The 56,275-nt window shown below is 70.2% G+C and carries 55 protein-coding genes, 1 tRNA gene, 1 pseudogene and 1 riboswitch (2 of these 58 running past the window's edge); of the genes and pseudogenes, 21 read left to right on the top strand and 36 right to left on the bottom strand.

Annotation, left to right across the window (positions count from 1 at the left end; genetic code table 11):
- From BJY18_RS28705 to BJY18_RS28665, 9 genes are all read right to left on the bottom strand, one after another.
- Positions 1–600: the 5' portion of an ABC transporter ATP-binding protein gene (locus tag BJY18_RS28705; RefSeq protein ID WP_184783023.1), read on the bottom strand. It extends 402 nt beyond the left edge of the window; 600 of the gene's 1,002 nt are visible here — the first part of the coding sequence; its start codon is at positions 598–600; the stop codon falls past the left edge of the window.
- A gap of 6 nt (positions 601–606) precedes the next feature.
- Complete coding sequence (locus BJY18_RS28700) at positions 607–1,560, bottom strand: ABC transporter permease (RefSeq protein WP_184783022.1); 954 nt, start codon at positions 1,558–1,560, stop codon at positions 607–609.
- Positions 1,553–2,479 (bottom strand): ABC transporter permease, encoded by a 927-nt coding sequence (locus tag BJY18_RS28695; RefSeq protein ID WP_184783021.1) that lies wholly within the window; start codon positions 2,477–2,479, stop codon positions 1,553–1,555. Before BJY18_RS28695 ends, BJY18_RS28700 begins: the two co-directional genes overlap by 8 nt.
- 102 nt (positions 2,480–2,581) lie before the next feature.
- Complete coding sequence (locus BJY18_RS28690; RefSeq protein ID WP_184783020.1) at positions 2,582–4,201, bottom strand: peptide ABC transporter substrate-binding protein; 1,620 nt, start codon at positions 4,199–4,201, stop codon at positions 2,582–2,584.
- 170 nt (positions 4,202–4,371) lie between these two features.
- On the bottom strand, positions 4,372–5,325 hold the full coding sequence (locus BJY18_RS28685; RefSeq protein WP_184783019.1) for a Ppx/GppA phosphatase family protein: 954 nt from the start codon (positions 5,323–5,325) through the stop codon (positions 4,372–4,374).
- Positions 5,326–6,154: 829 nt separating this feature from the next.
- Positions 6,155–6,676: a DUF501 domain-containing protein gene (locus BJY18_RS28680; protein ID WP_184784907.1), complete on the bottom strand. Its 522-nt coding sequence runs from the start codon at positions 6,674–6,676 to the stop codon at positions 6,155–6,157.
- A 216-nt stretch (positions 6,677–6,892) separates the two neighbouring features.
- On the bottom strand, positions 6,893–7,255 hold the full coding sequence (locus BJY18_RS28675) for an FtsB family cell division protein (protein WP_221457993.1): 363 nt from the start codon (positions 7,253–7,255) through the stop codon (positions 6,893–6,895).
- Positions 7,256–7,445: 190 nt separating this feature from the next.
- Positions 7,446–8,732, bottom strand: coding sequence for a phosphopyruvate hydratase (gene eno, locus BJY18_RS28670; protein ID WP_184783017.1), 1,287 nt, complete (start codon positions 8,730–8,732; stop codon positions 7,446–7,448).
- Positions 8,733–8,832: 100 nt separating this feature from the next.
- Positions 8,833–9,315 (bottom strand): VOC family protein, encoded by a 483-nt coding sequence (locus BJY18_RS28665; RefSeq protein WP_246459000.1) that lies wholly within the window; start codon positions 9,313–9,315, stop codon positions 8,833–8,835.
- 71 nt (positions 9,316–9,386) lie between these two features.
- On the opposite strand from BJY18_RS28665, the gene BJY18_RS28660 reads away from it, so the two are divergent.
- Both BJY18_RS28660 and BJY18_RS28655 read left to right on the top strand, forming a co-directional pair.
- Positions 9,387–9,791, top strand: a complete 405-nt coding sequence (locus BJY18_RS28660; protein ID WP_184783015.1) for a tetratricopeptide repeat protein — start codon at positions 9,387–9,389, stop codon at positions 9,789–9,791.
- A 391-nt stretch (positions 9,792–10,182) separates the two neighbouring features.
- Positions 10,183–10,431, top strand: a complete 249-nt coding sequence (locus BJY18_RS28655; protein ID WP_184785075.1) for a hypothetical protein — start codon at positions 10,183–10,185, stop codon at positions 10,429–10,431.
- 245 nt (positions 10,432–10,676) lie between these two features.
- On the opposite strand, the gene BJY18_RS28650 is transcribed toward BJY18_RS28655, so the two are convergent.
- The gene (locus BJY18_RS28650; RefSeq protein ID WP_312873991.1) at positions 10,677–11,483 is read right to left on the bottom strand and encodes a lysozyme family protein; all 807 of its coding nucleotides are present in this window, start codon (positions 11,481–11,483) and stop codon (positions 10,677–10,679) included.
- 272 nt (positions 11,484–11,755) lie between these two features.
- Here BJY18_RS28650 and efeU point away from each other — a divergent pair, with 272 nt between their 5' ends.
- From efeU to BJY18_RS28630, 4 genes are all read left to right on the top strand, one after another.
- Positions 11,756–12,634 (top strand): iron uptake transporter permease EfeU, encoded by an 879-nt coding sequence (gene efeU / locus BJY18_RS28645; RefSeq protein WP_312873990.1) that lies wholly within the window; start codon positions 11,756–11,758, stop codon positions 12,632–12,634.
- Entirely contained in the window at positions 12,631–13,767 is a 1,137-nt protein-coding gene (gene efeO, locus BJY18_RS28640; protein WP_184783014.1) for an iron uptake system protein EfeO, read from the top strand. The genes efeU and efeO overlap by 4 nt, the downstream gene beginning before the upstream one ends.
- On the top strand, positions 13,764–15,011 hold the full coding sequence (efeB, locus tag BJY18_RS28635) for an iron uptake transporter deferrochelatase/peroxidase subunit (protein ID WP_184783013.1): 1,248 nt from the start codon (positions 13,764–13,766) through the stop codon (positions 15,009–15,011). The genes efeO and efeB overlap by 4 nt, the downstream gene beginning before the upstream one ends.
- Positions 15,012–15,138: 127 nt before the next feature.
- On the top strand, positions 15,139–15,549 hold the full coding sequence (locus tag BJY18_RS28630; protein WP_184783012.1) for a PPOX class F420-dependent oxidoreductase: 411 nt from the start codon (positions 15,139–15,141) through the stop codon (positions 15,547–15,549).
- 51 nt (positions 15,550–15,600) lie between these two features.
- On the opposite strand, the gene BJY18_RS28625 is transcribed toward BJY18_RS28630, so the two are convergent.
- The 9 genes from BJY18_RS28625 to BJY18_RS28585 form a co-directional block, all read right to left on the bottom strand.
- Complete coding sequence (locus tag BJY18_RS28625) at positions 15,601–16,161, bottom strand: hypothetical protein (protein WP_184783011.1); 561 nt, start codon at positions 16,159–16,161, stop codon at positions 15,601–15,603.
- Entirely contained in the window at positions 16,161–17,546 is a 1,386-nt protein-coding gene (locus BJY18_RS28620; protein ID WP_312873989.1) for a hypothetical protein, read from the bottom strand. Before BJY18_RS28620 ends, BJY18_RS28625 begins: the two co-directional genes overlap by 1 nt.
- A complete protein-coding gene (locus tag BJY18_RS28615; RefSeq protein ID WP_184783010.1) occupies positions 17,540–18,340 on the bottom strand; it encodes an ABC transporter ATP-binding protein in 801 nt (266 codons plus the stop codon). Before BJY18_RS28615 ends, BJY18_RS28620 begins: the two co-directional genes overlap by 7 nt.
- Positions 18,341–18,366: 26 nt before the next feature.
- Entirely contained in the window at positions 18,367–19,155 is a 789-nt protein-coding gene (locus BJY18_RS28610) for a zf-HC2 domain-containing protein (protein WP_184783009.1), read from the bottom strand.
- 41 nt (positions 19,156–19,196) lie between these two features.
- On the bottom strand, positions 19,197–19,751 hold the full coding sequence (locus tag BJY18_RS28605; RefSeq protein ID WP_184783008.1) for an RNA polymerase sigma factor: 555 nt from the start codon (positions 19,749–19,751) through the stop codon (positions 19,197–19,199).
- Positions 19,752–19,810: 59 nt separating this feature from the next.
- Complete coding sequence (locus BJY18_RS28600; RefSeq protein WP_184783007.1) at positions 19,811–20,737, bottom strand: nucleoside triphosphate pyrophosphohydrolase; 927 nt, start codon at positions 20,735–20,737, stop codon at positions 19,811–19,813.
- The gene (locus BJY18_RS28595) at positions 20,734–21,732 is read right to left on the bottom strand and encodes a SurA N-terminal domain-containing protein (RefSeq protein WP_312873988.1); all 999 of its coding nucleotides are present in this window, start codon (positions 21,730–21,732) and stop codon (positions 20,734–20,736) included. Before BJY18_RS28595 ends, BJY18_RS28600 begins: the two co-directional genes overlap by 4 nt.
- 531 nt (positions 21,733–22,263) lie before the next feature.
- Positions 22,264–25,842, bottom strand: a complete 3,579-nt coding sequence (gene mfd, locus BJY18_RS28590) for a transcription-repair coupling factor (protein WP_246458998.1) — start codon at positions 25,840–25,842, stop codon at positions 22,264–22,266.
- Between the two features lie 298 nt (positions 25,843–26,140).
- The gene (locus BJY18_RS28585; protein ID WP_184783005.1) at positions 26,141–26,701 is read right to left on the bottom strand and encodes a TetR/AcrR family transcriptional regulator; all 561 of its coding nucleotides are present in this window, start codon (positions 26,699–26,701) and stop codon (positions 26,141–26,143) included.
- 96 nt (positions 26,702–26,797) lie between these two features.
- On the opposite strand from BJY18_RS28585, the gene BJY18_RS28580 reads away from it, so the two are divergent.
- Positions 26,798–27,538 (top strand): SDR family oxidoreductase, encoded by a 741-nt coding sequence (locus tag BJY18_RS28580; RefSeq protein WP_184783004.1) that lies wholly within the window; start codon positions 26,798–26,800, stop codon positions 27,536–27,538.
- A gap of 3 nt (positions 27,539–27,541) precedes the next feature.
- Here BJY18_RS28580 and BJY18_RS28575 read toward each other — a convergent pair whose 3' ends face one another.
- Positions 27,542–28,048, bottom strand: a complete 507-nt coding sequence (locus BJY18_RS28575; protein ID WP_184783003.1) for a DedA family protein — start codon at positions 28,046–28,048, stop codon at positions 27,542–27,544.
- Positions 28,020–28,625 carry a class I SAM-dependent methyltransferase gene (locus BJY18_RS28570; protein ID WP_184783002.1) on the bottom strand — a complete coding sequence of 202 codons (606 nt, stop codon included), beginning with the start codon at positions 28,623–28,625 and terminating at the stop codon, positions 28,020–28,022. The genes BJY18_RS28575 and BJY18_RS28570 overlap by 29 nt, the downstream gene beginning before the upstream one ends.
- A 131-nt stretch (positions 28,626–28,756) precedes the next feature.
- Here BJY18_RS28570 and BJY18_RS28565 point away from each other — a divergent pair, with 131 nt between their 5' ends.
- The 3 genes from BJY18_RS28565 to BJY18_RS28555 are packed head-to-tail and all read left to right on the top strand — an operon-like array spanning position 28,757 to position 31,780.
- On the top strand, positions 28,757–29,896 hold the full coding sequence (locus tag BJY18_RS28565) for a sensor histidine kinase (protein WP_312873987.1): 1,140 nt from the start codon (positions 28,757–28,759) through the stop codon (positions 29,894–29,896).
- 34 nt (positions 29,897–29,930) lie between these two features.
- Positions 29,931–30,584, top strand: a complete 654-nt coding sequence (locus tag BJY18_RS28560) for a response regulator (protein ID WP_184783001.1) — start codon at positions 29,931–29,933, stop codon at positions 30,582–30,584.
- A 38-nt stretch (positions 30,585–30,622) separates the two neighbouring features.
- The gene (locus BJY18_RS28555) at positions 30,623–31,780 is read left to right on the top strand and encodes a PQQ-dependent sugar dehydrogenase (protein ID WP_184783000.1); all 1,158 of its coding nucleotides are present in this window, start codon (positions 30,623–30,625) and stop codon (positions 31,778–31,780) included.
- Between the two features lie 2 nt (positions 31,781–31,782).
- Here the strand turns inward: BJY18_RS28555 and BJY18_RS28550 are convergent.
- A pseudogene (locus tag BJY18_RS28550) lies at positions 31,783–32,337 on the bottom strand (SDR family NAD(P)-dependent oxidoreductase); the annotation flags it as partial.
- 78 nt (positions 32,338–32,415) lie between these two features.
- On the opposite strand from BJY18_RS28550, the gene BJY18_RS28545 reads away from it, so the two are divergent.
- Both BJY18_RS28545 and BJY18_RS28540 read left to right on the top strand, forming a co-directional pair.
- The gene (locus tag BJY18_RS28545) at positions 32,416–32,820 is read left to right on the top strand and encodes an NUDIX hydrolase (protein WP_184782998.1); all 405 of its coding nucleotides are present in this window, start codon (positions 32,416–32,418) and stop codon (positions 32,818–32,820) included.
- Entirely contained in the window at positions 32,814–33,194 is a 381-nt protein-coding gene (locus tag BJY18_RS28540; protein WP_184782997.1) for a VOC family protein, read from the top strand. The genes BJY18_RS28545 and BJY18_RS28540 overlap by 7 nt, the downstream gene beginning before the upstream one ends.
- Here the strand turns inward: BJY18_RS28540 and BJY18_RS28535 are convergent.
- The 4 genes from BJY18_RS28535 to BJY18_RS28520 form a co-directional block, all read right to left on the bottom strand.
- Positions 33,183–34,193, bottom strand: a complete 1,011-nt coding sequence (locus BJY18_RS28535) for an AraC family transcriptional regulator (protein WP_184782996.1) — start codon at positions 34,191–34,193, stop codon at positions 33,183–33,185. The two genes, BJY18_RS28540 and BJY18_RS28535, sit on opposite strands and share 12 nt — an antisense overlap.
- The gene (locus BJY18_RS28530) at positions 34,190–35,131 is read right to left on the bottom strand and encodes an oxidoreductase (protein WP_184782995.1); all 942 of its coding nucleotides are present in this window, start codon (positions 35,129–35,131) and stop codon (positions 34,190–34,192) included. Before BJY18_RS28530 ends, BJY18_RS28535 begins: the two co-directional genes overlap by 4 nt.
- 106 nt (positions 35,132–35,237) lie before the next feature.
- The gene (locus tag BJY18_RS28525; protein WP_184784902.1) at positions 35,238–35,828 is read right to left on the bottom strand and encodes a TetR/AcrR family transcriptional regulator; all 591 of its coding nucleotides are present in this window, start codon (positions 35,826–35,828) and stop codon (positions 35,238–35,240) included.
- 107 nt (positions 35,829–35,935) lie between these two features.
- A complete protein-coding gene (locus BJY18_RS28520; RefSeq protein ID WP_184782994.1) occupies positions 35,936–36,895 on the bottom strand; it encodes an acyl-CoA desaturase in 960 nt (319 codons plus the stop codon).
- A 197-nt stretch (positions 36,896–37,092) separates the two neighbouring features.
- Here BJY18_RS28520 and BJY18_RS28515 point away from each other — a divergent pair.
- The 4 genes from BJY18_RS28515 to BJY18_RS28500 all read left to right on the top strand — a co-directional run bounded on the left by BJY18_RS28515 (position 37,093) and on the right by BJY18_RS28500 (position 41,458).
- Positions 37,093–37,164, top strand: a tRNA-Gln gene (locus BJY18_RS28515).
- 101 nt (positions 37,165–37,265) lie between these two features.
- Entirely contained in the window at positions 37,266–38,945 is a 1,680-nt protein-coding gene (locus tag BJY18_RS28510) for a GGDEF domain-containing protein (RefSeq protein ID WP_184782993.1), read from the top strand.
- A 45-nt stretch (positions 38,946–38,990) separates the two neighbouring features.
- The gene (gene glmU / locus BJY18_RS28505; protein ID WP_184782992.1) at positions 38,991–40,481 is read left to right on the top strand and encodes a bifunctional UDP-N-acetylglucosamine diphosphorylase/glucosamine-1-phosphate N-acetyltransferase GlmU; all 1,491 of its coding nucleotides are present in this window, start codon (positions 38,991–38,993) and stop codon (positions 40,479–40,481) included.
- On the top strand, positions 40,478–41,458 hold the full coding sequence (locus BJY18_RS28500) for a ribose-phosphate diphosphokinase (RefSeq protein ID WP_184782991.1): 981 nt from the start codon (positions 40,478–40,480) through the stop codon (positions 41,456–41,458). Before glmU ends, BJY18_RS28500 begins: the two co-directional genes overlap by 4 nt.
- A gap of 224 nt (positions 41,459–41,682) precedes the next feature.
- Here the strand turns inward: BJY18_RS28500 and BJY18_RS28495 are convergent, their stop codons facing one another.
- Positions 41,683–42,108, bottom strand: coding sequence for a pyridoxamine 5'-phosphate oxidase family protein (locus tag BJY18_RS28495; RefSeq protein WP_184782990.1), 426 nt, complete (start codon positions 42,106–42,108; stop codon positions 41,683–41,685).
- Between the two features lie 96 nt (positions 42,109–42,204).
- On the opposite strand from BJY18_RS28495, the gene BJY18_RS28490 reads away from it, so the two are divergent.
- Positions 42,205–43,065: a TIGR03621 family F420-dependent LLM class oxidoreductase gene (locus BJY18_RS28490; RefSeq protein WP_184782989.1), complete on the top strand. Its 861-nt coding sequence runs from the start codon at positions 42,205–42,207 to the stop codon at positions 43,063–43,065.
- On the opposite strand, the gene BJY18_RS28485 is transcribed toward BJY18_RS28490, so the two are convergent.
- Entirely contained in the window at positions 43,001–43,675 is a 675-nt protein-coding gene (locus BJY18_RS28485; protein WP_184782988.1) for a TetR/AcrR family transcriptional regulator, read from the bottom strand. The genes BJY18_RS28490 and BJY18_RS28485 overlap by 65 nt on opposite strands.
- Positions 43,676–43,814: 139 nt before the next feature.
- Here BJY18_RS28485 and BJY18_RS28480 point away from each other — a divergent pair, with 139 nt between their 5' ends.
- Positions 43,815–44,675, top strand: a complete 861-nt coding sequence (locus BJY18_RS28480; RefSeq protein WP_184782987.1) for an esterase/lipase family protein — start codon at positions 43,815–43,817, stop codon at positions 44,673–44,675.
- 13 nt (positions 44,676–44,688) lie between these two features.
- Here the strand turns inward: BJY18_RS28480 and BJY18_RS28475 are convergent, their stop codons facing one another.
- Together BJY18_RS28475 and BJY18_RS28470 are read right to left on the bottom strand one after the other, a co-directional pair.
- On the bottom strand, positions 44,689–45,333 hold the full coding sequence (locus BJY18_RS28475; RefSeq protein ID WP_184782986.1) for an NAD(P)-dependent oxidoreductase: 645 nt from the start codon (positions 45,331–45,333) through the stop codon (positions 44,689–44,691).
- Positions 45,334–45,435: 102 nt separating this feature from the next.
- Positions 45,436–46,563: a hypothetical protein gene (locus BJY18_RS28470; protein WP_184782985.1), complete on the bottom strand. Its 1,128-nt coding sequence runs from the start codon at positions 46,561–46,563 to the stop codon at positions 45,436–45,438.
- 317 nt (positions 46,564–46,880) lie between these two features.
- On the opposite strand from BJY18_RS28470, the gene BJY18_RS28465 reads away from it, so the two are divergent.
- The 3 genes from BJY18_RS28465 (at position 46,881) to BJY18_RS28455 (ending at position 48,637) form a co-directional block, all read left to right on the top strand.
- Entirely contained in the window at positions 46,881–47,483 is a 603-nt protein-coding gene (locus tag BJY18_RS28465) for a 50S ribosomal protein L25/general stress protein Ctc (RefSeq protein ID WP_184782984.1), read from the top strand.
- An 11-nt stretch (positions 47,484–47,494) separates the two neighbouring features.
- Entirely contained in the window at positions 47,495–48,088 is a 594-nt protein-coding gene (pth, locus tag BJY18_RS28460) for an aminoacyl-tRNA hydrolase (RefSeq protein WP_184782983.1), read from the top strand.
- A gap of 183 nt (positions 48,089–48,271) precedes the next feature.
- Positions 48,272–48,637, top strand: coding sequence for a DivIVA domain-containing protein (locus BJY18_RS28455; RefSeq protein WP_184782982.1), 366 nt, complete (start codon positions 48,272–48,274; stop codon positions 48,635–48,637).
- Positions 48,638–48,683: 46 nt separating this feature from the next.
- Here the strand turns inward: BJY18_RS28455 and BJY18_RS28450 are convergent, their stop codons facing one another.
- The 6 genes from BJY18_RS28450 to BJY18_RS28425 all read right to left on the bottom strand — a co-directional run.
- On the bottom strand, positions 48,684–50,375 hold the full coding sequence (locus BJY18_RS28450) for a fatty acyl-AMP ligase (RefSeq protein WP_184782981.1): 1,692 nt from the start codon (positions 50,373–50,375) through the stop codon (positions 48,684–48,686).
- 55 nt (positions 50,376–50,430) lie between these two features.
- A complete protein-coding gene (locus BJY18_RS28445) occupies positions 50,431–52,197 on the bottom strand; it encodes an ABC-F family ATP-binding cassette domain-containing protein (protein WP_184782980.1) in 1,767 nt (588 codons plus the stop codon).
- A 40-nt stretch (positions 52,198–52,237) separates the two neighbouring features.
- Complete coding sequence (locus BJY18_RS28440) at positions 52,238–53,206, bottom strand: 4-(cytidine 5'-diphospho)-2-C-methyl-D-erythritol kinase (protein WP_184782979.1); 969 nt, start codon at positions 53,204–53,206, stop codon at positions 52,238–52,240.
- A 207-nt stretch (positions 53,207–53,413) separates the two neighbouring features.
- Complete coding sequence (locus BJY18_RS28435) at positions 53,414–54,427, bottom strand: methionine ABC transporter ATP-binding protein (protein ID WP_184782978.1); 1,014 nt, start codon at positions 54,425–54,427, stop codon at positions 53,414–53,416.
- 196 nt (positions 54,428–54,623) lie between these two features.
- A riboswitch (SAM riboswitch) is annotated at positions 54,624–54,730 on the bottom strand.
- A gap of 519 nt (positions 54,731–55,249) precedes the next feature.
- Entirely contained in the window at positions 55,250–56,092 is an 843-nt protein-coding gene (gene rsmA, locus BJY18_RS28430; protein WP_184782977.1) for a 16S rRNA (adenine(1518)-N(6)/adenine(1519)-N(6))-dimethyltransferase RsmA, read from the bottom strand.
- A 35-nt stretch (positions 56,093–56,127) separates the two neighbouring features.
- Positions 56,128–56,275: the 3' portion of a resuscitation-promoting factor gene (locus tag BJY18_RS28425; protein ID WP_376774736.1), read on the bottom strand. 1,313 nt of this gene lie beyond the right edge of the window; only the last 148 of its 1,461 coding nucleotides appear in the window; the start codon falls outside the window, past its right edge; it ends in the stop codon at positions 56,128–56,130.

Raw genomic sequence — 56,275 nt, 5'->3', positions numbered from 1 at the left:
CATGATCTGCGCCTGCACCGTGACGTCCAGCGCGGTCGTCGGCTCGTCCGCGATCAGCAGATCCGGGTCGAGCGCGAGCGACATCGCGATCATCGCGCGCTGGCGCATCCCGCCGGAGAACTGGTGCGGATAGTCCTTCACCCGCCTCTCGGCGGCCGGGATACGGACCAGCTCCAGCAGCTCGATCGCCCGCTTACGGGCGTCCTTCTTGGACAGTCCCTGCCGGACGCGCAGCTGCTCCTCGATCTGGAACCCGACGGTGAACACCGGGTTGAGCGCGGAAAGCGCGTCCTGGAAGATCATCGCGATCTCCGCGCCCCGCAGCTCACGCCGTCGCTGCGGGCTCGCCGTGAGCAAATCCTCACCGCGGTAGCGGATCGAACCAGCGGTGATCACGCCGGGCGGGGTGTCCAGGATGCCCATGATCGTCTGCGCGGTCACGCTCTTGCCCGAGCCGGATTCACCCAGCACCGCCAGCGTTTCCCCGGCATGGACGCCGTAACCGACGCCGTTGAGCACGTTCGCCACTCCGTCGGAGGTGCGGAACTCCACGTGCAGGTCCTCGACCTCGAGCAGCAGCTCGTCATCCACTGTGGACATGCGGGGCTACCTCGACTTCGGGTCGAGCGCGTCGCGGATTCCGTCACCGAGCATCACGAAAGCGAGCACGGTGATGGTGACGAACGCGCCGGGGAACAGGAGCATGTGCGGGATCGCCCGGAAGTAGTCGCGGGAATCGCTGATCATCACGCCCCACGAGACGACCGGCGGCCGCACGCCGATGCCGAGGTAGGCCAGCGTCGCCTCGGCGCCGATGTTCGCGCCGAGCGCGATGGTGGCGTAGACCAGAACCGGCGCCAGGGTGTTCGGCAGCAGGTGCCGGAACACGATCCGGGGCGTGCCCGCGCCGAGCGCCCGCGCCGCCTTGACGTAGTCCAGCTGCTTGGCCACCAGCGTCGCCGAGCGCATGATGCGCATCGCGACCGGCCAGGACAGCACCGCGATCGAGAGCACCACCTGCACGATGATGGTGACCTGACCGGGATTCGACCCTGGCGCGTTGAACGTGGTGAGGATGACGATCGCGCCGAGCACGAACGGCAGCCCGGCGAAGATGTCGCCGAACCGGGAGAACACGCTGTCCACGAGCCGGCCGTAGTAGCCCGCGACGATGCCCATGAACGATCCGAAGAGGACAGTCAGGACGGTCGCGAAGATCCCGACCAGCAACGAGGCCCGTGCCCCGTAGATGGTGCGGGTGTACACGTCGTAGCCCTGGTTGTCGTAGCCGAACCAGGCGTCGCCGGACGGTCCCTCGTTCGCGTGGGTGAGGTCGGCGGCGCCGGGATCGCCGTGCGCGAACAGCCCGGGCGCGATCGCGATCAGCACCACCAGCAGGAGGATCACCGCGGCGATCAGGAACGACGGCTTCCGGCGCAACTGGCGCCAGGCGTCGGCCCACAGGCTGCGGGGTTTCTTCGGTCCGGCAGCGGAATCGTCGATACGCGACAGCTCCGCCGCGTCGACTCCCCCGCCACCGACGAGATTGGGGTCAGTCATAACGGATCCTCGGGTCGAGAACGGCGTAGAGCAGGTCCACGATCAGGCTCATCAGCAGGTACACCAGCACCAGCAGCACGACGACACCGACGACGGTCGCGCTCTCCCGGTTCTGGATACCGCGGAAGATGAGCCCACCGAGGCCGTTGATGTTGAACACGCCCTCGGTCACGATCGCGCCACCCATCAGCGCACCCAGGTCGGTGCCCAGGAACGTGAGCACCGGGATCACCGAATTGCGCAGCAGGTGCACCCCGATCACCCGGCTGTTCGGCTGCCCCTTGGCGATCGCGGTGCGGATGTAGTCGGCGTGCCGGTTCTCCGCGATCGAGGTTCTGGTCAGCCGTGCGATGTAGGCCATGGACAGGCTGCCGAGCGCGATCCCCGGCACGATCAGCTCACCGATGCCGGGATCGTCGGACACGCTCGCGTCGATGAGGCCGAATTCGGTACCCAGCACGATCTGCAGCACGATCGCGGTCACGAACACCGGAAGGGAGATCAGGAAGGTGGTGGAGACCAGCACCAGATTGTCCAGGAAACCCCTGCCGCGCAGGCCGGTCAGCACCCCGGCGGACAGCCCGATCACGGCCTCGATGATCACCGCGATGATCGCCAGCCGCAGCGTGATCGGGTAGGAGTTGGCGATCAGCTCGCCGACCGAGTTGCCGTTGAAGGTCTCACCCCAGTCGCCGGTGAACAGGCTGCCGAGGTACTTGAAGTACTGGACGATCAGGTTGTCGTCCAGGTGGAACTTCTCGGTCATCAGGTCGATGTAGGCCTGCGGGCAGGCCTGTTGACCGCATTTGCCGGAGAACGGGTCCCCGGGCACGGCCCACACCAGCGTGTAGATCAGGAACGTGGTGCCGAAGAACACCGGGATCAGCTGGAGCAGGCGGCGCAGGACGTAGCGAATCATGCGTGGTTCCTAGGAGTGCGCGCCGGGTTCGTGAGTGGCGAGGCCGGTTGTGACCGGCCTCGCCACTCACGAACCGCGTGGTGGGAGCGGATGGTCAGCGCGTCACTTCGTGACCTCGACGGTGGAGAGGTCCGCGCGGCGGCGGAAGTCCAGCCCGGCCGTCTTGGCGTGGTCGGACTTCGCGGCCACGCCCTTCTCGTCCCACACCGGGATCGACGGCAGGTCCTGGGCGATCATGTCCTCGGCCTGCTGGTAGAGCTTCACCGCGGCGTCCTTGTCGGCGGTCCCGTCGGCCTCGGCGAGCTTCGCGTCGACCTGGGGGTTGGAGTACACCGAGTCGTTCGACGACGCACCGGTCCGGAAGATCGGGTTGAGGAAGTCCTCGATCGACGGGTAGTCGGCCGACCAGTCCGCCCGGCCCATGCCGGTGAGCTTGTGCCCGACCACGATGCTGCGCCACTGGCCGAAGTCGGTGGCGGGCACGAAGTCACAGGCCACGCCGAGGGTCTTCTTGATGCTGTTGCACGCGGCCACCAGCGGTTCCTTGCGGCCACCGTCGGCGTTCGAGGCAATCGTCAGCTTGCCCTTGAAACCGGACTTCTGGAAGTACATCTTCGCCTGTGCCGGATCGAACTTGCAGAACTTGCACACGCCCGGCCGGTAACCCGGGATGCCCTGGGAGACGTAGCCGTCGGCAGGCACGTAGGTGTCGTTCATGACGGTCTTGGTGATCTGCGCGCGGTCGATCGCGAGCGAGATCGCCTTGCGCAGGTCGAGGTTGTCGTACCCGGGAACGTAGTACGGGATGGCGATCGTGCTGATGCCCAGCAGGTGGCCGGTGACCAGGTTGTCCTTCAGGTCGGTCTTGTACTTGCTGCCGGCCAGCGCCGAGGGCGGCAGCGTCTCGATGAAGTCCAGCTTGTTGCTGAGCAGGTCCTGGTAGGCGGTTTCCTGGCTGGAGTAGATCTTGATGTCCAGGTCCTTGAACTTGACCTTGTCCTGGCCCTGGTAGCCGTCGAAGCGGGTGAGCTTGATGTCCGCGTTCGGGGTGCGGCTCACGAACTTCATCGGACCGTTGCCGATCGGGTGCTGCGCGAACGCCTTCGGGTCCTTGAAGAACGCGTCCGGCAGCGGCGCGAAAGCGGTGTAGCCGATCTTGATGCCGAAGACGGAGAACGGGGCGCTGAGGGTGACCTGGAACTCGTAGTCGTTCTTCACCACGAGGCCGGACATCTTGTCCGCGGCCGGCTTGGCGTTCTCGTCCTCGGGGTGCACGTCCGCGTAGCCCTCGATGTTCTCGAAGAACGTGCTGTTGATCTGGCCGTTGGGCGCGTAGGCGCCGTAGTTCCAGGCGTCGACGAAGTTCTTCGCCTTGACCTCGGTGCCGTCGTGGAACTTCCAGCCGTGCTTGATCTTGATGTCGTAGACCTTGGAATCGGTCGTGGTGATCGATTCGGCCATCTGGTTGAACGGCTCGGCGTTCTCCCCCTTGAAGCCGACCAGCTCGGCGAACATCGGGTCGACCGCCTTGCTGCCGCCCAGTTCGTTGGTGTTCGTCGGGATCAGCGTGTTCTGGGGTTCGGTGCCGTAGACGGTGAACGTCCCGTTCGGGTCGGCCTCCCCCGACGAGCCGCTGCTCGAACCGCCACCGCACGCGGTCAGCAGCAGCAGTGACAAGGTTGTCACCGCTGCGGCGGCGCGGAACCTGGTTGAACCCCGCATGTCCCCTCCGATTTCGACGTCCGAAAAGTGAGACGGACGTTATCGGCGAACCGTCGCGGGAAGTCGGGTTAGCGGGTTGCAAATGAATGACAACACGGTCCGTCACCCGGTTGGCCCACTACTTCAGACGGTGATCACATGGAGTGACCCCTTGTCGGAGCGCTGCCGAGTCAGGCCAGGGACAGCGCGATGCCGTCGAGGATGTCGTGCTCACTGACCACGAGCTGGTCCGGACCACCGCGGGCGGCGAACTGCTCGGCCAGCACCTGGACGATCACCGAGCCCCCGCCGATCACGTCGACGCGGCCCGGGTGGATCACCGGATTGGCCGCACGGGTGGCGCGGTCGGCGGCGAGCAGGTTCGCGGCGAGACGATCGAGGTCGGCGTGCGTGAGCTTGGACAGGTGGGTGCGCTCGGAGTCGTACTCCGGCAGCTCCTGGGAGATCGCCGACAACGTCGTCACCGTGCCGGCGACGCCGATCCACGTGCGTGCCTTGGCGACGTCCACGACGTCGAACGCTTCGGTGAGCACCTGGCGCGCCAGCTCCCGAGCCGCCGCGATCTCCTCGGCGGTGGGCGGGTCGCCCGGCAGCGTGCGTTCGGTGATCCGGACGCAGCCGATGTCGACCGACTTCGCGGCCAGCATCTCGGCCTCCCGGCCGTTCCAGGTGCCGAGCACCAGTTCGGTGGAACCACCGCCGACGTCGACGACCACGAACGGGCCATCGTCTGGATCCTGCTCACCGACCGCGCCGGTGAACGACAGCCGGGCTTCCTCGTCGCCGCTGATCACCTCGGCCTCGGTGCCGAGCGTCTCGCGGGTCATGGCGAAGAACTCGTCGCGGTTGCTCGCGTCACGGGTCGCGGAGGTGGCGACCATCCGGACCTTTTCGACCCCCTTGCGCCGCGCCGCGACGGTGTAGTCGGCGAGCGCGGCCCGGGTCCGCTCGAGCGCCTCCGGCGCGAGCCGCCCGGTGGCGTCGACCCCCTGCCCGAGCCGCACGACGCGCATCTCGCGGTGCAGATCACGCAAGTCGACCGTGCCGTCATGACGCGGCGTCAACTCGGCGACGAGCAGACGAATGGAGTTGGTCCCACAGTCGATCGCGGCTACCCGAGGCATACCCCCGACCTTACTGCCCAGGCCTCGTGCGCACGTCTCATGCCCGGGCTCAGGTCGGGGTTCATGCGGGGGCTCAGGTCGGGCTCAGGTCGGAGCTTAGGTCGGGCTCCTGCCGGGGCGCTTATCCGAGGCTCACGTCGGACTCATGCCAGGGCTCGTATCCGAGGCTCATGCCGGGGCTCGTGTCCAGGGCTCAGGCCGGACTCCTGCCACGGCTCGCGTCCAGGGCTCACGTCGGACTCCTGCCGGGGCTCACGACCCGCCCCTCACGGCCCGCTCTTTCGCATTACCTGCAGCAGCAACTCCCGGCCTGCGCCGGCAGACCACGACTACCCGGCATTACCCAGCGCTGCCCACAGCACGTCGGCGCGTTGCCCTCGCCGGCAGGCCCATTGCCCACGACCGCCCGGTTCACGGTCCAACGCGGCGGTGGGGCATCGGCCTCCGGGACACCCATTCACCACCCACAGCGACACGATCCACAGCCGTCGGCGACACAGCTCACCGCCCACGACCACCGTCACGCATCGACTTCGGCCGCGCAGTTCCACCGCCCAGCACCGCAGTCACGCATCGCCCTCGGCGACACCTACCCACCGCAGCACGATCCATGCCTTCGGCTGCACGATCTAATGCCCACGGCCACGATCACCCATCGCCCTCGGCAACACTCACCCCCCACAGCAGCACGATCCACCACCTTCCCCCACAGGTCTCATTACCTTCTCCCCTGCGTACCCACCCTTCCCCTCCCGGAGCGCAGCCCCCTCCGGCTGCCCACAGAGTCCCCGGACCCCACGCCGGCGAACTGCCCACCGGCGAGCGGACGTCACCCGGCGCAGTCACCGGTCGGCCAGCCCTGTTCGCGGACCCACGCCAGCGTTTCGTCGCCGAAGGGGTTCGTTCCCGGGCCGGCCGCGAGGGTGTGCGCGAGGTGGACGTGCAGGCACTTCACCCGTCCGGGCATTCCTCCGGCGGTGACCTGCGTGCCGAGCGATTCGATGGCGTCCCGTTCGGCGAGGTACGTCTCGTGCGTGCGCTGGTAGGCCGCCGCGAGCTCGGGGTCGGTGCCGAGCCGTTCGGTCATCTCCTTCATGATCCCGGACGCCTCGAGCGTGCCGACCAGCGACGTCAGCCGCGGGCACGTGAGGTAGTACAGCGTGGGGAACGGGGTGCCGTTCTCCAGCCGTGGGCTGGTCTGAACCACCGACGGGTGCCCACCGGGGCACCGCGCCGCGACAGCCCGCAAGGCCCGTGGCGGCCGGCCGAGCTGCTGCGCGATGACCTCCCGGTCGGCATCGGTGACGGGCTCGAAACGGGGCGTCTGCGTGCTGCTGTTCACGATGTCCAGGCTAATGCCGTCCGCCGTCCGGACGGCCGCAGCCTCCGCCGGAACGCCCGGGTTGTCCCCAACTCCGCGACCCTGTGCACAACCCTGTTCGACCGGCCGCACCCGGCTGATCCGCGGCGTAGCGTTCCTGACATCGAGCCCGCCCCGGACCGGAAGGAGGTCGTCACAGTGCGCCGGAAGCCACCCATCGCCAGCGAGAACGCCAGAACGGCAAGCTCAGCCGCCGGAAACCTGATCCCACAGGTTCTCGTACCACGAACCCTGCGGAACCTCCTGCGGTCCCGGCTGCCGCGGCGGCGCGGCGGGCTGGTCCTCGGGCAGTTGCACGACGTACGGCGTCTCCCCGGGCTTGACGTACCGGAGCCGGCGCCGGGCCTCCGCCTCGATCTGCGCCGGGTCACTCAGCTGGCCCTTGCGGTTGCGCAGCTGGGCCACCTCCTGCTGGAGCTGCGCCCGCTGCGCTTCCTGCTCCCGCACTTCCGAACGCTGGCTGAGGTAGGTGCGCAACGGCACGGCGACGGTGAACGCCAGCGCGCACACCACGATCGCCACCACGGCGGCCCGCCGGGTGGTCGACATCCCCAGCACCTTGGCCGCCCCGGAGGCACGCTTCGCCGCCAGACCGCGGCGCAGCCGTGCTCTGGTCGTCTCCGGCGTGCCGCCCGTGCGGCGCCGGGCCGAGGCGGGACGACGGGCCCGTGTCGACCCGCTCCCGTCAGCCCGACCGCCGCGGCGGTTGCGCGCCCTCCCCCGGTCGGCCATCGGCGTCTCAGGCCTCCGCGGTGAACCGCGGGAAGGCCAGGTCGCCGGCGTAGCGGGCGGCGTCCGCGAGAGTCTCCTCGATGCGCAGGAGCTGGTTGTACTTCGCGATCCGCTCGCCGCGCGCCGGGGCACCGGTCTTGATCTGGCCCACGCCGGTGGCGACGGCCAGATCGGCGATGAAGGTGTCCTCGGTCTCGCCGGAGCGGTGGCTCATCATCGACTTGTAGCCGTACGACGTGGCCAGCGAGACCGCGTCGAGCGTCTCGGAAAGGGTGCCGATCTGGTTGACCTTCACCAGCAGCGCGTTCGCCGCACGCCGGCTGATGCCTTCCTCGAGGCGGTCCGGGTTCGTGACGAACAGGTCGTCGCCCACGAGCTGGACCTTGTCACCGACCTCGGCGGTCAGCTGGACCCAGCCGTCCCAGTCGTCCTCGCCCAGCGGGTCCTCGATCGAGACCAGCGGGTAGTCGCGCAGGAGTTCGGCGTAGTACGCGGACATCTGCTCGGCGCTGCGCTTCGTGCCTTCGAAGGTGTAGGCGCCGTCGGAGTAGAACTCCGTGGCCGCGACGTCCAGCGCGAGTGCCACGTCCCGGCCCGGGGCGTAGCCGGCCTTCTGGATGGCCTGCAGGATGAGGTCGAGGGCATCACGGTTGTTGCCGAGGCTGGGCGCGAACCCGCCTTCGTCGCCGAGTCCGGTGGCCAGACCGCGGCTCTTCAGGACCGACTTCAGCGCGTGGTAGACCTCGGTGCCCCAGCGGAGCGCCTCACGGAAGGACTCGGCGCCGATCGGCGCGATCATGAACTCCTGGATGTCCACGTCGGTGTCCGCGTGCGCGCCACCGTTGAGGATGTTCAGCATCGGGACCGGCAGCACGTGTGCGTTCGGTCCGCCGAGGTAGCGGAACAGCTCCAGCTCGGCCGAGTCCGCCGCGGCCTTCGCGACCGCCAGCGAGACGCCCAGCACAGCGTTCGCGCCGAGCCGCGACTTGCCCGGCGTGCCGTCGAGGTCGACCAGCTTCTGGTCGACGATCCGCTGGTCCACCGCGTCGACACCGGTGAGGTCGGGGCCGATCTCGTCGAGTACCGCGGAGACCGCGCGTTCCACGCCCTTGCCGTTGTACCGGCCGGTGTCCCCGTCACGCAGCTCGACGGCTTCGTGCTCGCCGGTGGACGCACCCGACGGAACGGCGGCCCGCGCCAGCGTGCCGTCGTCGAGTGCCACCTCCACCTCGACGGTCGGGTTGCCGCGCGAATCGAGGATCTCGCGCGCGCCTACCTGCTCGATGAGAGCCACGCTCTGCTCCTTGGTGGGTCGTGCCTGCGGTGACGCCGCCCAGCGTAGCCGTCCACGGGGTTCACCCGTTGGAGGCTCGGCCGACACCAGGCGGTTCCGCTCAGTGTTCCCCGGGCGGGTCCTCGGTGTCCTCCGGCCGCACCTCGCGCCATCCCGACGGCAGGTCGACGGTGTCGGTGACCTGCTGCCAGAACGTCCAGCTGTTGCCGCCGGGGTCGGCGACGGTGAACACGCGCGCGCCGTAGGGCTGGTTCTGCGGCGGATCCGGCTCGGCCTCCTCGCCGAGTGCCGCCCGTACCCGCTCGTACTGCGCGTCGACGTCGGTCACGTAGATGATGTTGAGCTGCCCGACCGGTCCTTCGGCGCCCTTCGCCTCCCAGTACTCGGGCCCGACGCCGGCGAGCTGGACTCGTCCGGATCCGGCGCACAGCGTGGCCTGGAAGACCTCGCCGGACGCATCCTCGAACCGGACCTCTTCCGTGAAGCCGAACACCCTGGTCAGCCACGCGAGCGCCGCGGTGGCGTCCGTGTAGTAGAGGTACGGCGCCAGTCCCAAGTAACCGGGCTCCTCATCGCTGCTCATGGCAGAACAGTCCATCACGCCGCCCGCGGCGGTCGTGCAACGCCCTCCACGACGGTATCGTCGGAGTGACCATGACGGACGCCGAACCAGCACCCGAACCCACCGGCGAATCCCGTGTCCGCGCCTTCCGGGAGGCCGAGGAGCTGGTCGGGAGACGCCGGCCGCTCGACGCGCTCAAGGCCCTCGAACCCCTGCTCGACGACGAGTCCGACAAACCGAGTGTGCAGCTGCTGGCCGGGCGCGCCTACTTCCACTCGGCACAGCTGCGCCGCGCCGAACGCGCGTTCACCAAGGTCCTCGAACTCGACCCGACCGACCACTACGCGCGGTTCGTGCTGGGCCGCACCCTGCAGCGCCTCGGCCGTTTGGCCGAGGCGCTCGGACAACTGCGGATGGCGTCGGCGATGAACCCGATCCCGGAGTACCTGGAAGCCATCAGTGAGGTCAGAGCCCGCATCGCTCTGAGCGACACCTGACCAGCCGGGACGAGTCGGCTCCGGCGCTCCCCGCCTGGCTGCGCCGCCCCGTTCGGCCGGACAGCATGAAGGCCTTGAGCCGACGTCGCACGCTCCGCGCACACGACCGTCAAGACGACGACGAGGCACGTCGGCCCGGGAGAGCACCGGATTGGGCCGGCGGCGCGGTGCCGGCGAGAACACTGGACCAAAGTCGGCGGCGTGGCGGCGGCAAGCGGACCGGACCAAGGTCGGCGACGTGATAACGGCCAGAGCACCGGACCGAGGTCGCCGGCGTGGTGCCGACGGTTCTGGCCATCCGGCGAGGGCGCTCGGCCGGTCGGCCGATCCGCGGCAGCTAGCCGGAGACGGACCCTTGAGTCAGCACGGAGAACGACTCGAGGAGGCGGGCATGACCACCCTGACCGTGATCGGAACCATCGTCGGGCTCGGCGTGCTGGTGCTGATGTCGCTGGCACCGGTACTGGTGGACCTGAACGAGCGATTCCCGGCCACCCCGGAAAAGCAGGCGACGCACGACCGGCCGCTGCGGAACCAAGGAACCCGCGAGGAAGCAGGACGCAAACCGGCGGCAGCCGCGAAAGCTCTGCTGGCGCACGGCGTTCCGGCCCGGCCCCAGACCTTTTCGGCGCGGGTGTAAGCATTTCGGCGAAGGCGCAAGCGTGCCGGCGTAGGCACAGATCGGCACGAGCGTGAGCGATAGCGTTTCAACGCAGAGGCAGGACGGACGCGACCGGAGCTGAATCGCCGGTACGGGACCGCGCTCTCAACGCCGGAACGCCAAGAACGCCAAGAACGCCAAGAACGCCAAGAATCCAGTCACACAACCGGCAACCCGGCAACCTGGCCAGTCACCAGCGCAGCGAATCCGAGCGAAGCGGGCGGTCAGGGGCGAACGCTGTCGGCAGCGTAGGAGTCCGCTGCCACGAAAGCGCTTTGGCCGTACTGGACGGACGCGTTGTAGAACAGGATGGCGCGCCACCAGCCTGCGGGGGTGCCCAGGTCGTCGGCGCCGGAGCAGAGGTAGCGGGCGGTGGTGAAGGCGGCGTCGTCGATGTTGGCGGGGTTGGGGGTCTTGCCGTCGCCGTTGGCGCGTTCCGCGTATTTCCGCCAGGCGGACGGGGGTAGCTGCAGGGGGCCCAGCTTGTGGTCGGCCGCGCGGTCGCCGTCGAGTTCGCCGGCGTCGGTGTCCGGGCCGGCCGGTGGGCCCGGGGGCAGCCCGGAGACGGCACCGTCCGGCGCGATCCGCATCTTGTCCGACGTCAGGTGGCCGATCGCGGCGAGAGTGGCCCACGACAGGTGACACGACGGCTTCTGCCGGTTCATCCACATCTCCGCCCGGCCGTAGGCCGACAGCAACCGCGGCGAGAGGCCGGTCTTCCCCGCCACTCGCGCGGCCCACGCATCGAGTTCCGCCTGATCCGACACCGTCGGACGGTCCGGGGGCGCAGCCAGCCCGGCCCGCGGCACCTGCGCGCCCGACTTCGGGGCCTGGTCCGGTTCGACCGATGACGGCGGCGGCGCCGGCGGGGGCGCAGGCGACGGCGGGTTCGGGTCGCGCACCCCGATCGTCACCACCAGCACGACGCCGGTGAGCACCAGACCCACCGACATGGCGATGCGGCCGCGGTAACGACGGGGCGGTCCCGCCGCGGACGATTCGGCGACGGTCTGCTGGGTGGTATCGGCCACCCGGACAGGTTACTGATGACCACACCCGCGGGACGCTGAATCGGGCGAATGGCAAGCGGACGGTTAACTTCGCGGCCGAACTTCCGGCGGCCTCCGATTCGCTGCCCGGAGCGAAAGCACCCGGTTTGACCTGCAGTTACCCTACCCTAACTCGCACAAAAGTGACCGTTTTGCCCAGTTCAGCCGCTCTGTCGAGCGATTTTCGCCACTGGACTTACAGGCAAGCCTTACCTAAAACCGTGAGGTCCACATGCGAAGGAGGGCACGGAACAGTGGTGTTTTCGAGCGCGCTCATCGGGCTGCGCGAAGGCCTCGAAGCGGCGCTGGTGGTCAGCATCCTCGTCGCCTTCCTCGTGAAGACCGGCCGAACGCACGCGCTGCGGTTCGTGTGGCCGGGCGTCGGCGCCGCGGTGCTGCTGTCGGTCGCCGTCGGCGCGATCCTGACCTACAGCACCGCGCAGCTGAGCTTCGAGCACCAGGAGCTGCTCGGTGGCAGCCTGTCGATCGTCGCGGTCGGTTTCGTCACGGCGATGGTCTTCTGGATGCGTAAGGCGTCCCGGCACATCGCCGCGGAGCTGCGCGGGAAGATGGAAGACGCGCTGCAGGTCGGCCCCGCGGCCGTGTTGCTGCTGTCGTTCCTCGCGGTCGGACGGGAAGGCCTCGAGACCGCAGTGTTCTTCTACTCCGCCGTACAGACCGCCCAATCCGACACAGTGCAACCGTTGACCGGCTTCGTGATCGGCATCGCCATCGCGATCGTCCTGGCTTACCTGCTCTACCGCGGCGCGGTGCGGTTCAACCTGGCGAAGTTCTTCACCATCACCGGCGTACTGCTGGTGTTCGTCGCCGCAGGCGTGCTCGGCTACGGCCTGCACGACCTTCAGGAAGCACAGTTCCTGCCAGGACTCACCACGCTGGCGTTCGACGCCTCGAGCACGCTGCCGGAGACGTCCTGGTACGGCGCGCTGCTCAAGGGGATCTTCAACTACTCACAGCAGACGACGGCGCTGCAGGCCGTCGCATGGGTCGCGTACGTCGTGATCGTGCTGCCGCTGTTCCTCAAGCCCACTCGCAAGAAGACCACTCGCAAGAACACCGCCCGTGAGAACACCGCACCGGCCGCGGCCGGTGCGGCCACCGTCGAGGAGTGACCGTGCCCAAGTCCCCCAGAACCCCGCTGACCGTGCTGGCCGGAGTCGGCGCGGTGGTGGCGCTCGCCGGTTGCGACAGCACAAACGCCGCCGCGGACGGGCCGATCAAGGTCGAAGCCTCGGACACCTCCTGTGCCGTCGCCGCCACGACGGCCGCCGCCGGCAACGTGACCTTCGAAATCGCCAACAAGGGCAGCAAGGTCACCGAGTTCTACCTCTACGCCGAGGGCGACCGGATCATGGGCGAGGTGGAGAACATCGCACCAGGGCTGAACCGCCGGCTGATCGTCGAGGTGCCGGAAGCGGGCAAGTACCAGACCGCGTGCAAGCCGGGAATGGTCGGCAACGGCATCCGCGGCGAGTTCACCGTGACCGGCGGGGCCACCCGCCAGGACGACGCCGACGCGCGGAAGGCCGCGGCCACCAAGAGCTACGCGACCTACGTGGCGGACAACAGCTCCGCCCTCGAGACGGAAACCGCCAAGTTCGCCGACGCGGTCAAGGCCGGCAAGGTCGACGAGGCCAAGTCCGAATACGCTCGTACACGTGTGTTCTACGAGCGGATCGAACCGGTCGCCGAGAAGTTCGGCGACCTCGACCCCGCGATCGACGCCCGCGAGGCCGACCTGGAGCCGGGTCAGCAGTTCACCGGCTTTCACCGACTCGAGAAGGACCTGTGGAGCACCGGCCTCCAAGCGGACAGCCCACGGATCGCGGACAAGCTACTGACCGACGTCAAGGACCTGGTCGCCAAGAGCAAGGACCTGAAGCTCAGCGCGCTCGACCTCGCCAACGGTGCGAAGAGCCTGCTCGACGAGGTCGCCACCGGCAAGATCACCGGCGAGGAGGAGACCTTCTCCCACACCGACCTGTGGGACTTCCAGTCCAATCTGGACGGGTCGAAGAACGCGATCCAGTCGCTCCGTCCGGTTCTGCAGGAACGAGACGCGGCACTCGTGTCCACTCTGGACACAGAGTTCGCGAATGTGCAGGCGCTGCTGGACAAGACCCGCGTGGGTGACGGATTCATGTACTACGACCAGTTGTCGCCGGTCGAGGTCAAGACCTTCGCCTCGGCGGTCGACGCGTTGAGCGAGCCGCTGAGCAAGGTCGCGGCGGTCGTGGCGAAATGACGGAGGTCTCTCGCCGGAAGCTGTTCGGTTACGCCGGCGCCGGCGTCGCGCTGGCCGGGGCCGGCGTGGCTGCCGGAGTCGGCGTCGACCGGATCGGCGACGACGCGCCCGCATCCGCCACGGCATCCACTGTGGACTTCCATGGCGCGCACCAGGCCGGCATCGTCACACCCACGCAGCAGAACCTGCACTTCGCCGCGCTCGACGTGACCACAAACGACGTCGGCAAGCTGCGCGAACTGCTGCACACCTGGACCGCCGCCGCCCGGCGGATGACCGCGGGACAGGAAGCGGTGGCAGCCGGCGCGGTCGGCGGCGCGGCGGAGGCTCCACCCGGCGACACCGGGGAGGCGCTCGACCTGCCCGCCGCCGACCTGACGCTGACCATCGGCTTCGGTCCGTCGCTGTTCGACGATCGGTTCGGTCTGGCCGCGAAGCGCCCGCCGCAGCTGGTCGAGCTGCCCTCGTTCCCGAAGGACAAGCTCGATCCGGCCCGCAGCGGCGGCGACCTGTGCATCCAGGCCTGCGCGAACGATCCGCAGGTCGCCGTGCACGCAGTACGCAACCTGGTCCGGCTCGGCTTCGGCGTCACCGAGGTGCGCTGGTCGCAGCTCGGCTTCGGGCGCAGCTCGTCGACCTCGCGCACGCAGCAGACCCCACGCAACCTGTTCGGCTTCAAGGACGGCACGAACAACGTCAAGGCCGAGGACACCGACGTGCTGCGGGACCAGGTGTGGGCACGGCCGGGTGACGGGCAGGCCTGGATGGCCGGCGGAACCTACCTCGTGGCACGCCGGATCCGGATGCACATCGAGACGTGGGACCGGGAGACGCTGGACGGTCAGGAGCAGACAGTCGGGCGCACCAAGGGATCCGGCGCGCCGTTGGGTCAGACCGGCGAGTTCGACCAGGTCGATCTGGATGTCGGCGGCGCGGGCGGAGTCCCGCTGATCGCGCCCGACGCACACATCCGGCTCGCCTCGCACCAGACGCTGCGCGGTGCCCGCATCCTGCGCCGTGGCTACAACTTCGTCGACGGTTCCGATGGCGTCGGTCATCTCGAGGCGGGATTGTTCTTCCTGGCCTTCAACCGGGACACCCGCACGCAGTACATCCCGATGCAGCAGGTGCTTTCGGCGAAGGACGCGATGATGGAGTACCTGCAGCACACCGGCTCCGCGCATTTCGCCGTCCCACCGGGACTCACCCCGACGTCGAGCTGGGGCGACGGGCTGTTCGGCTGACCGGCACAAACCGCGCGCCCGGGCCAGTGGCTGGGACCGATTGCCCGTGGCGCCGGACGGTTCGGGTTCAACCTGGTGCCCGCGCGGAGTTGACTTCCAGCTTACTCGAGCTTCCATGCTGGAGGACATGTTCACCGAAGCGGAACTCGCCTACCTGTCCGAACAGGGCCTCGGCCGGCTGGCCACCCAGCAGCCGAACGGCACCCTGCAGGTCAATCCGGTCGCATTCACCTGGAACGCATCGGCCCAGACCATCGACGTGACCGGGGCCGGCCTCACGAAAAGCCGCAAGTACCGCAACGTCGAGGCCAACGGCCGGGCCGCCTTCGTGGTCGACGACCTGCCGTCGCTGGAACCGATCCGGGTGCGTTGCCTGGAAATCCGCGGCCGCGCGGAGGTTGTCCCGGAGGCCTTCGCACCGGACGGGCACCTCGACGGCGCGGTGATCCGCATCCACCCGCAGCGCATCATCAGCTTGGGCATCGACGATCCCGACCACGATCCGCTCGACCTGGTGCCGAACAACCGCACCGTCTGAACGCGCGGACGCGCCCGCGGCGACCCCTCGCCGCGGGCGCGCGTCAGCGGTTCAGCGACGAGCCCCGGTCACGGTGTACCAGCCGGTTCCGAGCACGAACAGCGCACCCGCCAGCCACCAGGAGAGCGCGTCGTCCGTCGACATCATCGGCCACCGCATGACGTCGTTCACCGTCAATCCCTCCGGCGTGGACAGCGCGATCACGGCCATGCCGAGCGGCAGAGTCCAGCCGAACTGGCCGCCGAACAGCACCGCCGCCACTCCCGCGAGGCCGAGCAGCCCGGCTCCGTCCCGGACCACCATCGAGACGTCCACCCGGACGTCCCCGAGCTGCTGCACCGCCAGCAGGGCCAGCCCGGCGAGCACCCCGATCAGCAGCAGGTGCGCGAGCCGCCGGGACAGCCAGCCGAACCCGGCCGTGCGGTCGAGGTCGACGTCCTGCCCGCCGAGGCCGATCGCGGCGATGGCGATCGCCATGGTCAGGGTGAGCACCGCGAACTCGGGCACCCAGAAGCTTTCGCCGAGCCACCAGAGCAGCACGATCGACAGCGGTACGGCAGCCACCGCCACCGGCACGTACCGGGAACGCGCGTACAGGCCGAGCCACCGCATCAGTGCGCACCACCGAGGAGAGCGGTCAGCGGGTCGCCCTGGCAGCTCAGCTGGAGCTGCCTGGCCGCGGCGACCCGTGCGAGCTGCTCCGGCTCCGGCTGCGCGTGCAACGCGGTCCACGCCGACTGCATGAGGCCCGGAACCTGCTTGTACTCGTGTTCGTGGAGCGGAGGCGGCGTCGCGGAACCGGCGAGCCAGTACGCCATCACGCGCCGTGCCGCTTCCTCCTCCGGGTGGGAGTAGCTGAGCCCTTCGCACGGCGGCGTTCCCGCCCCTTTCAGCAGGGCCATCGTCAGGTCGTGCCCGGTCAGGTAGCCGGCCTGCTGCGTGCCAGGAAGAATCGTGTACGTGTCGTCCTTCTTCACCAGCACCAGCTCGGGATCCCGCCGCGGTGTGACCGTGGTGTTGTTCCCCTCGGTCGACTCCTCGACCCGTACCGGGTGCTGCGGCAGCTTTTCCAGCAGCCGCAACGCTTCCTTCGCGGGACCCGCCAACGTCGGCAACCAGTCCTCGTGCAGCTTCTCGACACACACAGACCCGTCGCAGACCAGCTCGCTCGCCGCCTTGTCCGGAGTCAGGTTGTCCGCCGCGGAGGCGGGCAGGACCACCGCGGCGCCCACGAGTCCGGCCACCACCGGCAGCACCGCGAGCAGCCGCGCGCGCGCCGAACGCATCACGAGCAACAACAGTCCGGTCCCGATGAGCCCGGCGAACCAGAGGAACTGTCCCGTGTCGACTGCCGCCGACGGGACCAGGAACGCACTGCGCGGTTGCTCCTGAGCGGCCGACAGCAGCGCCACCCAGTTCGGCAGCAATCCGTCCGCATCGCCCCCGTGGCCGCTCGACACCTCCAGGAACATCACCGCGACCAGAGCGAGCACGGCGAGCGCGGGTGCGGTGACCGGATGCGGGAGCAACCGGCCCACACCGAGCCCGATCGCGACACCGGCGAGCACCGCGAGCAGACCGAGCACCACCGGCATCAGCGAGGCGAGAGTGAACATCCCGCCGTTCACCGCAACCTGGACGAAGCCGACCGCCAGCAGCACCAGATAACCCACCACGGCCCCGATACCGGTGGTCAGGCCGAGGGTGAGCGCCCGGTGCCCGGCCGGGCGGGAGGTCGAGGCGAACAGCTCGCTCACCCCGGAGCGGCTGTCCCGCATGCCCTGGATCGCGCCCGCGCCGACGACCATCGGCCACACCAGCAGCAGAAGGTATCGCGTCCACTGCGCGGTGGCGGGCGCGTCGAGTCCCCAAGCCGAGGAATCGCGCCGCCACGGACCGGTGAAGGAGAAGAAGAACACGAGGCCCACCGCGGCCATCAGGACCGCGAGCCAGAGCGCGATCGTGCGCCGGAGCTCGGTCCGCAGTGCGTTCACCACGATTCCCTCCCCGACTGGTGGCCCAGCAGCGCCGAGTAGCCGCGCTCGATCGGGCTGTCGCCGACGTCGTTCGCGCTGCCCGCCGCGGCCAGGTCGTCCGGGGTGCCCTGGAAGACCAGCTTGCCCGCGGCGAACAGGATCACGTCGGTGCAGGCGGTGGCCACGTCCTCGACCAGATGGGTGGACACCAGCACACAGGTGTCCCGTCCCAGCTCCTGCAGCAGCTCGCGGAACCGGACCCGCTGTGCCGGATCGAGGCCCGCGGTGGGCTCGTCGAGCAGCAGGATCTGCGGATCGTTCACGATCGCCTGCGCGATGCCGACCCGGCGGACCATACCGCCGGAGAGCGTCTTCATCTTGTCGTCGGCCCGGTCGGCGAGGCCGACCCGCTCGATCGCGCGCTGCACCGCGTCCGGCACGTCCTTCTTCGGCATGTCCTTGAGCCACGCGATGTACTCGACGAACTCGCGGACGGTGAACCGCTTGTAGTACCCGAACGACTGCGGCAGGTACCCGATCCGGCGGCGCAGGGCGCGCTGGTCCAGGCCGCCGACCTTCCCGCCGAGCAGCGTCAGGCCGCCCGCGGTCGGACGCAGCACCGTCGCCAGCGCCCGGATCAACGTGGTCTTTCCCGCACCGTTGGGCCCGAGCAGGCCGTGCACGCCGATGCCGAGCGCGAGATCCAGCCCGTCGACCGCCATCCGTTTGCCGCCGACCCGTACTTTCAGTCCCTCGGCCTGGATTTCCCAGGCGTAAGTCGCCGGAGCGACCTCAGCGGCATCCATGGTCCGCATCTCCCAACCCTCTTTCCCGAGTCTTCTCAGTTGTGTGCGGCAAGCCGCATGAAGGCGCCCCTGCGGAACACCACGAAACCGGCGGTGAGCACGATGGCCACGATCCAGAACGGCACCGAAGCCGAGTCCAGCCCGAACGGGCTGCGGAACACCGTGGCCGGGACCACCAGAGCGGCCAGCCACACGGCGCTCAGGATTCCGGCGGCCCAGCTCGCCCCGATCAGCGAACCGAGCGCGAGCGTGCCCGTGGTGAACCCGAGCGCGGGCAGCAGCACCAGTCCGACGTCCGAACCGGTGAGCCAGCCCGCGACCAGCAGGATCGGCACCACCGGCGCGAGTACCGCGACGGTCCGCCGCAGGATCAGCTCGAGCCCTGCCCGTGGGGAACCGACGACGAGTTCGTGGGCCGGGTCGAGACCCCGTGACCAGGCCGCGGCCACCCCGAACACCGGCAGCACCGGGGCGAACAGCTGCACCATCGAGACCTGGTCGGAGAACATCGGGGTCAGGACCGCGGTGATGGCCGCCACCAGCAGGACCATCGCCAGCCACGGCACCATCGCAGGGGTGGCCCAGCCGTGCAGCCAGGCCCGCGCCCGGCTGCGCGGCGGCTGCGGCGGGGTGGTGAGCCGCGGCTCGAGGCCGGCCCACACCGCGTCGAGGAGTCCGGGCTCCTCCGCGGTGGTCACCCCGGCGAGCCGGGCCCGGCACTGCGCACACGTCTCCAGGTGCGCTTCGAGCGCCCACACCTTGTCCCCCGGCAGCTCACGGCCGGCGACGTAGGTGGCGAGCAGTTGATCGGGCACGTGATTCACAGCTGAACCTCCTTCACGGAGACGAGGGATCGGGATTTCGTTCACGACAGTGCCTCCCGCATCGCGATCCGGGCACGGCGAGCACGGGTCTTCACGGTGCCCTCCGGCAGTCCCAGCAGGACCGCGGTCTCGCGGACCGACAAGCCGTCCAGGACCATGGCCTGCAGGACGTGCCGCAACTCGGGCGCCAGCGTGCGGAGAGCGTCGCCGACCGAATCGCCGACGGTGCCCGCCAGCGCCTCTTCCTCGGCGGCGGGTGCGGCCACCGGCACGTGCACGGCGGCAGGTGGCTGCGCGTGGTGCGCCCGACGGCGGAAGGCGTCGACCAGGCGCCGGGCGGCGATCGTCCACACCCAGCCCACGGCGGAACCGCCGGCGGCCGCGCCGGCGAACGAACCCGCGGCACGCCAGACGGCGAGGTAGGTCTCCTGCATGACCTCGGCGACGATCTGCTCGTCGGCGCAACGACGGCGCAGGCGCACTGCGAGCCAGGGCGACGTACGGCGGTAGAACTCCTCGAACGCCGCACGGTCGCCGCGCGCTGTGCGCCGGACGAGCTGTTCCTCGTCCGGCTCCGGGGGTGGCTTGTGCTTCACACCAGGCAAGACGCCGTGACCGCGCGCTCGGTTCTCACGCGAGAGTGTCCTACATCACATCAGGTGGCCGGCCAGAACGTGCGCCAGCCGTCGGCCTCCAGCGTGGCCGGTTCGATCCCGTTGATCCGGGCGGCGGCTTCGGCACTGCGGACGTCCCGCGCGAACTGCTTGGCGACCGCCCGCAGCTCGCCCTCCGGGTCGACCCCGGCGCGGCGCGCGGTGGCGGCGACGCGGAAGAGCTGGGCAGCGGCCTCGGCACCGGAGGGGAAGAGATCGAGCGGAATGCCCGCGCGCCCGGTGCGCTGCCCCAGCTTCCCGGCGAGCGCGACGGCGGGCTGACCGAGGGCCACGCCGTCCACAATGGACTTGCGCTGTTTTTCGGCCTGCTTCAGCTCTTCCCACTGCGCTTCCTGGCGGTCCGCGGTGGAGAAGCTGTCCGCACCGGCGAACACGTGCGGATGCCGGCTGACGAGCTTGGTCACCAGCGTCCGCGCCACGTCGTCGACGGTGAACGGATCCCGCGGGTCCTCGGCGGCCACCCGGGCGTGGAAGAGCACCTGCAGCAGGACGTCGCCGAGCTCCTCGCGCAGTGCCTCGCGGTCGTTCTCCTCGATCGCCTCGAGCAGTTCGTAGGTCTCCTCGACCAGGTACTGGCGCAGTGAATCGTGCGTTTGCGTGGCGTCCCACGGGCAGCCGCCGGGCGAGCGCAGCCGGTCCATCACCTCGGCGGCCTCCACGAGCGGAGGCACCGGCGCCTCGATCACCCGGGCACCGGCCTCGGCCAGTGCGGCGGCGGACGGTTCGGCCCGGGAGGCGGCCACCAGCACGAGGTCCTGTCCCGGCGTCGCCCGCTCGACCGGAGGCAGGCCGAGCCGCGCGGCATCGACGTCGGACGCGGCGTGGACAGCCGGCGAGGTCCGCAGCAACCCCAGCGCGTCCGCCGGGAACACGTCCCCGCGGACGAGAACGACGACGGAGCCGGTCACTGCTGAGCCGGGGCGCCGCCGTGGACGGGCACCACGACACCGGCGAGCTCGGAAGCGCTGGGCGCGAGGTTCATGCCGACAGAATCCCACACGCCGTAACGCGGGTTGATCTTGTAGTCGACCTCGCCCACGTACGGCTGCAGCATGCGCACCCCGATCGCTCCGAGCTGCGCGGCGGTCGGCTGCTGCACCTGGTCGGTGGCGACCTGCTGGCCGGTCGAACGCTGCCGCACCACGGCCGCGACCCACCAGGTCGGCGCGCTGGCCGGGTTCGGCTGGAACGCGATGGCGGTGTTGCCGGGCACGCCGAAGAGCACGGTGGCCGCGTCCTCCGGCGAGGACAGCGCGGGCACCTGCTGGCCGACGTTGCCCTGCGCACCGTTCTGCAGTTCGGCGGCGATGGCGTTCGGGTTTTTCGCGTACTCCTGCGCCTTGGCGATGGCCTCGCTGCGCGCGGTCTTCGCATCGACCGACGGCGCCTGGCCCTCGGAGGTGGGCGCGCCGATGCTGGTGTAGTCGAAGTTGATGCTGAGCGAGGGCAGGTACTTCACCGCCAGCTGCTGCTCGAGGTACTGGTCGGTCAGCGCCTCGCGGTGGTCGCGCAGCCGCCACACGAGCTGCGTGACGCCCGCCGCGTCGTCCTGCACGGCGCCCGCGGGCACAGCAGCGGCGAGCGGATCCTTCTGGAGCGCCTCGGTGATGGCCGACTGGTCGGCGGTCAGGCCTTCTTTCCGAGCCGCCTTGGCCACGACCTCGTGCAGGACCGTCTGCCGGACGATCTCGCGGCCGACGAGGTCGAGCTTGTGCTGCGAAGCGAGCTCCTGGGCGTAGGGCTGCTCCCGCACCGCGCGGTTCAGCAGATCCTGGACCTGATCGATGGAGGTGACCTTGCCGTCGACGACCGCGGCGGTGCCCACCTGACTGGGACCGGCACCGCACCCGGCGAGGAGAAAGGCTCCGGCAACGACGGCGACCAGCGCGCGGGGGCGCCCCATGATCCGCATCACAGGCCATACCCTCTCATACGCACGGCCGGGAAACACAACACCGTCGCAGCGATCCGGTGGGCACGGGGGGAGGCGCGGCGGTCGTCGGCCGCCTCCACCGCCGATCGGCGGAATCCCGGCATCCCGGCGCAGGCTCCGGCGGGTGCACTTTGTCCGCTTCCGGTCCGAGTGCTCGGAAACGACCACGAAACCGTGGCCATTCGCCGCGAACCGGCCGGAGCTGCCGGGACGACCGGTGACCGAGGTCCTGCCCGCCAGGCCACGAAACCATGGCATCCCCGCAAACCCGCCGGACCTGCCGGGTCGACGGATGACCGAGACCCCGCCAGGCCACGAAACGACGGCATTCGCGGCAGACCGACCGGACCTGCCGAGCCGGCCACTGACCGAGACCCTGCCGGGCGGGCCTGCGCGGGCACTTCGCAGCGGCGACGGCAGCGGCAGCGGCACCGACACCGGCACCCCGCGCGGCCGCCTTGCCGAGCCCGCCCACGTCGTGCCGCACGGTGAGCAGGCGATTCACACGGCGGCCGGGGTTTTCGTCAGCTGGGTCAGGAGTTTCGTGCACCAGTCGAGCAGTTCCTGGTCGCGCAGCGGGGGTGCGCCCATGCGACCGCCTGCCGGGCCCTCGGTGGGTTTGGGCACCGAGACGGTGTTCGTGACGGCTTTGTACAACGCCTTGGGGTATAAGCGTTTCAGCCGCACCAGCTGGGAGTCGGCCAGCGGCAGCGGGGCGAAGCGGATCGTGGTGCCCTGCGCCGCCACCTCGGTGACGCCCGCGCCACGGCAGGCGTGCCGGAACGTCGCGACCGAGAGCAGGCGGGTGACCGGCGCCGGCGGCTGTCCGTAGCGATCGAGAAGTTCCTCGCGGACCGCGTCGAGTGCCCCGGTGTCCGGGGCCGAGGCGATCTTGCGGTAGGCCTCCAGCCGGAGCCGCTCACCGGGAACGTAGTCGTGCGGGATGTGCGCGTCGACCGGCAGGTCGACCCGGACCTCGGCCAGCTCCTCGTCCTCGGTGGGCTCCGCGCCGGCGTGCCTGCGAAAGGCCTCGACCGCCTCACCGACGAGCCGGACGTACAGGTCGAAGCCGACTCCGGCGATGTGCCCGGACTGCTCGGCGCCCAGGATGTTGCCCGCCCCGCGGATCTCCAGGTCCTTCATCGCGACGGCCATGCCGGCACCCAGTTCGGTGTTCTGCGCGATGGTGGCGAGCCGGTCGTGCGCGGTCTCGGTGAGCGGGGCTTCCGGCGGGTACAGGAAGTAGGCGTAGCCCCGTTCGCGGCCACGTCCGACGCGGCCACGCAGCTGGTGCAGCTGCGCCAGCCCCAGCATGTCGCCACGCTCCACGATCAGCGTGTTGGCGTTGGAGATGTCGAGCCCGGTTTCGATGATCGTGGTGCAGACCAGGACGTCGTACTCGTTCTCCCAGAAGCCCTGGATGATCTTCTCGAGCTTCTCCTCGTTCATCTGGCCGTGCGCGGTCACCACCCGCGCCTCCGGCACCAGCTCCCGGATGCGCCGCGCGGCCTTCTCGATCGAGGACACCCGGTTGTGCACGTAGAAGACCTGGCCGTCACGCAGGAGTTCCCGGCGGACGGCCGCGCCGACCTGCTTGTCGTCGTACGCGCCGACGTAGGTGAGGATCGGGTGCCGGTCCTCGGGCGGGGTGAGGATGGTGGACATCTCCCGGATGCCTGCGAGCGACATCTCGAGCGTGCGCGGGATCGGCGTCGCGGACATGGTGAGCACATCGACGTGCGTGCGCAGCGCCTTGATGTGTTCCTTGTGCTCCACGCCGAACCGCTGCTCCTCGTCGACGATCACGAGGCCGAGGTCCTTGTACCGGATCCCGGTCTGCAGCAGCCGGTGCGTGCCGATGACGATGTCGACCTCGCCGCCGGCCAGCTGCTCGAGGATCACGTCCGCCTCGGGCTTGTTCGTGAACCGCGACAGGCCCTTGATCGTGACCGGGAAGGACCGCATGCGTTCGCTGAAGGTGTTGAGGTGCTGCTGCGCGAGCAGCGTGGTGGGCACCAGCACGGCGACCTGCTTGCCGTCCTGCACCGCCTTGAACGCCGCGCGCACCGCGATCTCGGTCTTGCCGTAGCCGACGTCACCGCAGATCACCCGGTCCATCGGGACACCGCGCTCCATGTCGGCCTTGACCTCGTCGATGGCCGCCAGCTGGTCGTTCGTCTCGACGAACGGGAAGGCGTCCTCCAGTTCGTTCTGCCACGGCGAGTCCGGGCCGAACGGATGCCCGGGCGCGGCCTGGCGTGCGGCGTACAGCTGCACCAGCTCGGCGGCGATCTCCTTGACCGCCTTCTTGGCGCGGGCCTTGGTGTTCTTCCAGTCCGAGCCACCCAGCTTGTTGAGGGTGGGCAGCTCCCCGCCCACGTAGCGGGACACCTCGTCGAGCTGGTCGGTGGGCACGAACAGCCGGTCGCCGGGCTGCCCGCGCTTGGACGAGGCGTACTCCAGCAGCAGGTACTCGCGGGTCGCGCCGGCGACCGTGCGCTGCACCATCTCCACGAACCGGCCGATGCCGTGCTGGTCGTGCACCACGTAGTCGCCCGCCTTGAGCGCGAGCGGATCGACCGCACCACGCCGGCGCGACGGCATCTTGCCGTTGAGATCCTTTGTGGACGAACCGGCGGTGGCGCCGCGGCCGGTGAGGTCGGCTTCGGACAGCACCACCAGCGCGCGCTCCGGCGACACGAACCCGTCGGTGAGACCGCCGCAGGTGACCGTGACGACGCCGGACGACGGCGCCTCGGCGAGGGTGTCCGCCTGCTTCGCCGGGACCTCGGCGGACAGCAGCTGCTCCACGGCACGGCTCGCGGTGCCCTGGCCGGCGACCACGAGCACCCCGGTGCCGCCGCTCGCGAGGTGCGCGCGCAGATCGGTCATCGCGCGCTCCAGCTCACCCCGGTAGGCGGGGGCGGGCTCGATGCCGATCCGGTAGACGTCCGGGTCCTCGGTGGTCAGCTGGGTGAGCGTCCACCAGGCACGCTGGGTGTCCTGCGCGTGCCGGGCGACCTCGGCCAGCCCGCGGTAGGCCGAGGCGCCGAGGTCGATCGGCGCCTGCCCGCCCGCGGCGGCCGTGGTCCAGGAGGCCTCGAGGAACTCCTGCCCGGTGCGTACGAGGTCGGCGGCGCGGGCCCGGATCTTCTCCGGATCGGCCAGAAGCACGTGGCTGCCTGCCGGCATCGCGTCGGTGAGCAGCTCCAGCTCGCCGGGGCAGAGGACGGGGATCAGCGCCTCCATGCCCTCCACCGGGATGCCGCCGGACAGCTTGGTGAGCATCTCGGCCAGATGCGCGTCGGCCTCGTAGGTGGTGGCCAGGTCGGCCGCGCGGGCCTTGACCTCCGGGGTCAGCAGCAGTTCGCGGCACGGCGGCGCGGTGACGCGCTGGATCTCGCCGGGCAGCGAACGCTGGTCGGACACCGCGAACGCGCGGATCTCGCTGACCTCGTCGCCCCAGAACTCGACGCGGACGGGATGCTGCGCGGTGGGCCCGAACAGGTCGAGGATGCCGCCGCGGACGGCGAACTCGCCACGCTTCTCGACCATGTCGACGCGCGTGTAGGCGAGCTCGACGAGCCGCTCCAGCAGGCCTTCGAAGCTCTGCTCCTCGCCCACCACGAGGTCGATCGGGGCGAGTGAACCGAGACCGGGGGCCATCGGCTGGATCAGGCTGCGCACGGTGGCCACCACGACCCGCAGCCCGGCGTCGCCGGAGTGCAGGCGGTGCAGCACCTCCAGCCGCCGGCCGACGGTGTCGGCGCGCGGGGACAGCCGCTCGTGCGGCAGCGTCTCCCACGACGGGAAGTCGGCGACCCGGCCGCGGCCGAGCAGGTCGGTGAGCGTGCGGGTCAGCTCGTCGGCCTCCCGCCCGGTGGCGGTGACGGCGAGCACCGGCCGCCCGGCCCCGCCGCGGCCGGGGTCTTCGGCCAGCGCGGCGGCGACGAGCTGCCGGACGGTACCGGCCCCCTGCAGTTCGAGCAGCGGCGCACCGGCGCGCTCGACGACACCGCGCAGGGCCGGGTCGGGAAGGATGGCTTGGAGGAGTCCGGACAGTGGAGCGTCGGTCACCATCCCAGCCTACGTCCCGGGACCGACAGAATTCCGCTCCCCGCACGAACGGGCCGGTGGCTCCGCCCGGACGGCCCCGGATGACGCTGGGTGGCCCGAAACGGCGGCGAAGCGACCGTCGCCCACCACCGCACGGGCGACCGGCGGACCCCGGTTTCGCCTGGCGTGACCGAGGCAGGCGAGGCGGGGCGAGCAGGCGTGACCACCACCGCGCAAGACTGCGCTGCGCGAGGCAGCGTGACTCACCCGCGAGACAGCGCGATCCGCCCGGGACAGCGGCAAACGAGGGTGGCGGCGAAAGTCAGTGGGGCCGGAGACCGTCGATCACGACCGTGACGATGCGGGGGGCCCGGGTGTCCCATTCCGTTTCGGGAATCCGGGACAGGGCGCCCAGCAACAGGATGACGTCCGGAACGTCGATTTCCTCGCGGAGTTCGCCGGCGGCTTTTCCCCGTTCGAGCAGCAGGCCCAGCGCTTCGTCGAGGCGGTGGTGCTGGTCGGAGTACAGGTTCTGCCACGCCGAGGCCTCGATCGCCGCCATCACGCCGCGTTTGACCCGCGCGTACTCGACCAGGCGGTCCAGCCAGCGGGTGAGCGCCTCGATCGGCGAATGGTCTTCGAGCAGCGGCGCCACGGCGTCCACGAGCTGGCTCAGTTCGTACCGGTACACCTCCGCCAGCAGGTGCTCGCGTGTCGGGAAGTGCCGATAGAGGGTGCCCTGCCCGACGCCGGCCGCCTTCGCGATGCCGTGCAGCCTCAGTTCGGCGATCGCGCCGTTCGACTTGCTCAGCTCGACCCGCGCGACCTCGACGATGCGGTCCCGGTTGGCGGCGGCGTCCGCCCTTCGTTCACGACTCGCCACGGCAGTGCACTCCTCCCCGGTAGCTAAGCGGACAACTGTCCGATACAGTGGATCCGGTAACCGGACAATTGTCAGCTTAGACCAGGAGACGTAGCGATGAGCACTCTGGACACCAAGGTCGTCGCCATCACCGGCGCCAGCAGCGGGATCGGCGAGGCGACCGCGCGCGAGCTGGCGGCCCGCGGCGCGGCCGTCGTGCTCGGCGCCCGGCGCACCGACCGGCTCGCTACGACGGTGGCGCGGATCCGGGACGAAGGCGGCCGCGCGGAAATGCTGGAGACCGACGTGACCGAGCGCGGCGATCTCGAGGCGCTGGTGGCGCTGGCGGTGGACCGGTTCGGCCGCCTCGACGTCCTGGTGGGCAACGCCGGGATCGCTCGTACCGCCCCGGTGGCAGACCTCGACGTCGACTCCTGGGACGCGATGATCGACGTCAACGTGCGCGGTGTCCTGCACGGCATCGCCGCCGCGCTGCCGGTGTTCCGCGACCAGGGCCACGGGCATTTCGTCACCACCGTGTCCACGTCGGGGCTGAAGATCGTGCCGACGCAGGCTGTCTACGCGGGTACCAAGAACGCCGTGCGGACGCTGCTGGAAGCGCTGCGTCAGGAGTCCACCGACGGAACCCTGCGCACGACGTCGATCTCGCCGGGCTTCGTGCAGACCGAACTCGTCGACTACGTCGAGGATCCCGAGCTGCGAGCGCAGTACCAGGACACCATGGCGACCTTCGGGATCAGCCCGGACGCCGTGGCACGCGCCATCGCGTTCGCCATCGAACAGCCCGGCGACGTCGAGATCGGCGACATCACGCTCCGGCCCACCCGGCAGAACTGAGGCTCACGGCGTGACCCACCCGGTGAGCTGCCCCACCGAAAGCTCCACCCCTGCCCACAGCAACGCGGCGCCCAGGCTGCCGGGAAGGAAGCGGCGGTACGGCAACCCGGACGACCCGGCGACGCGGGGTACGAGCGTGCGAATGCCGGCCAAGCAGCGGCCGAGGACCACTGCCGGTACGCCGTAGCGGACGACAGTCGCTTCGGCCTTGTCCCAGCGTTCAGTGCCGATTCGACGCGCGAAGCGCGACGTACGCAGCCGAGGGCCCCACAGGCGACCTTCCAGGTACGCCAGCTGGTCACCGGCGACCGCTGCCACGACGGCTACCGGCAGCGCCAGCCACCAGGTGAGCGTCCCGCGCTGTACGAGCATCCCCATGAGCAACAAAGTGGACAGTGTGGGCAGCACGATGCCCGGCAACAACGCGGTTTCCGCCACGATCACCAACGCGCACACTGCGTAGATCAGTGGCGCGGGGGCGTCAAGAAGCGGCCGCAGCAGGCTGTCCATACCTATCCAGTCCCGTCAGTACCGGTAATGCCGCGCGGTAGACGTACGCGGGCGGCAGGTTCTGCCAAACGACGCGCGTGCGCTCGACGACGGCGAAGCGGCTTCGCAGCAGTCGCGCGAAGCGGCGGGCCGGTGGTGTCCACGCAGTGTGCGCGTACGCGAAAGTGGTGAAGCGGCCTTGAGGGCAGAGTGTGGCGCAGACTGCGCTTAAGACCTTCTCTTGGCGTACAGCGGACATGGCGGTCCACGGCAAACCTGAGACGACGACGTCGACCGGCGTCGTCGCATACGTCGATAGATGTTCGGCTGAGTCTTCGGCGACGTGCAGCGTCGGGAAACGGCCCCGTAGCTCGCGTACCAGGCGACTGTTGACTTCAACCGCCGCGAAGAATGCGTCGGGCGCGAGGAGCCGCGAGAGGACCTCGGTGAACACGCCTGTGCCCGGCCCCAGCTCCACCACACTGTCTGCGTTCTCGATGCCGAGGCCGGCAGTCATCGCGACAGCCAGCCGCGGTGAGCTGGCAGCGACCGCGCCGGTGCGCATCGGGTGCCGGAAGAACTCCGTGGTGATCGACATGGCTCGACGCTAGGAACCGTTCCGGTAACCGCGGATCGGTTCGGTGGGCCGGACGAGTCGTCCTATCGGAGGACCCCCCGGCCTACCGAAGTACGACGCGCGGGAGGACGGGTCCGCGTTACGTTCAGCAGGTGGAGCGAGTGGTCAGGTGGGCACGCAGCCAGCCGTGGATGCTGGACCTGCCGCTGTACGCCGTCTTCGTGCTCCTCGGCCCGAACATCATGACCAGCGACCTGGCGTACCGGGCGATCCCGCTGCTGTTCCTGCTGCCGCTGCTCGTCCGCCGCCGGTTCCCGCGCACCACGGCGCTGCTGGTGCTGGCCGGCGTGGCAGCGGTGTACCTGAACGAACTGTGGGCCTACGACCGCAGCCGCAGCGAGCTGGCCATGGCGGTGTCGCTGTACACGCTGGTCAAGGCGGGTGACCGGTGGTTCGCCTCCGGCTTCGCCGCCGGTGTGGTCGCGCTGGAGCTGACCTGGAGCTTCACCTGGGGAGTGACCACGCAGAACCCGGCGATCACCCTTCTCGCCGGGCTTCCGCTGCAGATTGCCGCGTGGGCGCTGGGTGAGTTCTTCCACGCCAAGGACCAGCTGTCCGAGGAGGAACGGCTGCGGGCCGAGCTGATGGCCTCCGAACAGCACGCGCAGGACCGGGCCGCGGTCGCCGAGGAACGCTCCCGCATCGCCCGCGAGCTGCACGACGTACTGGCGCACAGCATGAGCGTGATCGTGCTCAACGCGGAGGGCGCGAAACTGGCCCGGCATCACGATCCGGCCACTGTGGACCGCACCCTCGACACCATCGGCCGCACCGGGCGCACTGCACTCGCCGAGCTGCGGCGTCTGCTGGAGGTGATGCACGCGGGCGAACCCGGGCGAGCACCGCAGCCCACGCTCGACCAGCTGCGTGACCTGGTGGACCAAGCCGGTCGCGACGTCGCGCTGGAGGTGTCCGGCGAGGTCGACGAACTGCCCGCGGGTGTCGCGTTGCAGGCCTACCGCATTGTCCAAGAGGCACTGACGAACATGCTCAAACACGCGCCGTCCGACGCCGCTGGGCGCGTACGAGTCACCTTCGACCGGCCGGAGGTGCGCATCGAGGTGACCAACACCGGTGGCCGTGAGCCAGTGGCCGCAGGACTGCCAGGAGCCGGGCGTGGGGTGGCCGGGATGGCACAGCGCGCCGAGATGTACCACGGCCGGCTCGAAACCGGCCCACTCGACGATGGTGGCTACCGCGTGTACGCCACGCTGCACACGGAGGCGGCATGAGCACCGCCGACGTACTTTTTCCCGCGGAGGCGGCATGAGCACCGTGATGATCTGTGACGATCAAGAGCTGGTGCGGGTGGGGTTGCGGATGATCGTCGACAGCCAGCCGGATCTGGAGGTCGTCGCCGAGGCCGCGGACGGGGCCGAGGCCGTGGCGCTGTCTCGCGAGTGGCGGCCTGATCTCGTGTTGATGGACGTGCGGATGCCGGTTCTCGACGGGGTCGCCGCGACCGAGCGGATCTGCGCGGAGCTGCCGGACACCGCCGTTCTCGTGATCACCACTTTCGATCTCGACGAGTACGCCTATTCCGCTTTGCGTGCAGGCGCGAGCGGTTTCCTGGTCAAGGACGCGCCGTCGGACGAGATGCTGGTCGCCATCCGCGGGGTGCTGCGCGGTGACGCGATGGTGTCGCCATCGGTGACGAAACGCCTGCTCGAACGCTATCTCACCGACCACGCGGTGCCGGGTGGCGAAGTCCGACTGAGCACGCTCACCGAACGCGAGAAGGACGTGCTCGGGCTGATCGCGCGCGGGCTGTCGAACACCGAGGTCGCGCGGCAGCTGTTCATCGGCGAGACCACCGTGAAAACCCACGTCGGACGCATTCTCGGCAAGCTGGGGCTGCGCGACCGGGTGCACGCGGTGGTATTCGCCTACGAGTCCGGATTGGTCCGACCGGGCGGTTGAGGAGGTGCCGTCCGATTCGCGTGCGGCATGCTGGAGGCATGCTCCGATCCATGATCGCCCTGTTCGCCTCGGCAGCGTTGCTGACCGGCTGTTCGAGCACGTCCGGCTCGGCTGGCACGTCAGACTCGAGCGAGGCGTTCAAGGTGCAGGAGATCGCGCACGGACTGGAACACGGCTGGGATGTCGCGTTCCTGCCGGACGGCTCGCTGCTCGTCCCGCAGCGTCCGGGCAAGCTCGCGCTCGTGCGGGGCGGCGAGGTGAGCGACGTCCGGGCGGACTTCTCCGACGTCCTCGTGGCAGGCGAGGGCGGACTGCTGGGGCTGGTCCTGGCGGCGGACTTCGCGACGTCGCGTGAGTTCACCACCTGCCAGACGCACCAGGAAGGCGGCCGTGCGGTGGACGTCCGTCTCGTCACCTGGCGGCTGGCCGAGGACGGCGCGAGCGCGGAGAAAGCGCGGACGTTGCTGACCGGCCTGCCGGTGAACCCGAGCGGCCGGCATTCCGGCTGCCGTCCCACGCTGGGCCCGGACGGCGCGCTGCTCGTCGGCACCGGTGACTCCGCGAGCGCCGCGGTCGCCCAGGACCGGCACCGCCTCGGCGGCAAGGTGCTGCGCATCGACGCGAAGACCGGGGAACCGTTGTCCGGCAATCCGTTCTTCTCGTCCGCGGATCCGGCGGAACGGCGGATCTACACCTACGGCCACCGCAACGTGCAGGGCGTGGCGGTCCGGCCGGAGACCGGGCAGATCATCACCGCCGAACACGGGCCGACCTTCGACGACGAGGTGAACCTGCTGCGTCCGGGCGGGAACTACGGCTGGGACCCGTCGAAGGGCGGCACCGACGACCAGTACGACGAGAGCGTGCCGATGACCGACACCGAACGGTTCCCGGACGCTGTACGTCCACTGTGGACGTCCGGTTCGATCACCGAGGCGATCAGCGGGGACGCCTTCCTCACCGGGAAGCAGTGGGGTGCCGACGAGGACGCGCTGGCCGTGGTGGCATTGAAGGGGCAGAAACTCCTGCTCCTGCACCTCGACGCCGACGCGAAGGTCACCGACGTCACCCTGCCGCCGGAATTCGACGACAAGTTCGGCCGGCTGCGCGCCGCCCGCAGCGCCCCGGACGGCTCGCTGTACGTGACCACCTCGAACGGCGACGACGACAAGGTGCTGCGCGTGACGCCGGCCTGAGGTCAGCCGACGTACGCGCCACCGTTGCAGTGCACCACCTGGCCGGTGACGTGCCCGGCCTCCGGCGATGCCAGGAACCGCACCGTTGCAGCGATATCCGCGGGGTGGCCGGCGCGCTTGGTCATCGTGGCGCCGATCAGCAGGTCCCGGCGTTCGTCGGTGAGCTTGCCGTGGAAGAACTCGGTGTCCACGACGAGCCCGGGCGCGACGATGTTCGCGGTGATCCCGCGCCGGCCGAGGTAGCGGGCGACGTCGATGTTCCACGCTTCGAGCGCGGCCTTCGCCCAGCCGTAGGAACCGGCACCGGTGTGCGCCGCGATCGAACCGACCGTGACGATGCGGCCGCCGTCGGGGATGCGCTCGCGTACCGCCGAGGTGACGAGCGCGGCAGTGAACAGGTTGGCGCGGAAGTTGGCCGTCCAGGCTGCGTCGAGGACTTTCAGGTCAACGTTGTCGGTACTCGGAAAATCGGTGTTCCCGCCGGCATTGTTGACCAGCACGTCGACGCGCTCGGGCAGCTCCGGCAGCGCCCGTTCGACCGCTTCCGGTGCCACCGCCGGTGATCACGACTTCTCTGCTCATCCCCAGTGTCCTTACTGATCAGGTATTCCCGCGGCAGACGGTAGTCTCCGCGGATGACGACGATCGACAAGGTGGCCTGGCTGCACGTGGTCGACGGCCGGGTACTCGCCGCGCGTTCGGCCGGCAAGGACACCTGGTACCTGCCCGGCGGCAAACGGGAGCCCGGGGAGTCCGACGTCGAGACGCTGGTGCGAGAGATCACCGAGGAGCTTTCGGTCGCGCTCCTGCCGGACACCGCCGCGCCTGCCGGAGTGTGGGAAACGCAGGCGCACGGCCGCGCGGAAGGCGTGCTGGTGCGGATGACCTGTTACACCGCGGAGTACACCGGGCAGCTGGCGCCGAGCAGCGAGGTCGAATCCCTCGGGTGGCTCACCCACGCCGACCGCGCGCACGTCTCCCCCGCGGTCGCGCTGATCCTCGACGACCTGCACGCGCGCGGTGAGCTGGCCTCGTGCTGAGGCTCGGATTCCCGGTCATCGGCGTCACCGACGTCGAACGGGCGGTGCGGTTCTGGACCGAAGCACTCGACCTCGCCGCCACGCCGGAATGGGCGACCGAAACGTGGCGGACGCTGGTGTCTCCGGGCGGCGAGCGCGCACTCGCCCTGATGCACAGCGCATCACCGGCGCAGCCACGGCCGCGGCTGCATCTGGACCTGCTCGTCGACAGCACGGCGGAGCAGCGGGCCGAGGTCGAGCGGCTCGTCCGGCTCGGTGCGCGCGAGGTCGACTGGGACAGCTACCCACCCGAGCCGGACTTCGTCGTGCTCGCCGATCCGGACGGCAATCTGTTCTGCGTGGTCGATCTGAGCCGGGCTCCCTCAGGCGGATGAGGTGCCGCCGAGCAGGGCCCGCGCCTGCTGCGGAGTCGTCCCCGACCACTGGTGGAACGCGCGGTAGAACGAGCTGGGCTCGTCGTAGCCGAGCAGCAGCGCGATCTCGGTGACGGTGACGCCCGGCCGTTCCAGGTAGTGCCGGGCCAGGTCGTGCCGGGTGCGTTCGAGTACGGCCTGGAAGCTCGTGTCCTCCCGAGCCAGCCGGCGTTGCAGGGTCCGCACGCTCAGTGCCAGCCGCCGGGCGACCGCGGGCGCGGCGCACTGGCCGGCGGGCAGCAGCTCGAGCAGGGCGGCCCGGACGCGCCCGGCGGTCGATTCCACCTCGTCGAGGTCGGCGAGCCTGCGGCGCAGCTCGGGTTCGAAGACTTGCCACATCTGCGTGTTCGCGGTGAGGAACGGGCGACGGGCGTCCAGCGCGGTGAACGTCACGGTGGCCTCGGGGCCGTTCGCGATGGGCGTCCCCAGGTACTCGCGGTACGCCTGCGCGGCGGCACCTCGCGGTGGTTCGGGCATGGCGATCCGCGCCGGCGTGACCCGGCCGCGGGTACCCAGCCGGGCAAGCGCGACCGGCAACGCCAGTTCGTAGGCGACGAAGCTCGACGGCGGCTCCGGGCCGGTGAGCCGCCGGACGGTCAGTGTCAGGCTGCCGCCGTCGGCGTCCACGGCCAGCTGCAACGGACCCAGCAACCGCTTGTACACCGCGATCCGCTCCGCAGCGTGCCGGAGGTCGGGGCTGCACAGCGCGGCGAAGATGGTGGGCTGGAACGTCTCGGCGCGGGCCTGCCCGGCCAGCGCCACACCGATCGCCGGGTCCCCGGACAGCTCCTCGACCGCCTGCCAGCACCGGTAGAACTGATCCGGGGTCAACGCCGCCTGCCGGTCGAGGAGCAGGTCCTCGGGCAGTCCGGCCAGCCGCAGCACCGAACCGATGGGCGTGCCCAGGTCGGCCAACGCGGCGGTGATCGCCGGGCCGAGCGTGAACCTGCCGACGCTCACCGCTGCGCCACCACCCGGGTGACGTCCACGTCCACACCGGTCAGCTGCCGGGAAACCTGCCACAGCGAGCGGATCGCCGCGTCGGTACCGGGACGGTGCAGCCGGCGCCGGACCGGGCTGCCCGACGAGGACCAGCGCGGGCCGTACATGGTCCCGCCTCCGGCACGCGGATCGGTCGCCGCGCGCAGCTGGCTCAGCGCCCCGCGTTCCGGACTCATCCCCGCCCTGCGGGCGAGGACCCGGAAGAACGTGCCCAGCGCTCCGCCGACGCCGGCCTCGGCCGTGACGGCGTGCAGGTCGGAGTTCGTCGCCCCCGGATGCGCGGTGAGCGCCCGCGCGGACAACCCGGCCGCCCGGAACTGCCGGTCGAGGCCCTGTGAGAAATGCCGGTTGGCGAGCTTGGAGTTCGTGTACGGGCGCCACGGGTCGTAGTCGCGGCGCCGGCCGAAGGGGTCGGCCGGATCCAGCGCGCGGCCGAGGTGCTGGGCACCGCTGGTCACCGTGACCACCCTGGCGCCGGCAGTGCGCACCAGCGCGGGCAGCAGGTGCGCGGTGAGTGCCCAGTGCCCGAGGTGGTTGACGCCGAGCTGGGTTTCGAAACCGTCGGCCGTGCGGCCCTCCGGCGTCGCCATCACGCCGGCGTTGGCGATCAGCAGATCGAGGGCGGGATGCACGGCGAGGATCTTCCCGGCGGCCTCGCCGACGGACGCGAGCGACCCCAGATCGAGCCGGACGATCTCCAGCGACGCGTCCGGAACAGCCGCGATGATCCGGTCGCGCGCCGCGGCAGCCTTCGCTTCGTTCCTGGCCGCCATCACGACGTGCGCGCCCTTGGCTGCAAGCGCCTGCGCTGTCGCCAGCCCGAGACCGCCGTTGGCGCCGGTGATCACCGCGACGCGGCCGCTCTGCTCCGGGATCTCGGCCGATGACCAGGACATGTCCGCAACTCCTCGGGTGAAGACGATGATGCCTCCACGCTAGGAACCCATCGCCCGGAGCACAGTGGCAGAACCCGCCACACCGGTAGCGGTTCGCGCCATCGGTTCAGCCGAGCAGCCGCGGCTTGTGCTCGAGGTGCGACAACCCGTTCCACGCGAGGTTCACCAGATGCGCGGCCACCTCGTCGCGTTTGGGCTTGCGCGCGTCCAGCCACCACTGCCCGGTGAGCGCGACCATGCCGACCAGCGCCTGGGCGTACAGCGCGGAAAGCTTCTCCTCGTAGCCACGCGCGGCGAACTGCTGGGCCAGGATGTGCTCCACCTGGCCGGCGATGTCGTTGAGCACCGTGGAGAACGTGCCGGTGGAACTCGCCACCGGGGAGTCGCGGACCAGGATGCGGAAGCCGTCGTGGGAGTCCTCGACGTAACTGAGCAACGCGATCGCCGCCTGCTCGAGCATCACCCGTGGGTGCCCACCGTGCAGAGTGGACACCATCCGGTCGAGCAGCAGCTGCGTCTCGCGGTCCACGACGACCGCGTAAATGCCTTCCTTGCCCCCGAAATGCTCGTACACCACCGGTTTCGACACGTTCGCCCGCGCCGCGATCTCCTCGATCGACGTGCCGTCGAAACCCTTCTCCGCGAACAGCGCCCGCGCCACGTTCAGCAGCTGCTGCCTGCGCTCGGTCCCGGTCATCCGCACCCGGGTCACCGGAGCGGCCGGCCGCGCCCCGGTGACGGCCTCACGTTTGGCCCGTCGTCTCCCCGCCATGGGCAGCAGGGTAGTGGCCGGGCTACTCCTGCCTACTCCGCCTCGGCGGCGATGCGGGCGAGGCGCTGCGGCGTCGGCCAGCGCACGTCGTGCGCCCAGCCGAACTTCTCGAAGATCCAGATCAGCCGGGCGGACAGGTCGATCTGCCCGCGCTTGACCCCGTGCCTTGCCGAGGTGGGGTCGGCGTGGTGCAGGTTGTGCCAGGACTCGCCGAAGGAAAAGATCGCCAGCGGCCAGAAGTTCGCCGAACGGTCCCGCGCGGCGAACGGGCGCTCGCCGATCATGTGGCAGATCGAGTTGACCGACCAGGTCACGTGGTGCAGCACGCAGACGCGGACCAGCCCGGCCCAGAAGAACGCGGTGACCGCGCCCCACAGCGACCACGAGATCAGGCCACCCAGCAGGGCCGGGCCCAGCAGGCTGACCAGCGACCACAGCCAGAACAGGTCGTCCACCTTGCGGATCGCCGGGTCCTTGACCAGGTCGGGCGCGAAGCGGCCCTGGTTGCTCTTGTCCCGCTCGAACAGCCAGCCCATGTGCGCGTGCCAGAAGCCGCGCGCGATGGCCAGCGGCGAGGTGCCGAACGCCCACGGCGAGTGCGGGTCGCCGTCGCGGTCGGAGAACGCGTGGTGGCGCCGGTGGTCGGCGACCCAGGTGATCACCGGGCCCTGCAGCGCGATGCTGCCGGAGATCGCCATCGCCACGCGCAGCCAGCGCTTGGCCTTGAATGATCCGTGCGTGAAGTGCCGGTGGTAGGCCACCGTGATGCCGAGCCCGCTTATGGCGTAGAAGACCACGAACAGCCCGACGTCGAGCCAGCTCAGGCCCCAGCCCCAGGCGAACGGGACGGCCACGAGCAGGGCGAGAAGGGGCAGCAGCACCCCCAGGTACACCGAGATCTGGACGCCGATCCCGCGCTTCCCGTCGATGACCGGCTTCGGGCCCTTCGGTGGCTTTCCGGCTGGCTGGGAACGGTCGAGGGTGGCCGTCATGCGTTCACTTCTTCCTGCGGTCTGCCCCTGGAAGGGTGCCCTAACCTACGGTCTCGTAAGTTACGGTACAGGAGGTTCGGCAGCCTGTGGAGGCCCTGAATGTCCGGTTCCGTGGTCGTCGCAGGCATACCCGGTGGCGGACGTCTCACCCTCCCGCCACCGGACCCATCGATCATCGCTATCCTGACCAGGTTCGATCCGCCGTAGTGTAATCGGCAGCACTTCAGATTTTGGTTCTGACAGTTCAGGTTCGAATCCTGGCGGCGGAGCTGCCCAGCAGCGTGGCAGACCGGTCGAGCGATGGGAGTGGGGGCGGCTGAGCGAGGAAGCGAGCGACTCCGCGGGCGCCCGGCGCCCGACCCTGGTCGAGATGTCCGACGCGTGGCTGGTCGGCCGCGCGCGGGAGCTGATCGCGGCCGTACAGCGGCAGGAACACCAGAACCAGCTCGAGATCGTCGCGATCATGGACGAGCTGCTGGAGGAGACCCTGCGCCGCGGGGAACCGACGCTCGTCGCGCAGCTCCTGCGTGCCTCGGCCTTCGCCCGGCTGGTCACCCGCGGCCTCGCCGCGGAGGCCGAGCCGCGTCTCGACGAGATGCTCGCGCACACCCGGCGGCACGGGCTGTCGCTGCTGCGAGCGGACGCGCACGCGCTGCGCGGGCGCCGGCTGGTGCTCGCCGCGCAGGAGGACGCCGCGCTCACCGAAATCGCCCGCGCGCTGGCGATCCTCGACGATTCCACCATCCCGGACCGCCAGGTCGGCGTCCGCAACTGGAACCGCATGCAGTCCAACGCGCTCATCGACTGCTGGATCGTGCTCAACCAGCTCGGCGTGTACGAAGCCGCCGAGGAGGTGATCGGCCGCGCGCACCAGGCGATCCGGGAAAGCGCGAGCCCGCACGAGATCACCCTGCAGCTGATGAACCGGGTCAAGATGCTGCTCGGCTGGGGCCTGCGGCTGGAACGCGTCGAACGCTACGAGGAGTCGGCGGAGAAGTTCCGCACCGCCTCGTCGATGGCGGTCGCCGCCGAGGGTCCGTTCGCCGAATCGCTCTTCCCGCGCAAAACCGGCGTCGCCGCGGTGGACCAGGTGGGCGTGCTGGCCGCGGCGCTCGCCCTGCACCATCCGGCCGCCGAGCACGTGGAGCGGCTACGCCGGCTGTACGAGGGCCACCACTTCCCGCACGAACAGGAGATCGTCGCGGTCGCGCTGGGCCGGTGCCTCGACGAGGCCGGGCAGCGCGAGGAAGCGCTGGTGGTGCTGCGGGAAACCCGCGAGGCGATCTTCGAACTGCCGTCCCAGCCTTCGATCCGGCTCACCATCACCCGCGAGCTGGCCCGGCTCGATCCGGAAGCGGCGAACCAGTCGCTGATCGACTACGCCACCGCGCTCGAGACGGAAATGTGGTCACTGCGCGAATCGCAGATCGCCACGCTCAACGCCCGGCGTGAGCACGAGCGGCTTTCGGCCGAACACGGTGCGATCACCCAGCAGGCGTTGCAGGATCCGCTCACCGGCCTGCCGAACCGCCGCGCGCTGGACGAGCGGCTGCGCGCGCTGTCCTCGTCGGCCGACGCCCAGCCGCTCGCCGTCGCGCTGGTCGATCTGGACGGCTTCAAGGGCGTGAACGACAAGCAGTCGCACGCCGAAGGCGACAACGTGTTGCGTGTCGTCGCGAGCACGCTCCGCGACACGTTGCGCGGCGACGACGTGGTGGCCCGTTACGGCGGTGACGAATTCATCGCGCTGTTGCCGGGCACCCCGGCGTCCGCGGCGAAGATGGCGCTCGGCCGGGCGGCGAAGTCCGTCGCCTCGCTGCCGCACCACCTTTCGCACGGCGTCACCCTCTCCATCGGCCTGGTCTCACTGCGCCCGCAGGAGCGTGCCGAGCAGGTGCTCGCCCGCGCGGATGCCGCTATGTACCAGGCGAAACGCGACGGCGGCAATCAGGTCGCCTCGGCCAACTCGATGGCAGGCGACGGCAGTACGAGCTGGCCCGGCGAGAGCGTGCCCGCCGACCCCGCGTGGGCCGCCGAAGACCCCACGTAGGATCGTTGCCTGACGTCAGCCGACCGGTGAATCGTTGGGAGTCATGTGGCCACCCCGCTGAGCACGTTGATCCTCGCCGCGGGTGAGGGCACCCGCATGCGCTCGTCCACCCCGAAAGTGCTGCACCCGATCGCCGGGCGGCCGTTGGTGGAACACGCCGTCCGCGCCGCGGCCGGGTTGCGGCCGCAGCACCTGGTGGTCGTGATCGGCCACGGCCGCGAGGCCGTCGGCGCCGAGCTGGCCCGCGTGGGCACGGTGCTGGACCGTGCGGTCACCACCGCCGTGCAGGAGGAGCAGAAGGGCACGGGGCACGCGGTGTCCTGCGCGCTGCGCGAACTCCCGCAGGGGCTCACCGGCACCGTGCTCGTCAGCTACGGCGACGTACCGCTGCTCGACACCGAGACGCTGAGCGCGCTGCTGGCCGAGCACAACGGCTCGGGCAACGCGGTCACCGTGCTCACCGCGGTCGTCGCGGACCCGAGCGGCTACGGCCGTATCGAGCGCGACGGCGAAGGCGTGGTGAAGGCGATCGTGGAGCACAAGGACGCGACGCCCGAGCAGCTGGAGATCACCGAGATCAACTCCGGCGTGTACGCGTTCGACGCGGCCGTGCTCACCGAAGGGCTCTCGCGGCTGTCCACGGACAACGCGCAGGGCGAGCTGTACCTCACCGACGTGCTCGGCATCGCGCGCGAGGACGGCAAGGGCGTCGGCGCGCTGGTGGTCGACGACCCGTGGGTCACCGAAGGCGTGAACGACCGCGTACAGCTGTCGACGCTCGGCGCGGAGTACAACCGCCGCATCGTGCAGCGCTGGCAGCGCGAGGGCGTCACGGTCGTCGACCCGGACACGACCTGGATCGAGGCGGACGTCACGCTGTCGGCTGATGTGCTGATCGAACCGAACACGCAGCTGAAGGGCGCCACGTCGGTCGGCGAAGGCTCTGTGGTCGGCCCGGACACCACGCTCACCGACGTGACCATCGGCACGGACGCTTCGGTGGTCCGCGTGCACGGTTCCGGCGCGGAACTGGGCGACGGCGTCACCGTCGGCCCGTACACCTACCTCCGCCCGGGCACCAAGCTCGGCGCGAAGGGCAAGCTGGGTGCGTTCGTGGAGACGAAGAACGCGGACATCGGCGCCGGGACGAAGGTGCCGCACCTGACCTACGTCGGCGACGCGACGGTCGGCGAGCACAGCAACATCGGCTGCTCCAGCGTGTTCGTGAACTACGACGGGGTGGGCAAGCACCACACGGTCGTCGGCTCGCACGTGCGGATCGGCGCGGACAACACACTGGTGGCGCCGGTGCAGGTCGGCGACGGCGCTTACAGTGGAGCGGGTGCGGTGATCCGCGACGACGTTCCGCCGGGTGCACTGGCGGTGTCGGCCGGAGCGCAGCGCACCATCGAAGGCTGGGCGGTCCGGCGCAGGCCGGGCACGCCCGCGGCGGAGGCGGCGGAAGCCGCGCTCGCCGCGCAGGACACCGCGGTGTCCGAGTCCGCAGCAGGAACCGACGGGGAGTCGCCAGCATGAGTCCGAAGTCCGGGACGCCGAAGAAAAACCTGATGCTCTTCTCCGGCGGTGCGCACAAGGAGCTCGCGGAAGAGGTCGCCAAGCACCTGAACGTGACGATCACTCCGCAGACCGCGCACACCTTCGCCAACGGCGAGCTGTTCGTCCGGTTCGAGGAGTCCGTCCGCGGGACCGACGCGTTCGTGATCCAGGCGCACACCACGCCCATCAACGAGTACGTGATGGAGCAGCTGATCATGGTGGACGCGCTCAAGCGCGCCAGCGCCAAGCGGATCACCGTGGTCATGCCGTTCTACCCGTACGCCCGCCAGGACAAGAAGCACAAGGGCCGCGAGCCGATCTCCGCGCGGCTGATCGCGGACCTGTTCAAGACCGCGGGTGCGGACCGGATCATGACCGTGGACCTGCACACCGCGCAGATCCAGGGCTTCTTCGACGGCCCGGTGGACCACCTGATGGCGCAGTCGGTGCTCGCCGACCACATCAAGGACACCTACGGCGAAGCGGACATCACGGTCGTCTCGCCGGATTCGGGCCGGGTGCGGCTGGCGGAGAAGTGGGCGCAGCAGCTGGGCGACCGGCCGATCGCGTTCATCCACAAGACTCGCGATCCGGACAAGCCGAACCAGGCCGTGGCCAACCGGGTGGTCGGCAAGGTCGAGGGCAAACTGTGCGTGCTGATCGACGACATGATCGACACCGGCGGCACGATCGTGAAGGCCACCGAGGCGCTGCTGGAGCAGGGTGCCGCGGACGTGGTGATCGCCTGCACCCACGGCATCCTGTCCGATCCGGCCACCGAACGGCTCTCCCAGTGCAAGGCACGCGAGGTCATCGTCACGAACTCGCTGCCGATCCCGGACGAGAAGCGGTTTTCCGGGCTCACCGTGCTGTCGATCGCCCCGATGCTCGCCGAGGCCATCCAACAGGTCTTCGAGGACGGCTCGGTCACGTCCCTCTTCGACGGCGCCGCCTGAGCCGCTCCGCCGCTTGCCGAACGGTCCCGGGCGGGTGTGCCAGCTGGTACCCCGCCCGGGACCGCGGCTTGACCACGGTGGCGGACAAGCCCGCAACCGACCAGCAAAACCCCGCCCGGAGGCGGTACCCGTCGGACCCGGTCCCCGGCTTTGCCGGCCCCACCTGGAACGGGTGCGGACATCCCCCGTTCCGAACGGACCCGCAGGTGCCGTCGCGGGTGGGTTCAGAAGGCTCCGAGGTCGGCGGCCAGCCAGTGCTCCGGGCGGAGGTAGATCACCGCGTGTTCGCCCAGGTGTTCGCGCTCGTATTCGACGAAGCCGGCGGCTTTGTCCTCCGGCAGGTAGCGGGCGGCCATTTCCCGGGAGAGCTCGGGCTCGTCCGGCGTGGTCCGGACCACCGGTCCTTCGACCGACACGTAGCGGACGGTCGGTTCGGCTCGCTCCACCATCAGTGAGAACCGGCCGGCCGCCGCGATCGCCCGGCCCTTGCGGGAGTTCGGATCGGTGCGGATCCACAGTTCGCCGCCGGGCGTGTACTGGTACCAGATGGGGACCGTCAGCGGGGCCCGGTCCGGGCGCTCGACCACGGACAACGCACCGATGTGCGGCTCGGCCAGGAACTGCTCGCGTTCTTCCACGGAAAGTGCCATACGCCGAAGCTACCGGGCACCTACGACAAAACCCGGCTGATCCGCCCGTGGCGAAATCGGGTGCCGAGCGCAAGGCGGCTGGCTAGCTTCGGCGGCATGAACGAATTCACCTTCGGCGTGAGCCTGCGGAGCGTTCCCGGGTGGACGGCGAACTGCCGGCGTGCCGAAGAACTGGGGTATGACCACATCTCGGTGCCCGACCATCTCGGCACTGGGCTGCCGGCACCGTTTCCGGCGCTGACCGCGGCCGCCGCGGTCACCGAACGGGTCCGGGTCGGCACGCTGGTGTCCAACGTGCCGTTCTACAACCTGGCGCTGTTCGCGCGGGATGTCGCGACCACGAACCAGCTCACCGACGGGCGGCTGGAGCTGGGGCTGGGCTCGGGCCACATGAAACACGAGTTCGACGAAGCCGGCCTGCCGTGGCGCAAGGCCGCCGACCGGATCAGCTACCTCACCGAAGGCCTGGCCGAGCTGCGCACCCGGCTGGCCGACGAGGGCGGGATGCCGCGCCTGCTCATCGCGGGCAACAGCGACGGCGTGCTGCGGCTCGCCGCGGAGCAGGCGGACATCGTCGGATTCGCCGGGCTGCGCCAGGAACGCGGCCGCCCACCGGGCACGTTCGCACTGGACAACGCCGACGTGCTGGCCGAGCGCGTCGGGTATTTCCGTGCCCTGGCAGGAAACCGCGCGGTCGAGCACAACCTGCTCGTGCAACGCGTGGTGATCACCGACGATCGCCGCGCGGCCGCCGCCGAATGGCACGCGGCCACCGAGCGCAGCGCCGCGAGCATCGAGGAGGTGCTGGAAGCGCCACAGTTGCTGTTCGGCACGGTGGACGAGGTCGTCGCGCAGCTCGTCGCCCGCCGCGAACGTTACGGGTTCTCCTACATCACCGTGTTCGAGCCGACGATGGAGACGTTCGCCCCGGTGGTGGCGGAGCTTCGGGGGCGCTGACCGCCGCCGCGCGCACCTTCGCCACGGCGTCGCCCGCGATCAGTGTCAGCACCCGGGCGAGAAGCCCGTCCGGCACGGCCTCCTCGTCGATGTTCGCTTCGACCGCGAGGCCGTTGCTCAAGGCCAGCAACACCACGGCGAACTCCTCCGGCGGCAGGGGCAGCTCCAGACCGAGCCCGTCGGCGAGCCGTTCCAGCGCACGCGCGATCGTGCCGCGCACCTCCCGCCGGCGCCGGCGCAATGCGTCGCGGCGGCGTTCGTCGTGGTGTGCCATGGCGAAGAACTCGGCCAGCAGCAGGTGCCACACCGCGTCGGTGCGCATTTCGTGCATCAGCACCGCGGCCACGTTCGCCAGGGCTTCGTCGCCGCCTTCGGCGAACCCGGCCAGGCTGGTCTCCAGCCGGTGTACGGCGTGCTCTTCCATCAGCGCCAGCACCAGTTCGTCCTTCGAGGCGAAGCTGGAGTACACCGCGCCCTTCGTGAGGCCCGCCGCGGCGGCCACCTCGGTCAGCTTCGTGGCCGCGATGCCCTGGTCACCGAACACCTCGAAAGCCGCGTCGAGAATGCGCCGGCGCGTCTGCGACCGCGTCGGGCGCGTACGGCCGGTCATCGGAGGCCTCCCTTGATCGGGACCTTGACAGTGCCGAAGGTCACTCCGTACTTTCAGGTATCCAATACCTGGCGGTCTCGTGCGTCAAGGGCCGCCCCACCGGCGACGAAGCCGGTGGGTGAAGAAGGGAACTCATCCGATGAGAAAACTCTTCCGGCCCTTCGCCCTCCTCGCGGCGAGCACCGCGCTCCTGGCCGCGTTCACCGTTCCCGCGCAGGCCGCGAGCGGCGGAGTCAACGACAGCGACTGCACACCGAGCAGCGCGCACCCCCGTCCGGTGGTGTTCCTGCACGGCCTCGGCGCGACCTCGTACGAGGACCTCAACTTCCTGCAGGACTCGGTCGCCGCACAGGATTACTGCACGTTCAGCCGGACCTACGGCGCCTACCCGCAGTTCCCGGTCGTCGGCGGGCTGCGCCCGATCGCCGACTCCGCGGCCGAGATCAAGGAGTTCATCGGCGAGGTACTGGACGAAACGGGCGCGCAGCAGGTCGATCTGGTCGGCCATTCCGAAGGCGGCTTCCAGTCCCTGTACGTGCCCAAGACCCAGGGCATCGCGGACCGGATCGGCTCGGTGGTCGCCATCGCCCCGCCGGCGCACGGCACCACCTTCGCCGGCCTGACCAACCTCGCGTACCTGCTGGGGCAGGGTGAACGCGAAGCGGTCGGCAAGGCGCTCGATGCCCTCGGCTGCCCCGCCTGCGACGACCTGATCACCGACGGCGAGGCGGTCCGGACGCTGACCACCGGGCCGATCGCGCAGCCCGGCGTGCACTACACGGTGCTCACCTCACGGTACGACGAACTCGTCACGCCCACCGACACCGCCTTCGTGCGGGAGCCGGGCGTGGTGAACGCCTACGTCCAGGACACCTGTCCGCTCGATCCGGTCGGCCACATCGGCGAGGCCTACGACCTCAACGTGTGGCACCTGGTCACCAATGCGCTCGACCCGGCGCATGCGACGAAGTTCGCCTGCACGGCCGGGTCGCCGGGCTGAGGTACGCCGCAGGTCAGTACGCGACGGAGAACCGCGCACGCCGGTGCTTCGGCTCCTCGATCTCGTCGAGGTAGGCGATCGCGAGGTCCGCGGCGCTGAGCCGGGAATGCCCGTCCGAGTCGCTGAGCAGCACGTCGCCGCCGACCCGGAACTTCCCGGTGCGCTCGCCGGGGTTGAAGGAGCCGAATTCGGCGGCCGGGCTGACGTAGAACCAGTCGACGTCCTCGGGGAGCGCACGCAGCGCCTCGAGGACCTCGGCGTGGCTGCCGGCCTCGTGCTTGTACGCCTCGGGAAACTCCGGGGTGTCGATCAGCCGCGGGCCGTCCTCGCTCACCCGCAGCGAACCGGCACCGCCGACGAACGACAGCCGGGCGCCCGCCGCGCGGGCCGCGTCCACGAGCGTCGGAAGGGCGTCCAGCAGCCGACGCCCTTCGTCGTCCGCGCCACCGCGAGTGGCCACCACGAGCTCGTTCGCACCTTTGCTCACTTCGGCGACGAACGCGGCGTCGTGGATCGAGCCCGAGCGTGCGTCGGCGCCTTCGGGAAGCCCGTCCGCCTTGCGCGCCACACCGGTCACGGAATGCCCGCGCCGCAACGCTTCTTCGGTGATCCGGCCACCGGCGTACCCCGTCGCGCCGAACACCACCAGCTTGCTCATATCCCGCCTCCGGTAGGAAGATCCGTTTCGGTGGCGCCGATGGTAGAGACGGATCTTCGGCTACTTCAACGAAACCGACGCACCTGGGGGTGAGCGTGCAGCTCAGCCGCCCAGCGCGGCGAAGGTGGTCGCCAGCTTGGCCTTCAACGCTTTCGCGTCGACCGGCGCGCGCACCTCACCGACCGCGGTGGGTTTCGCCAGCACCTGGTAGCTCGCGGTGCGGTTCGGCAGGCTGAACTTGACCGAGCAGGACATGCTGATGGTCGAGTCGGCGGCAGCGTCGCCCTGCGTGGTGCAGCTCTGCGCGCCGAGGCTGTCCGCGCTGATCTCCACGGTGAGCGTGAGGTGCACGGTCGGCTTGCTGCCCGGACGGCTGCCCACCACGGTGTTCTCGACGTCCACAGTGGTCTTGCAGGAACCGACGTAGTCCTGGCAGTCGAGTTTGTCGTTCAGCACCCTGACGCTCGCCTGGGCGAGGCCGTCGAACGGCTGACCGAGCCCGTCGACCGCGGCGTCGAAGTCGGTGTGGAATTGCTTCAGCTCCGGCCCGGCCAGCGGCCGCACCCGGAACCCGGCGCCGAGCTTCGCCCCGCCGAGCGGATCCAGCAGCGCGGGTGCGAACGAGACCACGCGGTGTGGTTCGGCCACGCTCACCTGCAGCGCGCCGAGGCCGCCGCCCAGCTCGTAGACCTCGGTGCCGTCGGCCAGCTTCTGCCGCTGCGGAGGGCCGCTGCGGTACAGCGAGCCGAGCGACGCGCGCAGCCCGTCAGCCAGCTTCGGCGGAGCCAGCCGCGCGGCCGGGTCGATCGGCAGCTCGGTGCCGACGGTCTGGACCCAGCCGGTGCCGAACTTCGCGCTGTTCTCCTCGAGCCCGTGCGACTTCCAGTAACTCGCGTCCGCCGAGAGAAACAGTCCGCCCTGCGGCTCGACGAGGCGAACCGCGGTGCCCTCGAACGGGAGCGCGCCCAGCCCGTCGCCACCGCGGGTGATCCGGAAGCTGAGGTCGGCGGGTTTACCCGCGGCATCCTTGACGGTCGTGTCGTACTGCAGCGCAGGTGCCTGCTCGAGCGCCCGCAACGCGGCGTCCACGGCCGACTGCTGCTGTGCCCGCTGCCGCGCGACCTGCTGGTCGGCGGCGGAGAGACCGGCCGAGCCGTCGACCGCGACCTGACAGGCCGAAAGAAGCCCACTCAGCAGCACCGCCGCCACCGCAGTCCATCGAGCCCGCATCACGCCCCTCTTCCCGCGGGCATCATGCCACCCCCGGCCCGCCGCGGGCGGAACCGCGATCGTGTCGTCACCCACCCGGCCCCCACCGGCGCATGCACCCGCCGTGTCCCGGTGGGCCCACGCTGGTTTACACTTCGTGAGTTGTCTCGGCGAGGCGGGTGCACTGCTGAGTGCCCGGCGTGATCGACGCGGCGGCTCGAGAAGCCCCGTGGTCCGGCCACGCCCGTGAACTCGCCGCCGTGCGCAACCGCCCCAGGCAGAGATCGCCGATCCCCGCCGCCCTGCCTACGTCTTTGCTGCTGAAGGAGTGCTAGACCGTGTCCGAGGTACGTCTTTCCGTCGAACCGCGCACCGAGTTCGGCAAGGGTGCCGCCCGCCGCACCCGTCGCGCCGGCAAAATCCCCGCGGTGCTCTACGGGCACGGCTCGGACCCGCGGCACTTCGCGCTGCCGGCCATCGAGTTCGCCCGCGTCGTCCGGGAGAACGGCAGCAACGCCGTGCTCACCCTCGACCTCGAGGGCTCCAGCGAGCTGGCGCTGACCAAGACCATCGTGGTGCACCCGCTGAAGAACTACATCGAGCACGTCGACCTGCTGGTGGTCCGGCGGGGCGAGAAGGTCACCGTGGACGTGCCGCTGGTGATCACCGGCACCGCCGCGCCGGGCACCCTGGTCGTGCAGGACCTGGACACCGTCCAGGTCGAGGTCGAGGCCCTGCACATCCCGGAGCAGTTCGAGGTCTCGGTCGAGGGCCAGGAGGCCGGCACCCAGATCACCGTCGAGCAGATCGCGCTGCCCCGTGGCGCCGAGCTGATCACCGACGCCGAGGCGCTGGTCGTGGCGGTCAACGAGGCCCCGCGTGCCACCGACGAGGACGAAGAGGCCGAAGCCGAGGAGACCCCGGCCGAGGACGCCGAATAGGCTCCACTGCCGTGAGTCAAGACCTGCCCGGGGCCGGCGAGCTGATTCTGCTCGCCGGCCTCGGCAATCCCGGGCCGCAGTACGCCGGCAACCGGCACAACGCCGGTTTCCTGGTGCTCGACGAACTCGCCGCGCGGATCGGCGGGAAGTTCAAGGCCCACCGCAGTGGCGGCGAGGTGCTGGAGGGCCGGCTGTCCGGCCGCCGCGTCGTGCTGGTGAAACCCCGGTCGTTCATGAACCTCTCCGGCGGTCCGGTCGTGGGCGCGGCCCGGTTCTTCAAGATTCCACCGTCCGGCGTCGTGGTGGTGCACGACGAGCTGGACGTGCCGTTCGGCACGCTGAAGCTCAAGCTCGGCGGCGGCGACAACGGGCACAACGGCCTGCGCTCCATCACGAAATCGCTCGGTACCCGCGACTACTACCGGGTGCGCTTCGGCATCGGCCGTCCGCCCGGCCGCCAGGACCCGGCCGACTTCGTGCTCAAGGACTTCTCGACGGTCGAGCGCAAGGAGCTCCCGTTCGAGGTCGACCGGTGCGCGGACGCCACCGAGGCGCTGGCCGCCCGTGGCCTCGCCGCGGCGCAGAACGAGTTCCACGCGGGCTGACCAGCCACTGCTCTCTGTGAGTGAGCGGCGGTGGCGCTACGTGTCTTTCTTCTCACTCGATGGGCGGCTTTCCGCTCCCTGATCGAGTCGTCCGAGTGCGCTCGGGGTTCCTCGTGCCTGCGGAACCGGTTAGGACGGAACGCAGGAGTTCGCACATCCCGAACCGGAATCGGAGAATGATCCATGTCGTTCACCGCCGAGGACCTCACCGAGGTCGCCTTCGGTAACGCCCCGATCGGCCGCCGCGGCTACGCCAAGCACGAGGTCGACGACTTCGTCCGCCGCATCGCGAAGACGATCGCCGACGAGGACGACCTCACCGCCGCGGAGGTCCACCACGTGCTGTTCTCCAAGCCGCTGATCGGCAAGCGCGGCTACGACGAGCGCGAGGTCGACCAGTTCCTCGACGTCGTCGAGGACCAGCTGGCCGACCTGTCCGGACGGCGCGCCCCCGTCGTGCCCGGCGCGCGGGACGAGTCCGAGGCGACCGCGGAACGCGCGCCGCGCCCGTCCCCCGATCTCTCCCCTGAGCAGCTGCCCGGCCGCTGACCGAGTCCGTGAAGGCCTTCTCCCCGAAGGAGGCCTTCACGGTGGCTCAGGAGCCGGCGTTGTTCGCGATGCGTTCGGCGTACTGGGCGGCGGTGGCGGCCCGGCGGACCTTGCCGGACGGCGTCTTCGGCAGGCCGCCCGCGGGCAGCACCACGACCGAGTAGGGGCGCATGTCCACCGCGGCCCGCACCCGTGCCGCGACCTCCTTGGCCAGCCGGCGTTCGGCCTCGGCCTCGCCGGCCAGCTTGGACTCGACGACGACGGCGAAGCGCTCACGCCGGCTGCCCGCGTCGAGCCGCACCGCCACCGCGTTGCCCGCACGCACGCCGTCCACCGAGGTCGCCGCCCGCTCGATGTCGGTCGGGTACAGGTTCCGGCCTGCCATGATGATGACGTCCTTGCGCCGGCCGCAGATCACGATCTGGCCGCCGTCCACGAGGTAACCGAGGTCGCCGGTCCGCATCCAGCCCTCGGCGTCCTTGGTGGCCAGCGGCCCGTCCACGGTCAGGTAACCCGGGGTCACCGCCTCGCCGCGCAACCGGATCTCGCCGACCTCGCGTTCGCCGAGCACGGTGCCCTTCTCGTCGACGACATCCGCGACCAGCCCGTCCAGCGGACGGCCCAGCACCGCGAACGACCGCACGTCCTCGGTGCCGCGGCGGGGATCGCCTTCGGGCACCGGCACGGCACGGTTGTCCGCCTCCAGCGCGTCGGCCTCCACCACGTCGAGCGTGAGTCCGGTGAACAGCGGCGCGAACGAAACCGCCAGGGTCGCCTCCGCCATGCCGTAGGCGGGGAACACGCATTCGGCCGGCATCTTGAACCGCTGCCCCGCGTCGACGAAGGCCTGCACCGCCGTCTCGTCGATCGGCTCGGCGCCGTTCAACGCGATGCGCAGCGTGGACAGGTCGTAGGCGTCGTCCTCCTCGACCCGCGCCAGGCGACGGCCGACGATGGCGTAGGCGAAGTTCGGCGCGGCCGTGGTGGTGCCGCCGTATTTGGTGATCAGCTCCGGCCAGATCAGCGGGCCGGACAGGAACTCGACCGGGGTGATCTTGACCAGCTCGACGCCGAAGGTCATCGGCACGGTCAGGAAGCCCACCATGCCCATGTCGTGGAAGGTCGGCAGCCAGGACACCATCACGTCGCGGTCGAAGTCGAACTCCGCGCGCTCGACCATCGCCTTGACGTTGGTGTAGAGGTTGCCGTAGGTGATCCGCACCGCCTTCGGCTCGGCGGTGGAACCGCTGGTGAGCTGCAGCAGCGCGGTCTCGTCCTCGCTCGTGGCCACGATCTGGCCGAGCGGTTCCGCCTCGGCCAGCTCGGTGATCAGCCGGTGCCGGATGCCCTTGCCCTCGAGCACCGGGGCGAGCTGGTCGAACGGTTCGCCGAGCAGCACCAGCTCGGCTCCGATCATGCCGAGCACCTTGACGGTGTCCTCGGCCCATTCGGCGAGGTCGGTCCGTGGCGTCGGCTGGTGCAGCATGGTCACGCTGCCGCCGGTCAGCCACACCGCCTGCACGGTCGGCGCGATCAGCGCCGGTGCCGCGGCCAGCACCGCGACCGCGCTGCCCGGTTCGAGACCGCCGGAAACCAGGCCACCCGCGAGCACGCGGGCCTGCTCGTGCACCTGCGCCCAGGTCCGGCGCACCGGCTCCTTCGGCTCACCGGTGACCATGCCGCGCTGCTGACCCCGCCCCGCCGCCGTACCGACGAGCGTGTCCACGAACCGACTCATGCGCGCAAGATTACTGTCTGGCCGCCAACGCCGTCTTCGGTGGCAGGCACCGCGGCTACTCGAGCGTTTCCGAGGTTTCCATCCAGCGGGCCTCGACGTCGTCCTTCTCCGTCAGCACGGCCTTGAGCTCGGTGTTCAGCTCGATCAGCCGCTCCGGATCGGTGGCCGCCTCGGCAAGGGCGGCGTGCAGCTTCTCCTCGCGGCCGGCGAGCTGGTCGAGCTTGCGCTCGAGCCTGCCCAGTTCCTTCTGCGCGGCGCGGATCTCCGCGGCGCCGCGCTTGGCCTCGGCCTTGTCCGGCGCGGTGGCCGCACGGCGCGGCGCTTCCAGCAGGCTCGCCCGGCGCTGCAGGTACTCCTCGATACCGCCCGGCAGGTGAGTCACCTTGCCGTCGCCGAAAAGCGCGTACGTGGCGTCGCAGACCCGTTCGACGAGGTAACGGTCGTGCGAGACCACGACCATCGTGCCCGGCCAGCCGTCGAGCAGATCCTCCAGCTGCTGGAGGGTGTCGATGTCCAGATCGTTGGTGGGCTCGTCGAGCAGCAGCACGTTGGGTTCGGCCATCAGCAGCCGGCACAGCTGCAGCCGGCGCCGTTCACCGCCGGAAAGGTCGCCGACCGGCGTCCACTGCCGGGCCGCCGGGAAGCCCAGCTTCTCGCCGAGCTGTGAGGCGGTCATCTCCTGCTTGCCGAACACCACGCGGCCGGCGACCTGCTCGATCGCCTGCAGCACCCGCAGGTCCGCGGGCAGATCGTCGAGTTCCTGGCGCAGGTGCGCGAGCGCGACCGTCTTGCCCTCGATCCGCCGCCCGGTCTCCGGCGCGAGATCCCCGCCGAGCAGCTTCAGCACGGTCGTCTTGCCGGAGCCGTTGACGCCGACGAGGCCGATCCGGTCACCCGGGCCGATCCGCCAGGTCACGTGGTCGAGCAGGGTGCGCTCGCCCACCGACACCGACGCGTCCTCCAGCTCCAGCACGGTCTTGCCGAGCCGCCGCTTGGCGAAGGCCATCAGCTCCACCGAATCCCGCGGCGGCGGCACGTCGGCGATCAGCGATTCGGCGGCCTCGACGCGGTAGCGCGGTTTGGACGAGCGCGCCTGCGGGCCGCGGCGCAGCCACGCCAGCTCCTTGCGCGCGAGGTTCTGCCGCTTCTCCTCCGCGGTCGCGGCGAGACGAGCCCGCTCCGCGCGCGCGAACACCCAGTCGGCGTATCCGCCCTCGTACTGCTCGACGCGGCCGTTCGCGACCTCCCAGGTGAGGCCCGCGACGGTGTCCAGGAACCACCGGTCGTGGGTCACCACCACGACCGCGATCCGCCGGCCGAGCAGGTGGTCGGCGAGCCAGCGGACCCCTTCCACGTCGAGGTGGTTGGTCGGCTCGTCGAGCACCACGAGGTCCAGCTCGCCGGTGAGCGCGGCGGCCAGCGCGACCCGGCGGCGCTCCCCGCCGGACAGGTTCGCGGTCGCCGTGTCCAGCCCGATCGCGGTGATTCCGAGTCCGTCCACAATGGAGCGTACGCGGGGGTCGGCGGCCCACTCGTGCTCCGCGCCGTAACGCTGCAGCACCACGTCGCCGACCGTGCTGCCCGGCGGCAGCTCGGTGCGCTGGGTGACCACCGCCATCCGCAGGCCGCGAACCTGGCTCACCCGGCCGGAATCCGGCTCGCTCAGCCCGGAAAGGACCTCCAGCAGTGTGGTCTTGCCGCCACCGTTGAGCCCGACCACGCCGATCCGCTGTCCCGCGGCGACGCCGAGTGAGACCTTGTCCAGCAACGGTTTCACGCCGTAGGACTTGCTCACCGACTCCAGGTTGACCAGGTTGGCCATCCGCTTCAGCCGATCCTTTCCACAGTGCAGGGTTGGTTGTTCAGGCGTGCACACGGGGCGGTGCGCCCCGCGGTGAGTCGTCTCCGCCGGCCACGCGGGCGCCGGGCACCGGGCCGTGCGCGACCCGGACCGTGCGGCACACCCCGGCACCGGACAGCTCGGCCGCCACGTCGACCGCGGTTTCCGCGTCAGCACAGAGGAACGCGCAGGTGGGCCCGGAACCGGACACGCACCCGGCGAGCGCACCCGCGTTCACCCCGGCCCGCAGCGTGCGGCGCAGCCCCGGGCGCAGGGACACCGCCGCGGCCTGAAGGTCGTTGCCGAGCAACAGAGCAAGCTGTCGTGGATCACCGGAGGCCAGCGCCTCGACGACCGGCGTGTGCGAACCGATCCGCGGCGGCTTGCCGTCGGCGCGCAGCCGGTCGAGCTCACCGAACACCTTCGGGGTGGACAGGCCCTCTTCGTCGAAGGCGAGCACCCAGTGGAAGGTGTGCCGCGCCAGCACCGGAACCAGCTGCTCACCACGCCCGGTGCCCAACGCGGTTCCGCCGTAGAGCGCGAAAGGCACGTCACTGCCGAGCCGCCCGGCGATCGCGGCCAGCTCGTCGCGGGTCACGTCGAGCTTCCACAACGAGGCGAGCCCGACGAGCGCCGCGGCCGCGTCCGCGCTGCCGCCCGCCATGCCACCGGCGACCGGAATGCCTTTGCGCAGCACGATCCGCACCTTCGGATCCTCGGCGTCCGGCCGTCCGACGTAGGCGGCCAGCTCGCACGCGGCCCGCCGGGCGAGGTTGGTGTCATCGGTGGGTACCGTGCGCTCCCCCTCGCCGTAGACCTCGATCGCCGGCTCCTCACTGGCCGCGACGGTGACCTCGTCGGTCAGCGAAAGCGCCTGGAACACCGTGACCAGCTCGTGGAACCCGTCCGCGCGCAGGTCTCCGACAGCCAGGTGCAGGTTGACCTTGGCCGGAACCCGGACGGTGACTGGTGGCGGAACGACGGCGAGCACCCGTCCAGTTTACGTGGCTTCGCCTGCGGCTTCCCCACCAGGAGAAAACGCGGCGCGGATCCGTACTGGGACACGCGACCCAGAAGTTCGGACGCAGTGTCCGCATCGCCGGGTGGCGCGTCCGGAGACCTTCGGCCCGCGGCGAACGTGAACCGGCCCGGGTGCCGTCTGCGGAACCCGGGCCGGAAAGGGGGAACAGGAAGCTGCTCAGGCGGCGACGACGCTCTGCGGCCCGCGGGCGGGCTGCGACACGTGCGCACCGCGGTCGGCGATCCAGGCCAGCGCGGCGTCGGCGCGATCGCCCCGGACGCCAACCCGGAAGCGGGCGATCGGGGTGTCCCCGATCCGGGTCAGGCCGCCGCCGATGGTGGACAACTGGACGTCGAAGCGCGTGGCGGCCTCCGGGAGCAGCGCGCCGACCGAGGCGAAGCCGATCAGCACGACGTCGGCCGAGCGGTCGAACTTCGCCGCGTGGGCGCGGCTGGTCTCGACCGAGGGCAGCACCGCCTGTGCGGTCCAGCTCTCCGGCGACGAGATCAGGTCGAGCAACGTGCCGTGCTCCACCACCACGCCGTTGTCGAGAACCGCGACGTCGTCGCAGACGCGGCGGACCACACCCGAGTCCTGGGTGGTCACGACCACCGTGACGCCCAGTTCGGCGCGCGCCCGGTCCAGCACGGCGAGCACGGCGCCGGCGTCCTCGGCGGCGATGCCGGCGGTCGGGTCGTCCGCGACGAGCACGGCCGGCCCCGCGGCCAGCGCACGCGCCACCGCGACCCGGCGGCGCTGACCGTCGGTCAGCTCGTCCGGCTTCTGCCCGGCACGGGCGGTGAGGCCGACGAGGTCGAGCAGCGAGCCGACCCGGCTGCGGCGCTGCGGGCCGTCCACACCGAGCTGCTCCAGCGGGCTGGCGATGTTGCCGCCGACCGTGCGCTCGGCCAGCAGCTCCGGCTTGGTGCCGACGACACCGAGGCGGCGGCGGATCTCCCGCAGCCGACGCCCGTCGAGGGTGCCGGTGTTGAGACCGTCGAGCCGCACCACGCCGCGGTCGGGACGCTCCTGCAGGGCGATGCACCGGGCGAGCGTGGACTTGCCGGAGTCGGCCGGACCCACCACGCCGAAGAGTGAACCGGCCTGCACGTCGACACTCACGTCACGCAGTGCGGCGACTCGGTTTCCGTTGAAGGGAAAGGATTTGGACACGTTTTCGACAGTGATCACGAATGAGCTCCAAGCAAGGGCGCCGCACCGTTTCCGGGCGCGCCGGGCGTCATCGAATTACCGTCCGAAAAGGACGGTGCAAGAACTCGCGGGAAAGCGGATCAGGCGATGGCCATGGAGCGTCGACACGCACATACCGTGCGGCGACCTTCGTCGACTACTCGGCGCCGGGTCAGCAGGAGCGGGTGGGTGACCCTCTTCATCGGAAACAGCCTCCATCGGTCCTGGCGGTAGCACCTGCCCCCTTGCGGGTGGTTGCTGCGACTTCGGCGAGCCAGGTCTCTCAGTCGCTCGGGATGGACACCACCGAGTAAAGCCGATCCCACTGGCTGAACGCAAGCGCGTTGGTGCAGATCACACGACTGGTCGCGTCCGGACAATGGAACACCGGGTCCTGGATCGCGGGAGCCGGTAGTTCCGCCACCGAAGGAATCGCCCGCACTGCGGCCACGGCCGCCACGGGCCCGGCCGACGTCGCCGAGAATCCCCTGTGGACGTTCGGGAATTGCTTTTCGCCTTGGCTTTGTTACGTATCCCGTCGAGCGCCGCGACGATTGCGAAAGCCGGCACGACCACTCGCGCGGCAGTCGGGTAGCACCACGGCGGGTCGGGATGGTTCACAAAGCCGAGTCAATCCGGGTTCCTCTCGCCGAACAACCGCGACAGCACCGGCACGTTCCCGGCCCGGACGCCGATGAGTTCGGTCACCATCTCCAGCAGCCCGTACCAGTGAGTGCACTTCGAAGACCCGAAGCCTGGCCGCCGCGGGAGCACGCAGTCAGCAGCCTGGCCGGAGCACCGCCGTCCGGCGAGAGCGCGCGGTCAGGACGCGGCAGCCGCGATCCGCGCGAAGGCGTGCACGTCGAGTTGTTCTCCCCGGCTGCGGGGGTCGATCCCGGCCGTGGTCAGCAGCTCGCCGGCTCGGTCGGCGGAACCCGCCCAGCCGGCCAGCGCCGCACGGAGTGTCTTGCGTCGCTGGGAGAACGCGGCGTCGACGACCTCGAACAGGCAGCGCCGATCGACGCCGGTGACCGGTTGGGTGCGTTCGAACGACACCAGCGCGGAATCCACGTTCGGCACCGGCCAGAACACGGCGCGCGGCACCGCGGCCACCTTGCGGGCCGGTCCGTACCACGCGAGTTTGACGCTCGGAACGCCGTAGGTGCGGCTGCCGGGGCCGGCCGCCATCCGGTCGGCCACCTCGGTCTGGACCATCACCAGCCCCCGCCGCACCGAGGGCAGCTCGGCGAGCAGGTGCAGCACCACCGGCACCGCGACGTTGTAGGGCAGGTTGGCCACCAGGGACACCGGCTCCGCGGGCAGGTCCGCGGCCAGCACGCGCAGGGCGTCAGCCTCGACGACGGAAAGCCGCTCCACGTCTTCCGGTGCTCGCTCCGCGGCTGTGCGCGGCAGACGAGCGGCCAGCACCGAATCGATCTCCACCGCGACGACCCGCGTGCCGGCGTCGAGCAGCCCCAACGTCAGCGACCCGAGACCGGGGCCGACTTCCAGCACCACATCCCCGGGGCCGACTCCGGCGAGGTCGACGATGCGGCGAACCGTGTTGGGGTCGTGCACGAAGTTCTGGCCGAGCTTTTTCGTCGGCCGGACGTCGAGCTCGTCGGCCAGCCCACGGATCTCCGCAGGTCCCAGCAGTTCCACCACCGGATGAGCCTACCGAGTGCCGCGAACGAGGATGCTCAGGCCTTCTTGCCGCACACCGGCCAGGCGCCGTAGCCACCGCGCGAGTCACGCACCTTCTCCGCGACCGCGATCTGCTGCTCCCGGCTGGCCTCGCTCGGCAGCGAGGCGTACTGGTCGCCGCCGTAGGCGTTCCAGGTCTGCTTG

Source organism: Amycolatopsis jiangsuensis, assembly GCF_014204865.1.
In the GTDB taxonomy this organism is placed as follows: Bacteria; Actinomycetota; Actinomycetes; order Mycobacteriales; family Pseudonocardiaceae; genus Amycolatopsis; species Amycolatopsis jiangsuensis.
This window is presented reverse-complemented; position numbering and strand designations above follow the sequence as displayed.

Coding starts and splice junctions, on each gene's coding strand:
- BJY18_RS28700 (WP_184783022.1), bottom strand. CDS start 1,560: ATGACTGACCCCAATCTCGTCGGTGGCGGGGGAGTCGACGCGGCGGAG.
- BJY18_RS28695 (WP_184783021.1), bottom strand. CDS start 2,479: ATGATTCGCTACGTCCTGCGCCGCCTGCTCCAGCTGATCCCGGTGTTC.
- BJY18_RS28690 (WP_184783020.1), bottom strand. CDS start 4,201: ATGCGGGGTTCAACCAGGTTCCGCGCCGCCGCAGCGGTGACAACCTTG.
- BJY18_RS28685 (WP_184783019.1), bottom strand. CDS start 5,325: ATGCCTCGGGTAGCCGCGATCGACTGTGGGACCAACTCCATTCGTCTG.
- BJY18_RS28675 (WP_221457993.1), bottom strand. CDS start 7,255: ATGTCGACCACCCGGCGGGCCGCCGTGGTGGCGATCGTGGTGTGCGCG.
- BJY18_RS28665 (WP_246459000.1), bottom strand. CDS start 9,315: ATGAGCAGCGATGAGGAGCCCGGTTACTTGGGACTGGCGCCGTACCTC.
- BJY18_RS28660 (WP_184783015.1), top strand. CDS start 9,387: ATGACGGACGCCGAACCAGCACCCGAACCCACCGGCGAATCCCGTGTC.
- BJY18_RS28655 (WP_184785075.1), top strand. CDS start 10,183: ATGACCACCCTGACCGTGATCGGAACCATCGTCGGGCTCGGCGTGCTG.
- efeB (WP_184783013.1), top strand. CDS start 13,764: ATGACGGAGGTCTCTCGCCGGAAGCTGTTCGGTTACGCCGGCGCCGGC.
- BJY18_RS28630 (WP_184783012.1), top strand. CDS start 15,139: ATGTTCACCGAAGCGGAACTCGCCTACCTGTCCGAACAGGGCCTCGGC.
- BJY18_RS28625 (WP_184783011.1), bottom strand. CDS start 16,161: ATGCGGTGGCTCGGCCTGTACGCGCGTTCCCGGTACGTGCCGGTGGCG.
- BJY18_RS28615 (WP_184783010.1), bottom strand. CDS start 18,340: ATGCGGACCATGGATGCCGCTGAGGTCGCTCCGGCGACTTACGCCTGG.
- BJY18_RS28595 (WP_312873988.1), bottom strand. CDS start 21,732: ATGGGGCGCCCCCGCGCGCTGGTCGCCGTCGTTGCCGGAGCCTTTCTC.
- mfd (WP_246458998.1), bottom strand. CDS start 25,842: ATGGTGACCGACGCTCCACTGTCCGGACTCCTCCAAGCCATCCTTCCC.
- BJY18_RS28580 (WP_184783004.1), top strand. CDS start 26,798: ATGAGCACTCTGGACACCAAGGTCGTCGCCATCACCGGCGCCAGCAGC.
- BJY18_RS28575 (WP_184783003.1), bottom strand. CDS start 28,048: ATGGACAGCCTGCTGCGGCCGCTTCTTGACGCCCCCGCGCCACTGATC.
- BJY18_RS28570 (WP_184783002.1), bottom strand. CDS start 28,625: ATGTCGATCACCACGGAGTTCTTCCGGCACCCGATGCGCACCGGCGCG.
- BJY18_RS28560 (WP_184783001.1), top strand. CDS start 29,931: ATGAGCACCGTGATGATCTGTGACGATCAAGAGCTGGTGCGGGTGGGG.
- BJY18_RS28555 (WP_184783000.1), top strand. CDS start 30,623: ATGCTCCGATCCATGATCGCCCTGTTCGCCTCGGCAGCGTTGCTGACC.
- BJY18_RS28545 (WP_184782998.1), top strand. CDS start 32,416: ATGACGACGATCGACAAGGTGGCCTGGCTGCACGTGGTCGACGGCCGG.
- BJY18_RS28530 (WP_184782995.1), bottom strand. CDS start 35,131: ATGTCCTGGTCATCGGCCGAGATCCCGGAGCAGAGCGGCCGCGTCGCG.
- BJY18_RS28525 (WP_184784902.1), bottom strand. CDS start 35,828: ATGACCGGGACCGAGCGCAGGCAGCAGCTGCTGAACGTGGCGCGGGCG.
- BJY18_RS28520 (WP_184782994.1), bottom strand. CDS start 36,895: ATGACGGCCACCCTCGACCGTTCCCAGCCAGCCGGAAAGCCACCGAAG.
- BJY18_RS28510 (WP_184782993.1), top strand. CDS start 37,266: ATGTCCGACGCGTGGCTGGTCGGCCGCGCGCGGGAGCTGATCGCGGCC.
- BJY18_RS28500 (WP_184782991.1), top strand. CDS start 40,478: ATGAGTCCGAAGTCCGGGACGCCGAAGAAAAACCTGATGCTCTTCTCC.
- BJY18_RS28495 (WP_184782990.1), bottom strand. CDS start 42,108: ATGGCACTTTCCGTGGAAGAACGCGAGCAGTTCCTGGCCGAGCCGCAC.
- BJY18_RS28490 (WP_184782989.1), top strand. CDS start 42,205: ATGAACGAATTCACCTTCGGCGTGAGCCTGCGGAGCGTTCCCGGGTGG.
- BJY18_RS28485 (WP_184782988.1), bottom strand. CDS start 43,675: ATGACCGGCCGTACGCGCCCGACGCGGTCGCAGACGCGCCGGCGCATT.
- BJY18_RS28480 (WP_184782987.1), top strand. CDS start 43,815: ATGAGAAAACTCTTCCGGCCCTTCGCCCTCCTCGCGGCGAGCACCGCG.
- BJY18_RS28475 (WP_184782986.1), bottom strand. CDS start 45,333: ATGAGCAAGCTGGTGGTGTTCGGCGCGACGGGGTACGCCGGTGGCCGG.
- BJY18_RS28470 (WP_184782985.1), bottom strand. CDS start 46,563: ATGCGGGCTCGATGGACTGCGGTGGCGGCGGTGCTGCTGAGTGGGCTT.
- BJY18_RS28455 (WP_184782982.1), top strand. CDS start 48,272: ATGTCGTTCACCGCCGAGGACCTCACCGAGGTCGCCTTCGGTAACGCC.
- BJY18_RS28450 (WP_184782981.1), bottom strand. CDS start 50,375: ATGAGTCGGTTCGTGGACACGCTCGTCGGTACGGCGGCGGGGCGGGGT.
- BJY18_RS28445 (WP_184782980.1), bottom strand. CDS start 52,197: ATGGCCAACCTGGTCAACCTGGAGTCGGTGAGCAAGTCCTACGGCGTG.